Raw genomic sequence first — 57,671 nt, 5'->3', positions numbered from 1 at the left:
AAGGTGTGGGTGAGCACCTTGTCGACGTTTTTCGCTAGAAGGACGAGCAATTTGTACTCGGTCGGGGTAAGCGAGAGCTCGCGTCCGTCTTTCGTCGCGTATCCCGCGGCGTAGTCGATATGCAGCGGACCGTTGTCGAACGTGCTTGCTTCTGTCGACTCGTTCGACGCCATCGAGGAGCGCCTCAAATTCGCACGGACGCGCGCGAGCAACTCATCCACAGAAAAGGGCTTGGTGAGGTAGTCGTCTGCCCCTGCGTCAAGTGCTGCAATCTTGTCGGAATCTTCGGTGCGCGCCGAAATGACGATAATGGGGACTGCCGACCAGCTTCGGATCTTCGTGATGACCTCGATACCGTCAATGTCGGGAAGGCCGAGGTCGAGCATGATGAGGCTGGGGCCGTGCGACACCGCATCCATGATGGCGGCCTGGCCGTTGCAAACCTTGCTCACGACATAGCCGTGGAGGTCAAGCGCGGTCGAAACGAGGTTTTGAACGGTCAGGTCATCTTCGACCAGGAGGATGCGTGGCTTAGCGGCATTATTCATGAATCTCGATCTCCTCGGCGGGCAGGGTAAAACGGAAGATGGCCCCATGGGGGTGGTTGTCGCGAACTTCGATGACGCCGCCATGCGCCTCCACGATGGAGCGGCAGAGCGACAGCCCAAGGCCGATGCTTCGACGCGAATCCACGGGCTGCGTATTGCTTGAGGTGAAGAAGCGCTCAAAGATATGAGGCTTGTCGCAGTCTGCCACGCCCGGCCCATCGTCTGCGACGTCCACCACGACGAACGCACCCTCGCGACGTGCGCCGATGGTGACAGTCGAGTCCTCGGGCGTGTATTTGAAGGCGTTCATGATGAGATTCGTAAGCACCTGCATGATGAGATGGACGTCGATGCGTACCAGCAGGATGTCGTCAGTGCGCTCGATGGTGACGGCGCGTCCATGCGATGCTTGGGCGACATGGCTGAGGGCGGCCTCGATGACCTCGTCGATAAGCTCGGATGTTAAGTTGAGGCGAATGGTGCCGTCCTCGACGCGTGTGATGGCGAGGAGGTTCTCCACGGTATCGATAAGCCAGAGGGAGTCGTCGTAGATGGCATCGGCAAGATCGCAGCGTTGTTCGAGGCTGAGCTTCTCGTCGCTCTTCCGAAGGATTGCCGCAGATCCGGATATAGCCGTGAGGGGTGTCCTCAAATCGTGGCCGATGGAGCGCAAAAGGTTGGCGCGCAGCTGCTCGTTTTTCGCCAAGACCGCAGCCTCTTCGCGCTCTTGCGCCGCCCGGTCGCTTTCGAGCGCCAAGGCGCATTCACCTACGATAGATAGGACGATCGAATGCTCGAAGGCTTCGATCTCGCGCCCCTCCAGGTCGATGCCGATGACACCGAATACCTTGTCGCCGGTGCGAACCGCGAGGTAGAGACAGCGCGCCTCAGGCAGGGTCCGCGTGCTTGCGCCTGCGCGCTTGTTGTTGGTGTAGGTCCAGGTTGCAACGGCGCGCTCGTAGTCGGTGAGCAGCGACGTGGATCGGTTTTCGGTGCCAGCGGACTCATAGAGCGTCTTGCCGAGCGTGCCGTGTTCGGCGGTGTAGAAGACCACGTCGAGTTTTAGCAGTTTGATGAGTTGGTTCATGGCGACGCGGGCGCACTCCTCCGCGCTATGGGCTTGCTGCAAGAGCTGGTTCGTTTCGAGGAGTACACGTGTTTTGAATGCGTTCTCGGCGGAGGTGCGAGCGTTGTCGGCGATGCGCGCAGTTAACTCGCCGGCGACCATAGCGGTAGCGAACATGATGCCGAACGTGACCAGATAGCTTCGGTCGTAGCTGGCGAGCGAAAACAGAGGCGTGACGAAGCAGAAGTTGTAAAGCACTACAGAAAGCACGCTCGATACGATCGTGCAGATACGCCCCGTCGTGGTGACGGCGGTCAGCAGGGCCGTGAGGATATAGAGGGATATGATGCTGGAATCGGCAAATCCCAGATGGCGGAAAGCCGTGCCGATCGCCGTGGCGACAAGAGAGAGGGCCAGCGTGCGAAGCACGTCTCGGCTGCTGGGCGGCTGCGGGGCGAGCGCACGGCGGCGTCCTTTGGGCCGGGAGGGCGGAGTCGACTGGTCTGGAATGATGTAAATGTCGAGGTTCGGGGCGAATGTTATGAGCTGTTCTACGAGAGATTTGCGGCCGAAGAGGGCCTGACGGACGCTGCTGTGCTCGCCCGTGCGCCCCATGACGATCTTCGAAATACCCGACAGGCGCGCGAACTCGGAGATCTGAAACGCGACGTCGTCGCCATAGACGGTTTCCATATGTGCTCCGAGCTGCTCGGCTAGGGCGATATTGGCTGCAAGCTTGGCGCGCTCATCATCGCTCATGGCTTGCGTGCGCGGGCTCTCTACGAACAGGGCGACGAGCTCGCTGCGAAACGCTTTCGCCATGCGTGCGGCGGTGCGGACGATGCGGGGATTGGTCGGCGCCGGGGAGACACAGACTAAGATACGCTCCTTGGTGTAGTAGTCACGGTTTCCCAGCACGCGTGCGGCGTCTGTGAGGTGGCCGGTGCGATCGGCGCAGCGGCGCAGCGCGATTTCTCGGAGTGCGGTGAGGTTCTCGACGGTAAAAAAATGCTGTTGCGCTCGGTCGGCTTGTGCGGGACGGTAGACGAGGCCGGCGCGAAGGCGCCCAAGTAGGTCTTCGGGCTCTATGTCGACGAGCTCGACCTGGTCGGCATCATCGAAGATACGGTCGGGGATTCGTTCGCTCACGACAACGCCGGTGATGGATGCAACCATGTCGTTTAGGCTCTCGATATGCTGAACGTTCACGGTCGTATAGACGTCGATGCCCGCATGTAGAAGTTCCTCGACATCTTGATAGCGTTTGTCGTGGCGAGACCCCGGCGCATTCGTATGGGCGAGCTCGTCGACAAGGATGAGCTGAGGGGCGCGTTCGATAGCCGCATCTAGATCGAACTCGCTGAGCGCAATGCCGTTATGCTCAATGAGTTTACAGGGCACGTTCTCAAGCCCTTGTGCAAGATGGGCAGTTGCCGGACGTTCGTGCGGCTCGATGTATCCCGCGACGACGTCGACACCTCGCCGCTTGGCGGCGTGGGCGGCTTGAAGCATCGCATAAGTTTTGCCTGTGCCAGCAGCGTAGCCAAAGAAAATCTTGAGGTGTCCCCGGCTGGTTCGAGCGTCATCGGCGACCTCGTCTTTCTCAATTGCCTTGAGGATGAGGTCTGGATTGACGCGAGTGTCCGATGCGTCGCGCTGCATAGCGTAGCCTTTCTGAAGCGTTGTCCATGCGTGCATACGCGGTGAGGACGCCGCTGTATGCTCGCGAGGTCGAGTATAGGCGCACTGCAGCAGCAATAGTGCTTTCTACCTGCATCTTTACGGCATCTTAAGGTCGTGAGCCCCGGCCCTCACGCCTCTTTAATCCCTAGAAGCGTTTACTGTCCCCAGACGCTTGCGAGAGCAGGCGTCCGAGACATCGGGCCGTGCGTGAAAGGGGCGGTAAATGAACATCCTCATTCCCATCATCGGAGTCGTCTGCATTGGACTTCTTATCTATTACATCTACATTCTGATGAGGAGTGATTCGTAAACTATGGACGCTGCGATTCAGTACATCTTGTACTTTGCCGTGCTCGTCGTCCTGGCCGTTCCGCTCGGTCGGTTCATGGCCCATATCATGGATGGTGAGCATACGTTCCTGTCGCCTGTGATTGCTCCTGTGGAGCGCGGCGTCTATCGTCTGCTTCGCATCGACGCGGCAGAGCAGATGGGGTGTAGGCGCTATCTGGCGAGCGTGCTGGTCTTTTCGGGGATCGGCCTCGTGGCTCTAGTGGCACTCCAAGCGCTTCAGTCCTTCTTGCCAGGCAATCCCCAGCACCTGCCGGGTGTGTCATGGGACCTGTCGTTCAATACGGCTGTTTCCTTCATAACCAACACCAACTGGCAGTCCTATTCCGGTGAGACCACCCTGTCCTATCTTGTGCAGTTCATGGGCCTCACCGTGCAAAACTTCTTGTCCGCTGGCACCGGTATCGCGGTCATGTTCGCGCTCATCCGCGGTTTCCGTCAGGTCAAGGGGCAGGGTCTGGGTTCCTTCTGGGTCGACCTCACCCGCACCGTCCTGTATGTGCTCATCCCGCTGAACCTCGTGTTCGGCATCTGCCTGGCTGCCGGTGGCGTCATCTCCAACTTCCAGCCGGCTCAGAAGGCCGAGCTCGTAGAGCCCGTCGCTGTCCAGCCTAATGCAGACGGCGGCTGGAGCGTCATCGACGGTGTCCAGATCGAGGGCGACACGGTCAAGGTCGACGGCAAGGTTGTCGAGGGCGCGCGCGTGGTCACCGAGCAGTTCCTGCCCCAGGGTCCCGCGGCTCCTCAGGTCGCCATCAAGCAGTCCGGCACCAACGGCGGCGGCTTCTTCGGCGTGAACTCCGCTCATCCGTATGAGAACCCCAGTGCCTTCACCAACATCATCGAGATGACCAGCCTGCTGCTGATCCCGGCCGCCTGCTGCTTCACCTTCGGTATCGGCGTCAAGAACACCAAGCAGGGCAAGGCCATCTTTGCCGCCATGTTCATCCTGCTGGTGATCTTCACCGGCATCATTGCCGTCAACGAGCATGCGGGCACCCCGCAGCTGGCCGATGGCGGAGCGGTCAATATCGAGATGACCGACGGCCAGGCCGGCGGCAACATGGAGGGCAAGGAGAGCCGTTTCGGTATCGCCTCCTCTTCTACCTGGTCCGCTTTCACGACGGCTGCTTCCAACGGCTCGGTTAACTCCATGCACGACTCCTACACTCCGCTGGGCGGTTTTATCCAGATGCTCCAGATTGCTCTGGGCGAGGTCGTCTTCGGCGGCGTGGGCTGCGGCCTGTACGGCATGATCGGCTTCGCCATCCTCACAGTGTTCATCGCCGGCCTCATGGTCGGACGCACGCCTGAGTTCCTGGGCAAGAAGATCGAGCCGGGCGAGATGCGCTGGGCAGTTGTCCTGTGCTTGGCAACTCCGTTTGCCATTCTGGTGTGCTCGGCCATCGCCTGCATGGTGCCCGGTCTTGCCGACCAGCTCAACAATGGTGGCGCGCACGGCTTCTCCGAGGCGCTGTATGCCTTCACCTCATGCGGCGGCAACAACGGATCGGCGTTTGCAGGCATGAACTGCAACATTCCCTGGATCAACGTCATGCTCGGCCTCGAGATGCTGTTCGCCCGCTTCATGCCCATCATCGGTACGCTGGCTATCGCCGGCTCGCTGGCCAAGAAGGGTAAGGTCGCCGAGAGCGCCGGTACCCTGTCTACCACCAACGGCATGTTCGTATTCCTGCTCGTGTTCATCGTTCTGCTGATCGGTGCCCTGAGTTTCTTCCCGGCTCTGGCGCTTGGCCCCGTTGCCGAGTTCTTCCAGATGATTGCGTAAAGGAGGGCGCAGATTTATGGCTATGCAAAAAGACATGATGGGCCGCGCGGTCCGCGACTCGTTTGCCAAACTGGATCCTCGCGTCCAGATTCAAAACCCGGTCATGTTCCTGGTGTGGCTTTCCGCCGTCATGACCTCCGTCCTGGCCGTCGCTTCCATCTTCGGTGTGCAGGACGCGGGTGTGCCCACCTACTATGTGGTCGCCATCGCGGTCATCCTGTGGCTCACCGACCTGTTCTCGAACTTCGCCGAGGCGCTTGCCGAGGGCCGCGGTAAGGCTCAGGCCGATTCCCTGCGTGCGGCCAAGAAGGATGTCGAGGCCCATCGCATCGAGTCCGTTAAGGACAAGGAACACTTCACCGTCGTTCCCGGCACCGAGCTTACGCGCGGCGACCTGGTGATCGTACGCGCCGGCGAGCAGATTCCCGGCGATGGCGACGTCATCGAGGGCGCTGCCTCCGTTGACGAGTCCGCCATCACCGGTGAGTCCGCCCCCGTGGTCCGCGAGGCCGGCGGCGACCGCTCTGCCGTTACCGGCGGTACCGCGGTGCTGTCCGATTGGATCATCGTCAAGATCTCCAGTGAGCCCGGCCAGAGCTTCCTGGACAAGATGATCGCGATGGTCGAGGGTGCCGCGCGCAAGAAGACCCCTAACGAGATCGCTCTGGAGATCTTCCTGGTGGCCCTCTCCATCGTCTTTATCCTGGTCACGCTGGCCCTGTATTGTTACTCCTGCTTCTCGGCCGGTCTTAACGACATGGTCAACCCCACGGCCGTGACCACGCTCGTGGCACTGCTCGTGTGCCTGGCTCCCACTACCATCGGCGCCCTTCTGTCCGCCATCGGCATCGCCGGCATGAGCCGTCTGAACGAGGCCAACGTGCTGGCCATGTCCGGCCGCGCCATCGAGGCCGCCGGCGACGTCGACATCCTCATGCTCGACAAGACCGGCACCATCACCCTGGGTAACCGCCAAGCCGCCGAGTTCATCCCGGTCGATGGCGTCGATCCCGCGGAGCTGGCCGATGCCGCCCAGCTTTCCTCGCTGGCCGACGAGACCCCCGAGGGTCGTTCCATCGTCGTGCTCGCCAAGGAGCAGTTCGGTCTGCGCGGTCGCACGCTCGAGGATAAGGGTATGGAGTTCATCCCCTTCACCGCGGCAACGCGCATGTCCGGTGTGAACTACGAGGGCAATGAGATCCGCAAGGGCGCTGCCGATTCCGTGCGCACCTATGTGGAGGCAGCTGGCGGCGTGTTCTCCCAGGAGTGCGACGAGGCCGTCGAGCGCATCGCCAAGGCCGGCGGCACCCCGCTGGTCGTGACCAAGAACTGTCGCGTGCTGGGCGTTGTGTACCTCAAGGACATCATCAAGTCCGGCGTTAAGGAGAAGTTCGCCGACCTGCGCAAGATGGGCATCAAGACCATCATGGTGACGGGCGACAACCCGCTCACCGCCGCGGCAATCGCCGCCGAGGCCGGCGTTGACGACTTCCTGGCCGAGGCCACCCCTGAAGGCAAGCTCGAGAAGATCCGCGAGTTCCAGCGTGAGGGGCACCTGGTCGCCATGACCGGTGACGGCACCAACGACGCGCCCGCTCTGGCCCAGGCCGACGTCGCCGTGGCCATGAACACGGGCACCCAGGCTGCCAAGGAGGCCGGCAACATGGTCGACCTCGACTCCAGCCCCACCAAGCTCATCGAGGTCGTGCGTATCGGCAAGCAGCTGCTCATGACCCGCGGTTCGCTCACGACCTTCTCGGTGGCCAACGACATGGCGAAGTACTTCGCTATCATCCCGGCCCTGTTCTCGCCGATCTACCCGGGCCTTGGCGCGCTCAACATCCTTGGTCTGGCAAGCCCGCTGTCCGCGGTTCTTTCGGCCATCATCTATAACGCGCTCGTTATCGTCGCGCTGATCCCGGCCGCGCTGAAGGGCGTTAAGTACCGCGAGGTCCCGTCCGGACAGCTGCTGACCCACAACCTGCTCGTGTGGGGTCTGGGCGGCATCGTTGCCCCGTTCGTATTCATCAAGCTCATCGACATGCTGCTCGCGTTCTGCGGCATTATGTAAGTGGAGGTTTGTATGTTCAAAGGTGTTGCATCGCGCGCACTGGGCGTGTTCGCGCTGTTTACCGTTGTCTGCGGCCTGGGCTATACGCTCGTCGTGACCGGCATCGCCCAGGTTGCGTTCCCGTACCAGGCGAACGGATCGCTCATTACGGTCGACGACAAGATCGTGGGCTCCGAGCTGATCGGCCAGAACTTCGAGGATGAGGACCACATGTGGGGCCGCATCCAGAACGTGACTATCGTCGAGGGGGAGGACGGTGGGCTCATGGCCTACGGCACCCCGTCCAATTTGTCCCCGGCGAGTGAGGAGTACCGGCAGCTTGTGGACGCGCGCGTCGAGAAGATTCGCGCCTCCAACCCCGATGCCGATATGGACGCTGTGCCCGTCGACCTGGTGACGTGTTCCGGCTCAGGCCTCGACCCGGAGATCTCCCCCGATGCCGCCGAGTACCAGGTCCCGCGCCTGGCGAAGGCCACGGGCAAGAGCGAAGGCGAGGTGCGCGAGATCATCGCCCAGTGCACCAAGGGCCGTTTCCTCGGCGTCTTCGGCGAGCCCACGGTCAACGTGCTCAAGGTGAACCTTATGCTGGACGGCGCACTGTAGGTGAGGGAGTGGCGGATGAGGGCATGACTGACTATCTGAGCCCTCAATTCCACTCCGCCCATCAGTTGCGGTGGAATACGGACTGTTTTGCCTGTCAAAAGTCTTATCTACTCCGTATTCCACCGCAACTTTTTTGTGAGGGTCGGGATTGAAGGTGGGGAGTGCGAGCGAGTGCGAATGCGGCGGATACTGATACGATAGGTACGTTAGCAACTGCCGCCGAGCGGCTCAAACGAAAGGAAGCCTGTATGGAGTCATCCGCCTACCCGATGCTCTTTAGCCCGATCAAGGTCGGTACGACCGAGGTCAAGAACCGCGTCTTTATGCCGCCGGTGTCCACCAACCTGGCCGATCACGGCTATGTGACCGACGACTTGGTCGATCATTACCGTGCCCGCGCCAAGGGCGGCGTGGGCCTCATCATTACCGAGGTCGTGACGGTCGAGCCCACCTATACCTATCTGCCGGGTGACATGTGCTGCTACGACGACACGTTTATCCCCGGCTGGGAAAAGCTCGCCGCGGCCGTCCACGAGTATGGCTGCAAGATCATGCCGCAGCTCTTCCACCCCGCCTACATGGCCTTTAACATTCCGGGCACGCCGCGCCTGATCGCTCCGTCCTTCGTGGGACCGTCCTATGCCCGCGAGGCACCGCGCCCCATCACGGTCGACGAGATTCACGAGCTCACGCATCAGTTTGGCGACGCTGCCGTGCGTATGCAGAAGGCTGGCGTCGATGGCGTCGAGGTCCATGCGGCGCACGCCCACGGTATGCTCGGCGGCTTTTTGACTCCGCTCTACAACAAACGCACCGACGAGTACGGCGGCTCGCTCGACGCCCGCATGCGCTTCTTGCTCGAGGTCATCGCCGAGATTCGCGAGCGCTGCGGCAAGGACTTCATCATCGACGTCCGTATCTCGGGCGATGAGTACACCGATGGCGGCCTGACCCTCAACGACATGATCTACGTCTCGCGTCGCCTGGAGAAAGCCGGCGTCGACATGATCCACGTGTCGGGCGGTACTACCATCAAGCGCGGCTCCGCGATTCCCGCCGCCGGTACGCAGCAGGCCTCGCATGCCGCCTGCTCGCGTGAGATCAAGAAGCATGTGAACATTCCCGTCGCCACGGTCGGCCGCATCAACGAGGCATGGATTGCCGAGGAGCTGATCGAGGACGGTGCTGCCGATATCTGCATGATGGGCCGCGCCAATCTGTGCGATGCCGAGTTCTGCAACAAGGCTGCTGCCGGCAACGCCGACGACATCCGCCCCTGCATCGGTTGCCTGCGCTGCCTGAACGGCATCATGTTCGGCAAGCGCATCTCCTGCACCGTCAACCCGGACGTGGAGCGCGACGAGGCTGGCTACGAGCCTGCCGCCGAGGCCAAGAACGTACTCGTTGTGGGTGCTGGTCCTGCGGGTATGGAGGCAGCCTACATTGCCGCCAAGCGCGGTCATAACGTGGTGCTCGTGGATAAACAGGACGAACCGGGTGGCGAGATGCGCATCGCGGCCGTGCCGCCGGCAAAGCAGGAGCTCACCCGCGTGATCAAGTACCAGTATCGCCGCCTGGCCGAGGCGGGCGTGAAGTGCATATTTGGCACCGAGCTTACTGCCGAGGACATTCAGCGCGACTACGCGGGTTACGAGGTTGTCCTGGCTTATGGCGCCGAGCCCATCGCTCCGGCCTTCATGCAGGGCTTTAAGCAGGTTATGACGGCCGACGACCTGCTGGGCGGCAAGGCTTTCCCGGGTAAGAAGATCGTCATCGTGGGCGGCGGCACCGTCGGTTGCGAGACGGCAGATTACCTGGCCCCGCTGGTCAACGACCTGTCGCCGGCCAACCGCGATGTCACTGTTATCGAGATGACCAAGACGCTCGCCGCCAACGAGGGTGGTGCCGGTCGCGCGGTTCTCATCACGCGCATGCTCTCCAAGGGCGTTCACGTGCTGACCGAGGCCAAGGTGACCGAGATTACCGAGGACACTATCAGCTACGAGAAGGACGGCGAGGCCCACACCATCGCCGGTGCCGATACGCTGGTGCTTGCCATGGGCTATCGTCCCAACATCAAACTGGCCGACGACCTTGCCGCTGCCGGCGTTGCCACCCACGTGCTGGGCGACGCCAACAAGTGCGGCAACATCCGCGACGCCATCGGCGATGGCTACAAGGTCGCCTGCGAGCTCTAGTCGCTCCCTTGGTGCATGGGAGTCAGGTTAGTTTGCACCAAGTTGATGCATGTAAACCTGATTCCATTGCGCCAGTCGATAGCAAAACACGGCGGCCGCCCCGTTTTGGGACGGCCGCCGCTTGCGTTTTATCAAAGAAAGATCATTGTCGAGCCTTAAATGTCTTTTGTCTGTGCGACTTCCGCAATCATGTTGCGGTTGTACACCAGATGCAAATACATCGCGTCGTGCGCTACGGTGGGGTTGCGCGTGGCGATGGCGTCGGCCACGCCACGGTGAGCGCGGATGGTCTCCTCGACGAGGTTGCCGCCATCCCAGGGCGGCTTCATGGAGTAGCGCCCGTACGCATCGAATTGCTCCTCTCATAGATGTGCGGCACAAAGAGCCCCGAGTTCATGCGAGCTCGGGGCTCGTTTCGTTTGGATTGCAGATGTATTGACAGGCGAAAACAGTCTGCGTCCGATATTGAGCCATACGAAAGCGAAATTATGCGTCTTAATTCCGTACGCAAATCAAGACGAAAACCGTTTACGTCTTGGATAAATCAGTACGCAAACGGTTTTCGTCTTATAATACGGTCATGAATAGTACGAAACGAAGAGGTTGTGCATATGGTTGTTAGAGAGAGCCCTACAGTCGAATATAAGGAAAGCGTTACGCCGACGTTTCTTAAAACGGTGAGTGCCTATGCAAACTACGGGACGGGCAAGATTGAGTTTGGCGTTGATGACGAGGGCGTGGCTGTCGGCCTTGCGGATCCGGTCGCAGAGTGTCTCCGCATCGAGAACATGATTAATGACAGCTTGGACCCCGCTCCCCGTTACACGCTCGAGCCCGATGAGAAACACGGGACCGTAATCCTTACGGTTTATGAGGGCCAGGACAAACCCTATCGAAGCAAGGGAAAGGCCTACAGGCGAAACGATTCGGCAACAGTGGAGGTCGACCGGTTTGAGTATGGCAGGCTGACGCTCGAAGGCGGCAACGTAACGTTCGACGCGCTCACGTCGGCTCGCCAGGACTTGAGTTTTCATACGCTCGAGCATAAGTGTGTTGAACATCTCGGCATTTCTGAACTAACGTCGGATATTATGCGCACGCTTCGCTTGCTCGGCAAGGACGGCTATACCAACGCTGCGGCGATTTTGGCGGATAAGAATGATTTTCCGGGCATCGATTGCGTCCGTTTTGGTGATACCGAGGATGTGATCTTGGATCGCGAAGCGGCGACAAATGTATCCGCAATTGAGCAGGTGGACAGGGCGGTAGCTATGTTTGCACGCTACTACCGTTATGAGCGTATCGAAGGGATGGAGCGCGTCCAAACCGATCGAATTCCTCTCGAGGCGTTTCGCGAAGCTGTCGCAAATGCTTTGGTGCATCGGACGTGGGACGTTCGAGCGAACGTTCAAATTGCCCTGTACGATGATCGCGTCGTTGTGACCTCTCCTGGATCGCTGCCCGCCGGTTTGACGACGGAACAATACCTGTATGGGCAGATATCCGTGCTCAGAAACCCCATCGTTGCAGAGGCCTTCTTAAAGCTGGATTACATCGAGAAATTTGGTACGGGAATCGCGCGCATTAGACGTGCCTATCGCGATTCGGTCAATCAACCAATTTTTGATGTTCGCGGCGGCATGGTGGCCGTCACATTGCCCGTTACCGATGCCCTTGAAGGGTCCGAGGAAGAGGTCCAGGTTCTCAAAGCCTTGTCGGGCGGTCGAATTATGTCGCGAAGCGAGATTGAAAAACAGACGGGGCTGAGCCGCATGCGGACGTTGGTGGCACTCGAATCTCTGCTTGAACGGAATGCAATCGTAAGGCAGGGAACCGGGCGGGCCACGAAATACGAGCGCTCATAGTCAAAAAGAGCCATGGTACAAGACGGACCCCAAGCCAGCGTTGGCTTGGGGTCCGTTATATCCCGGATGGTAACGGGCCGATTATTGTCAAGTTATAGCAAAGTATAGCGACGTACAGCAAAGTATAGTGAGATATAGCAAGCCGTATAGCGCGCCTTGATTATCAACCGTCCGTATTTCACAGCAACTTACAACAGGCTCGAGGTACCAATTTGGGGTGCAGTAGTGCTGCGCCACGAAAAGGGCCTATCTACTACGTTTAAGCCGCAGGGGTCAACCATAGTCGGCTTTTTCGAAAATCGACAAGCTGTCTACCTGCGGTTTTGTTTTCACAGTTTTCGGTATGGCCGAGGCTATCCGTGTTAACGTAGTAGATGGGCCACTTTTGTGACAAGGGGGCCGATCTTCGGGCCAGGGTAGCTAAAAGAGCCCCGTCCCAAAAAGACTGATTGGGAGCCGGGGCGTGTCGATGCGATAGTATTACGTGGTGATATTCGACAAACCGCGGGCTTCATCCGAGGGCTTTATGGAACAACACCAGCATTATCAGAGCTTGCAAGATCAGGCATACAACGCATTACGCTCCAAGATTATCTATGCCGAGCTCAAGCCCGGCACGCGCCTTTCGGCGATTGGTCTGGAAAAGGAGACGGGAATCGGGCGCACGCCCATTCGCGAGTCCTTTGTGCGCCTGCGTGAGCAGGAACTGGTGGAAACTCGTCCCAAAAGCGGCACCTATGTCTCAAAAATCAGCATGGAGCGCGCCGAGAACGCCTGTTTCTTGCGTGAGAAACTCGAGAGAAGCGTGCTCATTAAATGCTGCTCGGCCGCCACGCCCGAGCAAAAGCATCGGCTCGAGCAGATTCTTGCCGAGTCCGAGTCGCTCGGCCATAGCGAGACGCGTCGCTTTTTTGACCTGGACAACCTGTTCCATGAGACGTGTTTTGAGATTGCCGGTCGTCACATGTTGTGGGATTGGATGAAGAGCGTCAACACGCATTTTGAGCGATACAACTGGTTGCGTATGGTGTCGCAGGATCTGGATTGGGAGCCGATTCGTCGGCAGCATCGCCGGATTCTCGAGGCCATTAAGAGGGGCGATACCGACACGGCGAGCTATCTGGCCGAGACGCACTTGCATCTGATGCCCGAGGAACAGGGACCGGTTATCGCCTTGCATCCCGACTATTTCGAGCTGTCCAAAGACTCGTCTATCTAGCCCATCACCGCATCTGCTCGAGACGCAAAAACGATGCTACTCGCCTACAGCGTATTGCAACCGAAATTTTTAAAAAATGCCTAAAATGGCTCAGACCGCCGACAATTGGGAAACGGGGTGCGTTATGGCGCAGATGAGAATCAAGGACATTGCCGCCGAGGCGGGCGTGAGCCCGGCCACGGTCTCGCGCTATCTCAACAACCGCCCTGGGCAGATGACCGAGGAAACCCGTGCTCGCATCGCGGCGGTTATCGAGCGCACCGGCTATCGCCCACGTGCCGCCGCGCGCAATCTGCGCAGCTCACGTACCAACTTCATCGGCGTGATCTTGGCCGACATCGCCAATCCGTTCTCTAGCGCCATGCTCGAAGGACTTTCCGCCAGCGCCGCCGCGCGCGGCTGCTCGCTCATGACGGCCATTAGCGGCAACGACCCCACAAAGGAAGCAGAGTCGCTCACCAGACTTATCGATGCCGGTGTGGACGGCCTGGTCGTCAACACCTGCGGAGGCAATGACGAGGCGATCGCCGCGGCCGCGGGGCGTCTGCCTGTTGTGCTGCTCGACCGCGATGTTGCCGACGGTGGCATCGATCTGGTGACATCGAACAACCGTGAGCTGGTCGCCGGCTTGGTAGACGAGCTCGCCGCTGCGGGCTGTGAGCGCCTGTGCCTGCTCACCGAGGCAAGCGACGACAGCCCCGTGCGTCGTGAGCGCGCCGAGGCCTTTGCCGACGAGCTTTCGCGACGCGGCCTTGCCGGCGAGGTCGTCACCTTGGCCGATGGCGGTGCCACGGGCGTTGGTCGCTTGGACGAGACCATGCGTGACTATGCCGGCAAAAAGCTCGGCCTCATTGCCGTCAACGGCCTGGTTTTCCTGCGTCTGACCGAGGCGCTAGCGCAGCTGGGACCCTCGCTGCCGGCGGGGCTCAGGATCGCGACGTTTGACGACTACCCCTGGAACCATGTGCTCTTTGGTGGCGTGACCACGGCCGCGCAGGACACCCTCACCATTGCCGAGCGCGTGGTCGAGCGCCTGTCCGAGCGCATCGACGTTGTCACCACCACGGTGGGCGAGGCCGCAAAGCTGGCGCCCAAACGCATCGAGGTTCTCGGTCACATCGAACACCGCGCATCAACCTCGCGCTAACCGCTCGTTCGCAACTGCCTGTTCGCACACGTTTTTTGAGCGCTTGATACGCTTTAACCCTGCGGAAACATTTTTCTGCGATAGTATCTGCGATATAGACCAGTCGAAACCCGCCCGAAAGAAAGGGGAGCGACATGAACCAGCAGAACATCGATTACGTACTCCGCTCCGTAGAGCAGCGTGACATCCGCTTTGTGCGTCTGTGGTTTGTCGACATTCTCGGCCGCCTCAAGAACTTTGCCATTAGCCCCGAGGACCTCGAGGTCGCTTTTGAGGAGGGTATTGGCTTTGACGGCTCCGCCATCGAGGGCTTTGCCACGCCTGAGGAAGCCGACATGCTCGCGTTTCCCGACGCCTCGACCTTCCAGATCCTGCCGTGGCGCCCGAGCCACAACGGCGTCGCCCGCGTGTTCTGCGATGTGTGCACCCCCGACCGCAAGCCCTTCGCCGGCGACCCGCGCGATGCCCTGCGCCGTATGTTCTACAGGGCCGAGAAGGCCGGCTACCTGCTCAACGTGGGCGCCGAGCTGGAGTACTACTACTTCCCCGACGAACACACGCCCGAGCCGCTCGACAATGTGGGCTACTTCGATCTTTCGGTGAGCGACGCCGCTCGCGACCTGCGCCGCAACACGGTCCTCACGCTCGAGAAGATGTCCGTGCCCGTGGAGTACACCTTCCACGCCGCCGGCCGCTCGCAGCATGGCATGAGCCTGCGCCACGCCGAGGCCCTGAGCATGTCCGACGCCATCACCACGGCCAAGCTCATCATTAAGCAGCAGGCTTACGAGAGCGGTTGCCACGCCTCCTTTATGCCCAAGCCGTTGGCGGGCGAGGACGGCAGCGCTATGTTCCTGTGCCAGTCGCTATTCGACCACGACGGCAACAACGTCTTTTGGGGCGAGGACGACGAGAAGTACCACCTCTCCGATATCGCCAAGCACTACATGGCCGGCATCCTGGCGCACGCGCGCGAGATCAGCGCCATCACCAACCCCACGGTCAACTCGTACAAGCGCATTACCACGGGCGGCGACTCCGTGCCGCAGTACGCCACGTGGGGCCTGCGTAACCGCGCGAGTATGGTCCGCATTCCGGTCTACAAGCCCGGCAAGCAGCTGTCCACGCGCATCGAGCTGCGCAGTCCCGATCCCATGGCCAATCCGTACCTGGTCAACGCCGTCACGCTGGCGGCTGGTCTGGACGGCATCGAGCGCAAGCTGGAGCTCCCGCCCGAGGCCACGGCCGAGACGCTCAAGCTCACCGACCGTCAGATGGTCGAGGCCGGCTATACGCCGCTGCCGCGCTCGCTCAAAGAGGCGCTCGACGTGTTTGAGGACTCGCAGTTTATGAAGGATGCCCTCGGCGAGCACATCCACAGCTTCTTCCTCAAAAAGAAGCGCGACGAATGGCATAAGTTTGAGTCCACGATCACCGAGTGGGAGATCAAGCACTACCTGGCGAACTCCTAATCACGCTGGCTTGTTCCAGTACGATTGAGCTCATTTCCTTGGAGGCCGATATGTCCGAAAAGAGTGCCCTGTTCATGGCGCGCACGACGCGCTTCCACGAGTTTGCCCGCAGCCTGACGACCACCCTGGGTGTCGAGGTGAGCCTGGCCACCCCCGATTCGCCGACTGCGGCGCACGACTTTGACCTGCTGATCCTCGATTCCGACGGCATCCGCAGCGACCGCATCGATCAGATTGCCAAGTGGCTTGACGATCGCGGCGGCGTCCCCATGTTGGTGATCGTCGACGACGAGGCGCTCGGCACCCTGCGCCTGCCGAATCACGCGCATGCCGACTTTGTATGCCCCACGGCGACGCCCAACGAGCTCAAGGCTCGCGCGCAGCGCCTGATGGGCGAGGAGGAGACCGTCGCCGCCGACGATGTGCTCAACATCGATAACCTCGAGATTAACCTGGCTACCTACCAGGTGACACTCGATAACGAGCCCATCGACCTGACGCTGATGGAGTACTCGCTGCTGAGCTTTTTGGCGACGCATCCCAACCGCGCCTACAGCCGCGAGGTGCTGCTGCACCGCGTGTGGGGCTTTGAGTACTGCGGCGGTACGCGCACCGTCGACGTGCACATTCGACGCATCCGCTCCAAGGTGGGCCCGCAGATCGCGGCGCACATCACCACCGTCCGCGGTGTGGGCTATCTGTTTAAGGACTAGCAAGTAAATAGAGGGCAATGTGAGGGTACCGGAGATTTCTCCAGTACCCTTTTCTCGTTTAGGGCGAAAAGAAGACCTTTCACCGATTAAAAGTGTGTCAGTAAAAACAATATCAAACGTATAACACTATCTAGCGAATATCATTTAGTTACCGTATCTCCCTACTACACGGATGGAGGAAGAAATGCGTTATTCGAGAAAGGTGATTGTCGGATTCATAGTGTTGCTTGCCGCCCTGATGTCTCCAAGGTTGGTTTTTGGAGACGACGACTTGGTCCGTGTCACACCGCAAATAGCTGTGGAGCAAGCGCAGGCTTTCTTTGATGATGTATCGGATGAGCCGGTGACCGCTTGTGACCCAGTAAAAATGGTGAATTCCGATGGGGAATCAATCGGGTATATCGTTCGTGCGAAGCGGGATGACGTTAACTATGGCTACGTCGTATTTGATTCAGAGCGATCTTGGTGGATCAGCGAATACTGCTTGGCTCCGAACGCTCTTTTACCTATCGAGAGTGCAAGCGAAGAAATTGCACTCCTCGCATCCTCGGATAACGTCGTTGCGTTAAAGATTGACGAGCTAACTGTTGGCGTTGCCGACTTAGATAAAAACATTGTTTTAGACGCAAGTGGAAAAAAAGTACCAAATAAATTGTCCTCGGGAGGCAATCGCAGCGGATCGCCGGAACATTTCGATGACGTTTTTGTATCTGCCAAGGATTTGTATAAACAGGGATATGTTGTTGATGCGAGCAAAACGGTTTCGGGAATAATAACGCCAACGCAAACAGAAGTTATCAAAGAAACGGGGACTTATGCTTGCGCTGTTTCGGCAATGTTTGCAGTTAGCAGTCACTATGTGACTTTGAACCGCCTTAAATTGTCCGATTTATACTCGGAGCTTTGGAGGCTGTCGGGGACATGGGAAGAAGAAGGAGGAAAGAAATATGATCAAGCGACTGGTCTGTACTTTACTCAAGGCAAGACTTCTCCTGACAAACCCGCTCCGGCCTTAAAGGAGTTTTGTGCAAGACGAGGCAAGGAGCTTGAGACGTCATTCGTTTGGTATCCGTCATGGGATTCCTTTAGGGTGAATACCGACTCGGGGAATCTGAGTATTTTCTCTGGAAGGCTCCGGTCAAATGGCAGCGGGCACGCAATGGCAGTTGTGGGCTACGTGGCAATGCATAACACATACTCGAATGCCAAGAAGTACCTGCTTGTTGTTTGGAATGGATGGACAAACCAGCTACAGTTTCTTCCATATGACGTATCAATTTACACGTCTCACGATGGCACATATTGCAAGGGTTGATTGTACTCGTGAACGGCGACAAGTTCATTCGAAGGGCAATGCTCCTATTGGTGCTTTCCTTTGCTTTGCTCACCGCAGCGAGCTTCTTTCTGTTAAGGGCGACTAATGGGGGAGAAAACGACACGGTTGTTGCAGTCGAGGTGCGTGCTCTATCGGATGTTCATAACGGGCAATTTGAGGCGCTTATGCCAAGTGGTTGCCGTAAGAGAATCGATATGCGCCGTAAGTCAAGTTCCGGATATGTCTCAGGGTTGAAAGCAGGTGATAAATGGATTCTAGTTTTTGTGGAAGATAAGGAACTTGACGGGACTGTTCTGTATCCCCATTCAGCTGAGAAAGTCAAATCAAGTAGACAAGGGGAATGAAGAATGATTGATAGAAAGCAGTTCTTAGGTCTGATGGCGGGGGCTCCTATTTTGATGCGAGCCGGGATGGCAGAAGCCGTGGAGTTGCCGGACGCTCAGAAGCGATTGACGCTCGTAGTCGACACGGTGGTCAGAGATGAAAATGGCAATGAAAAAACGCGAACAAGAAGCAGAGAGACTATTTTCACGCCAGAGAGCAAAACTGTGTCTGCCGACGCTATGGCCGGTGATGTCATAACAATCCAGAGGGAATCAGATGAAACGTTGCCGCTGCTTGCCAAGATTGAGCTCACAGTCGCTTATTATAACGATAAAACAGAAATTGAGATTCGTTCCGGAAAGTACTCGATAGTCCAAATCGATCCGCTTGTGATGTACGCAAACGCTTGGTATGCGCTCATGCAGAAAGATAAATATGTGATGAACTACTTCACAGAAAGCGAAGCATCATATGAAACGGGGTGGGGGCCAACGCCATACGACGCGGAGAAGGATAAATGGACGTGCGGATCAGGCATGGGTGCGACGATTACGGACTTTATTAACGATTCAACATATAATTTTGCTATCGACTGTTATATTGAATAGACATGACGGCATAAAACGAATTGGCTTATAAGCATGTCATTACTTAAGCAAAGCTGAAATCTTGGCATCTAGTGCTCGGGACTGCCCAGCTTGGGGTACAAATCAACGTGAACAATGATGGCCCGCCACATGTTTGGCGGGCCTTTGGTTATTTGACGAAAGGATCGCAGCCATGAGCGAGAACGATTCCCAGCGTCCCCAGGATGCGGGCAATGCCGGCGATACTCAGCAGCAGCCGCGCGTACAGGTGGAGTCGACGCCTGCCGACGGCAACATTCCCTACGTGCAAGCCTACGACACGCAGACCGGCAAGCCGCTGGGCGGCCAGCAGGTTGTAAACAAGCACACGGTGGTCAAGACCAAGACCAAAAAACTGCCGATCTTTATTACGGCGCTTGCCGGCTGTGCCTGTGGCGCTCTGCTGGTCATCGCGCTCATTATGAGCGGCACGCTCGATATCGGCGGCGGCAGGAACGCCGTGACGGCGGGTGCTTCGGGTTCATCGGCGCAAAAGATCACCATCGACTCCGAGGATACCACGCTGGCCGAGGCCGTTTCTGCCAAGGCCCTGCCCTCCGTGGTTTCCATTACCGCCACTTCGAGCGGCAGCCAGAATGGCTCGCTTTCGCAGTCTGCCGACGAGTCGGACGGCTCGGGCAGCGTCGGCTCGGGCGTTGTGCTCGATACCGAGGGCCACATCCTCACCAACAACCACGTGGTCGATGGCTATGACCAGTACGTGGTTACCATGGACGACGGAACCACGTACGAGGCCGAGTTCGTGGGCAACGATGCCTCGAGCGACCTGGCCGTCATCAAACTCAAGGATGCTGACGCCTCAAAGCTCACGCCGATCGAGATCGGTGACTCCTCCAAGCTCAACGTGGGCGAGTGGGTCATGGCGATCGGTTCGCCGTTCGGCAACGAGCAGTCTGTCTCCACGGGTATTGTGTCGGCGCTCTATCGCTCCACGGCCATGAGCTCTACCAGCGGCAACACCATCTACGCCAACATGATCCAGACCGATGCCGCCATCAACCCGGGCAACTCCGGTGGCGCACTCGTCAACGACAACGGCGAACTCGTGGGCATCAACTCGCTCATCGAGAGCTACTCGGGCTCAAGCTCGGGCGTTGGCTTTGCCATTCCCGTTAACTACGCCAAGAACATTGCCGACCAGATTATCGACGGCAAGACGCCGGTTCATCCGTACCTGGGCGCCACGCTTTCGAGCGTCAATGCGCTTAACGCCCGCACTAACAAGCTGAGCACCGATAGCGGCGCGTATGTGGCAAGTGTCGTCGAGGACGGTCCTGCCGCCAAGGCCGGCATCCAAGAGGGCGATGTCATTACCAAACTGGGCGACGACGAGATTACGAGCGCCGATGGCCTGATCATCGCGCTGCGCAGCCACGAGGTGGGCGAGAAGGTCGAGATTACGCTCATGCGCGGCAAGGACGAGAAAAAGGTTACGGTTGAGCTGGGCTCCGACGAGGAGCTGCAGAACCAGCAGCAGGACGACAGCGCGACTGACACCGGCAACGGCGGTATTACCGACGAGCAGCTGCGCCAGTATCTGGAGGAGCTGCTGGGCCAGCAGGGCCAGGGCCAGAGTCAAGGCTACGGCCAAGGCTACTAGCGAGCCGCTTCGCACATACCGAAGCCAGAGGGTGCTGTCCCGTCAATGCGGGACAGCACCCTCTTTTCTCATCGATCCGTTGGGGACGGAGGAAACCGGATCATTTGGAAATGGCAAGGGCATGAGTTGATCGCGCGATCCACCCCGGTCTGGCGGCTGCCGATTCGGTGCGGTTCGAAAGGGCTATTCGGCCCCGTTGCGACCGGTGGTACTCTTGTATCCGTTTGAAATCGAGCGAAGGAGTGCCGCTATGGAGCAATCGAGCCTGTTTGGTGACGGCGTGGACATCGATACCGAAACGCCAGCGAGCACGGATACCGCTGCACCGGCCGATGCCCGTGCCCAAGCCGCCGCGCGCGCGGCCGAGCTGCGCCACGAGCTCGATTACCACGCGTACCGCTACTACATGCTCGATGCACCCGAGATCACGGATGCCGCCTTCGACAAAATGCTCGTTGAGCTGCAGGAGATCGAGGCGGCCTATCCCGACCTGGTGACACCCGACAGCTATACCCAGCGTGTGGGCGGATACGTGAGCGAGCAGTTTACGCCGGTAACGCACATGGCACGCATGTATTCCATGGACGATGCCATGGATCTGGACGAGCTCGACGCATGGCTCCAGCGTACCGAGGATGCGCTCGGTGCCGGTAGCGTCACCTATACTTGCGAGCTCAAGATTGACGGCCTGGGCGTGGCCCTTACCTACCAAAACGGCACCTTCGTACGTGCGGCCACACGTGGCGATGGCACCACGGGCGAGGACGTGTCGCTCAACGTCCGCACCATCAAGGATGTGCCCATGCACCTGTCCGAGCCGGCGCTCGCCCACATGGACGTCGACCGCGAGCGCACCATCGAGGTGCGCGGCGAGGTCTATATGCCCAAGGGCAGCTTTGTTCGTCTGAACGACGAGGCCGATGCCGAGGGCCGCGACCCCTTCGCCAACCCGCGCAACGCCGCCGCCGGCAGCCTGCGCCAAAAGGATCCCAAGGTCACGGCGCGCCGCGACCTGGCCACCTTTATCTATGCCATCGCCGATACCGACCCGCTGCACGTCCACAGCCAGCGCGAGTTTCTCGATTGGCTGCGTAGCGCCGGCTTTAGCGTCAACCCCAACGTGGCTCGTTGCGCCACGCCGGCCGAGGTCCACGAGTTCTGTGCCCAGGCGCTCGAGCATCGCGGCGACCTGGATTACGACATCGATGGCGTGGTCGTAAAGGTCGATAGCTTCCAGCAGCAGCTCGACCTGGGCTTTACCGCCCGCGCGCCGCGCTGGGCCATTGCCTTTAAGTTCCCGCCCGAGGAAAAGCAGACCGTCCTGCGCGAAATTCGCATCCAGGTGGGCCGTACCGGTGTGCTCACGCCGGTCGCCGAGTTCGACCCGGTGACGGTTGCCGGCTCCACCATCGCGCGCGCCACGCTGCACAATATCGACGAGATCCGTCGCAAAAACGTGCGCGAGGGCGATACCATCATCGTGCACAAGGCAGGCGACGTAATCCCCGAGGTCGTGGGCCCGGTGCTCGATAAGCGCCCGGCCGATTCGGTCGACTGGCAGATGCCCGAGGTCTGCCCCGTGTGCGGCAGCCCCGTGGTCCACGAGGACGGCGAGGTCGCCTACCGCTGCGTCTCCATCGACTGCCCCGCGCAGCTCAAGGAGCGCCTGCTCCACTGGGTGAGCCGCGGCTGCATGGACGTCGACGGCCTGGGCGACGAGATCGTCGACAAGATGATCGCCGCCGGCCTGATCCACGATGTCGCGGACTTCTACCAGCTCACGGTTGACGACATCGCCGGCTTGGACACGGGGCGCACCTATGCCAGCTCCAACAGCAAAAAGGGCGTCAAGAAGGGCGACCCCATTCCGGTGGGCCTCAAGACGGCTGAGAAAATCATCGCCGAGCTCAACAAGTCCAAGAGCCAGCCGCTCGGTCGTGTGCTGTTTGCCCTGGGTATCCGCCACGTGGGCAAGAGCGTGGGCGAGGTCATCGCCGAGCGATTCCTGTCGATTGACAAGCTCATCTTGGCGAGCGAAGAGGATATTGCCGAGTGCGAGGGCATTGGCCCCAAGATTGCGGCGAGCGTCAAGCAGTTCCTGGCCGTGCCCGAAAATCTTGCCGTGCTGGAGCGTCTGCGCCAAGTGGGCCTGTCTCTCGAGGTCGACTTGGGCGCCGCTCATGCGCAAGCCGCAGCCGACGCTGGCGTGGCAGGCGAGCTCGCCGACGCACAGCCGCTCGCGGGTCTGACCTTCGTGCTCACCGGCACGCTCATCAACCGCACGCGCGACGAGGCAGGCGCGGCGCTCAAGGTGCTCGGCGCCAAGGTTTCGGGCAGTGTGTCAAAGAAGACGAGCTACCTGGTTGCCGGCCCCAAAGCGGGCTCCAAGCTCACCAAAGCCGAGCAGCTGGGTGTGCCTGTGCTGGACGAGGACGCACTCGAGCAGATCCTGGCTACTGGCGAGGTGCCCCAGGCTTAGGACATCGATAATCAAATTAGAAAACCTCCCGGAAAGGTTGATACTTTCCGGGAGGTTTTTATTTGGGCGTGGTGGCGGGCAGCATGATCTGCGTCATGTAGGTTGCCGAGGGTGACCCTGCGGAGCGGTGTCGTTCCGGAGCGATAGAAGATTCATACAAAGCAAAGGGGCCTCGCAGTGAGGTCCCACAACGGGGCTGCCCCATTGTAATGAGTTTTATACACTTTAACATTAACATTAACGTGTATACTTAGCAGTAAAGATATATGTTGAGAGGAGCAGTTATGGTTACCGTCGCGTTTTCGGAGCTGCGCCAAAACCTTACGCAGGTGGCCGAAAGGGTTGCCAATGATGGCGAGGAGGTTGTGGTCTTCAAGCGGAGCAAGCCGTTGTTCAAAATCGTGCCGCTCGACTATCAAGGCCCGGTTGCAGTGGAATATGATGCTGCCCAGGAGCGTGGGGGCACAAAACCGACGTGCGGCTCGGACAAGCCCAAGCGCGACATGGGTACGATGTGGCATCCCAAGATCACCTGGAAGGAGATCCGTGAGATGCTCGCGGAGAATGAGGACTACCAGGAGTATCTCGATATCGTGGCTAACATGCCAAAGGGAACGCCGCTCGATACGATGACGGTTGAAGATGAAAAGCGCGTCGCGAGGGAGCGCTACCTATGAGGGCATTTCTCGATACCAATTTTCTGCTCGATTGTGTGCTGCCGGGCCGGCCGGAGCACGCAGCGGCGCAAACGATCAAGGGGCTCGTCGACGTGGGGCTTATCGAGGGCGTTGTTTCGGCCTGTTCTCTCAAGGACGCGTACTACATTCTCACTAAACAGGCAGGCGAGGCGCGCGCCCGCGAGGTAGTGCGCGACTGTCTTAAGAGCTATTCGGTAGAGCCTCTCGACCAAGAAGCTTGTTTTACCTCCGCCTATTCCGATGAGCCGGACTTTGAGGACGGCTGTATCCGTGCGATGGCCGAGCGTGCCGGCGTGGACTTTATCATCACGCGTGACCGCGCTGCTTTTGTGCGCTCGACCATCAAGACCTTCTCGCCTGCAGAGTTCATCCGTGCGTTTCCGATTCCGGAGGAGTAAAACCGCCATATCGGGGACTGTCCCCGGCATGGCGGTTATCCTGTAGCCGACGCTCGTTAGCTGAGCTATACTTCATAATTATGTACACAATTATGTTAGGAGTGTGCCATGCCTGTTTGCGTTCCAATTAAAGATATGCGGGACACCGCGAAATTCTCGGAGCTCGTTGAAACTACTACTGGTCCAGTGACTGTTACAAAAAACGGCTATAGCAAATTTGTTGTACTTCGATCCGAGGACTACGACCTCATGGTTCAGGAACAGGCTAAGGCTCGTCTGATGGCTCGTATAGCTGTGGCCGAGCGGGAGCGTGCTGCTGGCACGGCGCGTGATGCCTTTGAGGCTCTCGATGACCTTGAGGCAAAATATGGCCTATAACGTCAAGATTCTGCCTACAGCTGAACAAGAAGTTGACGATATCGTTGATTATCTATTGGGGCATGGTATTTTTACTGCCTGGCACTTTCTTGATAAATACCGTAGCCAGCTCCAGCTTCTTCAAAGTGGTGTAGTTGACTACGGCTTATCGAAGTTACCCGAGCTTGCAGTGCTTGGTTACCATGCTTGCCTCGTTAATTCTTATGTAATGCTTTATTACTACGATAACGAGGACGTTGTGATTGCCCATGTTTTTCACCAAAGCCAAGATTATGCTGCATTGGTGATATCTAGAAATCGATTCGAGTTGCTGGATGATGATTAGTAAGAACCGCCCGGAAGCATGATGCCTTCCGGGCGGTTCTTACTTTGCTGGGGCAACCGGCACCGCGATCCGCGTCACTTGGGTCGCCGGGTCGTCGCTGATGATGTCGTCGATGAGGGCGATTTCGCGTTGCCCCGCTACGCCATCAGTTTGTCAAAAGCTCCGCGGCGGTTGAGTACGGTAAATGCGACAACACAGATGACTGCCGACAAAATCGATCCGCACGGCGACGCGATGCCCATGGGAAACAGCGTGTCGGAATAGGCGTTCGACAGCAGCCACGCGCCCGGCACGCGAATGAGCGCCACGGCCAGCACGTTGTGCGCAAAGCCGATGTAGCTCTTGCCATACGCAGCGAAAAAGCCGCTAAAGCAAATGTGGATGCCAGCAAAGATTGCGTCGAAAATATAACTGTGCATATAGCCGGTGCCGGCCGCGACCGCCGCGGGGTCCTTGGCAAAAAAGCCAATAAACGCCGGTGCCACCAGCCACATCAGCACCGTGATCAGGCAGCCGTACACCACCGAGATCGTCATAGCGTCCTTGAGCACCTGACGTGCACGATCGCCCTTGCCCGCGCCGGCGTTTTGCGCCGTGAGCGCGCTGACGGTGGCACCCATGGAGCTCGGCACAATGAACAAAAAGCTGATCATCTTTTCGACCAGGCCCACGGCGGCGGCGTCGACCAGGCCGCGATGGTTGGCGATGACGGTGATAAACATAAACGCCACCTGGATGCAGCCGTCCTGTACTGCCACGGGCACGCCGATTTTAAGAATGCTGCTGAGCACCTCGGGCTGGGGACGCAGGTCGCTGCGCTTAACATGGATGTTCGTGCGACGGCTCTTGAGCCACACGAGCGCGAGGGCAACGCTGGCCGTCTGCGCGGTCACCGTGCCGAGCGCCGCGCCCACGGGGCCGAGCCCCATGTGGCCGATAAACAGAAAATCGAGCGCGATGTTAATGATGCATGCCACGCCGATCACGTACATGGGCGAGCGCGAATCGCCCAGGCCGCGAAAGATGGCCGAGAGGATGTTGTACGCGGCGATAAACGGAATGCCGACAAAGCAGATACGCAGGTAGGCAGCGGTGCCTTCGACTGCCTCGGCCGGCGTGCCAATGAGCGCCACGATTTGCGGGCATAGTGCAAACAAGATGGCGGCCAGCACCACCGAGACGCCCATAAAGAGTGTGATAGTGTTGCCGATGGCGGTCTCGGCACGGTCAAACCGGCGCGAACCCACGGCATGGCCGACGATGACCGTCGTTCCCATGGCCAGGCCCACGAGCGTCACGGTAATGATATAGAGCGTCTGCGCGCCATTGCCCACGGCGGTGATGCCGGCGGCGCCGCTAAACTGCCCCATCATGTACAGGTCGGCCATACCGTAGAGCATCTGCAAAAAGTACGAGAGCATATAGGGCAGGGCAAAGACCGCGATGGTCTTAAGGACATTGCCGCGTGTGAGGTCGTGTTCCATGGGCGGGGCTTTCTGGCTGGGTTTGTTTACGTATCAGTGTAGTGAAAACCCTACAACGCTTGTAGAGTCAAGGTTTATGTTGGCAGTGGGGCGAAAAAGTCACGCTCCGAGCGCGGTCATTTCCAATTGAATACGGGCACGCGCCCTGCAAAGTACGATGCTTTGGTCCTTCGCGCCTCCCACCTCGCCTCAAACCATCACAACATTCGACGTTTTTTGCCAAAAGCGGGAAAAACATCGAATGTTGTGATGGTTTTTCTGCCACTCGATCGGGGGGGGGGAATCGCTTTCTTGCGCACAAAGGTGTGCGGACCCGTGGGCAGGGGAATAAGGTTGGTTATCCGACTCCATTGGAGGGCTCATGGACCTGCCGATCGTCCTGTCCCATAAGACTGCCTGGCTGTACCACAACGTGGCGCGCCCGTCCGAGCCGCTCTCGCGAGCAAGCAGCCTATACGATGAGGACTCGCTTGCCAACGAGGCGGAACCGACCGCGAGCCTGCCCAAATTGGGACTCGATGCCAAGGGGCTGAGGGCTTCAACGGCAGTTGGGATCGTTACCGACTATCTGGTTGCGCTTGGTATTCCACGAGAAGAGCTCGATCATATCGACACGCTCGTCAACTTCGATTTTGAGCGCTCGACGCCGGCTGGATTTAGGTGCCACGTGTTTGGAGCGCCGATACCTCCAGACCATCTTCTTGAGGTGGCAGAGGGCCTTCTAGTGGTTGATGAGGCCATGTGCTTTGTCCAAGCGGGTTCGTGGATGAGTGAGCCCGAGCAGCTGGAATATGGGTATGAAATCTGCGCCCGATACCATTTGAATCATCTGTCGACAGACGATTATATCGAGATGGGGCAGAGGTATACCGTTGCCGATTTGATTGCTTATTGCAATGAGAACCGATCTCGTCAGGGGGCCATACGCGCGGCCGCCGTGCTCAGGCGCGTGCACGATGGCGCGCGATCGCCCATGGAGACGGCCACCGCAATCATGGTCGTAGCAAAACGTTCCCAGGGAGGGCTGGGATACGCCAAGATCGAGCTCAACCACCGGGTTGATGTTCCCAGCGAGTTCAAATATCTCGCTAAGTCCGGGTATTTCGAGATCGACGTATATGCGCCTGCGAGCGGTACGGGGATTGAATACAACGGCTCGGACCATCTTGATAAACAGCGCAGCGCGTCGGATGCGGAGCGTATGACCGTGCTGAGCGCGCTGGGCTTTAAGATGATCGTCCTCACCGGGACTCAGTTTGCCCATCAACTGCAATTGCATCGGGCAATGAATGCCATCGCGCTCGCTATGGGCCTTAAGTGCGACCGAAGCGAAGCGTTCCAGAAACGTCAGAACGACCTACGAGAATTCGTGATTCGGCACTGGGACGGCGGCCTTTAGGGACGTTCCGGTCCTTCTACGGGGTGCCGTGGGCAGGCAAACCATCACAACATTCGACGTTTTTTGCCAAAAACGGGAAAAGCATCGAATGTTGTGATGGTTTGCGTGCTGAGGATGGGCTTGGAAAGTCCGTTTTGCTCGAAGCGACCTGTCCTGTCGTACGGGTGTCGGCATGATTCTTTCGTGGGGTATTATGTTTTCCGAAGAATAAAACGCCGCGCGAGGGGAGGGCTGCGTGGACGGGCACGTGCAACATGACGGCTTTGGCCGCGATATCAACTATCTGCGCATTGCCGTTACCGACAAGTGCAATTTCCGCTGCATCTATTGCATGCCAGCCGACGGCGTGGCACCCCGCGCACACGACGAGCTACTCAGCGCCGAGGAAATCGCCCGCTTTGTGCGTTTGGTGGCGGGGGAGGGCATTCGCCGCGTACGCCTGACGGGCGGCGAGCCGCTGGTCAGCCGCCGTATCATCCCGCTCATTCGTGACATCCGCGCGATTCCGCAGATCGAGGACATCTCGCTTACCACCAATGGCGCTCTGCTGCCCAAGTTGGCACCACAGCTCAAAGATGCCGGGCTTAACCGCGTTAATATCTCGCTCGACACACTCGACCCTATGCTCTTTGGAAAGATCACGCGCCTGGGTCGACTCGAGCAGACCATGGCTGGCATCGACGCGGCGCTGGCTTGGGGCTTTGAGCCCGTTAAGGTCAACTGCGTTGTAGTGCGTCGGCTCAACCAGGATGTGGCGGCCCTCGCACGGCTGACCGTCGACCGCCCCATCCACCTGCGCTTTATCGAATACATGCCCATTGGCGACGAGCGAACGAGCTCGCATTGCGCCGTGGACCCGCATGCGCCCACGCTCAATCCCGAGCTGTGGGACGCAAGCGACACCGTACCGAGTGACGAGCTGCGAGCGCGCATCAATGCCGGGGCCGCTGCGGTTGGCCTGGGTGAGCTTGAGCCGCTCGAGACCAACGACGCCCCTGCCGGCGCGGGTCCCGCGCGATACTGGCGTTTTCCAGGAGCGGCGGGCACGGTCGGCTTTATCAGCGCCATGTCCAACCATTTTTGCGCGAGCTGCAACCGTCTGCGCCTGACGGCGGACGGCAGCGTGCGCCCCTGTTTGTTCAGCGATGCCGAGTATTCGGTGCGCGACGCCCTGCGCCGTGGTGATGATATGCAGGTACTTTCGATTTGGCGCGATGCCGTGGCCCACAAACCGCAGGAACACGCGATAATTGAGGGCACGCAACGATTTATGTCCCAAATCGGAGGATGATCATATGGCCAAGAGCAGGTACGCCGATGCCACCAAGGCCGCTCGCAGGGCCGCGATGTCTGCCCACAAAGTCACGGCTGCGGCGAATGCTGGTAACGCTGACGCGTCCGCGCAGCCGACTGCCAGCGCTGCGACCGAGCCCGCCCGCGACGCCCGTCGCGACGAGCTGACGCACGTGGACGCCAAAGGCGAGGTGCGCATGGTCGACGTGTCTGACAAGGCCGAGACGCACCGCATCGCCATCGCCGAGGGCACCATCCTCATGCATCCCGAGACGCAAGCCATGGTGCTGCAGGACCGCGCCAAAAAAGGCGACGTGCTTGCCTGCGCACGCGTGGCGGGCATTATGGCCATCAAACGCACGAGCGACATCATCCCCATGTGCCATCCATTGCTCATTACCAAGAGCAAGTGCGACATTGCGCCCATCGCTGCGGCAGGAATGCCGGCCGAGGACGCGCCCGAGGGCTGGGCGCCGGCGCGTCCGGACGGACAGGTCGGCTTCCATGTGCTGGTCACGGCCGGTGTGACGGGCAAGACCGGCATTGAGATGGAGGCACTGACCGGTGCGAGTGCCGCATGCCTGACCATCTACGACATGTGCAAGGCCGTTGATCGTGGTATGGAGATCGTCGATGTGCGCCTGCTGCACAAGGAGGGCGGACGCTCGGGCGTGTGGGATCGCGCGGAACGTCAAGCTGCTGCTGCCGAGGCCGCCGCTACTGATGGCACCGTGCCCGCGAGCGCATCCGCCCCGGCCGTGCCCGCAGCTCCCACTCCGGCCGCCCCAGCAATCGCGTTTATCGGTTACCAGAACTCGGGCAAGACCACACTTGTCGAGAAGGTCATTGCTGAGCTTACCCGCCGTGGCCTGCGCGTGGGCTCGCTCAAGCATCATGGACATCACGGCTTTGATATCGACGTGCCCGCCAAGGATACCTGGCGCCATCACCAGGCGGGATCCAAGCACGTGGGTCTCATTTGCGCCACGCGCTGGGCGGAGTACGCCGACACGCGCGAGGAGGACGAGATGCCCGCGCGCGAGCTGCTGTCGCGCTACAGCGATGTCGACGTGGTAATCATCGAGGGCTACAAGACCGAGGGCTTCGACAATATCGTGGTTGCGCGCTCCGGTGTCGACCGTCTTCGCGGTAAGAGCTCGCTCGATCTGGTCGACGGCCGCACGCTGGCCTTAGCCTGCAACGAGGCCCTGGCGCGCCAGGCCTTCGACGCCGGCTTCGCGACCCGAGCCATCAACATCAACGACGCCCGAGCCATCTGCGACCTGATCCAAGACCACCTTCAGGCTTGACGCTGCGCCGGCCCCAAGCACCCCATCTCGCCCCTCAAGCCGTCGCTCGCGTACCAAAGTACGCGTCGCTCCTCTTTCGGGGCGACCTGGGGCACTTGGAACCGGCTCGCTACGCTGCCATATCATTGGGCCACCACAGGCAGGCACCTTTGTGGTGGCCTTTGCTTTGGTAGATTTTTGGGACATGCCTTAAAATCTACCAAGTAGTTCATCCGGGCGAAGACGGAGAGAAGGGGCCCGATGCGTCCTTAACGTTACATAGAGAAAGATTGAGTCGATGGTCGGCGGTCAATGCCTGCGGCCCGTATTCGTATGCAACAAGGAGCCCACATGTCTACATCTCCATTTCCTAAATCCCAACCATCGCTGTCCGCGCGGGCCAAGCGCCTGGTGGCAATGCGATTTCTCATCTACACCGGCTTCCAGACCAGCTACTTTATCGGCGTTATCGGAACGCTCACCTATGCGGACGGCGCTTCGGTCGTCGCGACGTCGCTGGCCGTCATGTTTATGAACGTCTTCGTGATCCTGGGGTCCTTTGCGGGTGGCGCGGCGCTCGACGCCTGGGGTCCGCGCCGCCATTTCTGGCTGAGCATCGTCGGCACACTGGCAACGGGCGCGGCGATCATCGCCTTTGGCGACGCGACCGAGACGGTCCTTGCCGGCGCGGTACTCTTGGGCTTTGTAATGGGATTCGCCCAGCCCATCGCCACGTCCTATCCGGCCTATCTCACCGACGACCCTGTCGAGCTCAAAGACATCAACTCCACCATCACCATGTTCTCCAACGTGAGCATCATCGTTGGCCCCACGCTGGGCGGCTTTGCCGCGGCGGCTGCATCGTCGCGCGCGGTGTTCGTGCTCATGATGCTCTTTACCGTGCTGGCGCTTATCGCCGGCTGGGGGTTTAAGCCGAGGGAAGGCCGCATCGCCGGGCGCGCGGGCCAAAGCTCCAGCCCCAACACGCCCGCCCGCGCCACCTTCGCGACCAGCATCAAGACGGTCTTCACCAACAGCGTCCTCGCCCTGCTCTTCTGCATCATCTTCCTTTCGAACTTTGGCTACGGCGCCTTCGATCCGCTGGAGTCGTTCTTCTATCGCGACGTCCTGCACGTCGGCGTCGAATGGATGGGCTGGCTTTCGTCGGCCTGCGGCGTGGGCGCGGTGCTGGGCGCCGTGGTCGCGCTTCGCATGCCGCCGCGCTTCGTCAGCCTTAAAACGTTGCTCGTGGCGCTTATGACCGTAGGCCTGGGAAGCCTGCTCTACGTGGGCACGCCGTACGTGGGAGTGGCCCTTATCGGCCAGATCGCCCTGGGCGTGGCCTGGGGCGTCGTCAACCCGCTCCACAACACCATTGTGCAAACGACGGCCCCGCTCGAGCAACTCGGCCGCGTCAACTCGGTCATGGGCTTTGGAAACATGTTCGCCGGCGTGGCTCCGCTGGCGATTGCCCCGTGGCTGGCGGCGACATTTGGCGTGCAGCAGACGCTCGTAGGAGCGGGCATAGTCGTAACGGCGGTCCCCGCGGCGCTGCTGCTGTTTGGACGTAGGCATTTGGATCGCTAACCTGCCAAAAAGGGACAGGTTTATTTTGGCAGGTTTTATCTGGGCAAACGTCATTTCCACCACAAAGGGGACAGGCACCTTTGTGGTGGTTTTTGCTTTGGCGAGCCGTGCTCGTGCCTTGGTATACCATGTACTCCATTTCCGATTGCATCCAACATCGCCACACTACCCAGAAAGGCCCCCATGGACGCCACATTCAGCAACATCAAAGCCGTGTTCTGCGATATCGACGGCACGCTGCTCACGAGCGAGCACACGGTGTCCCCGCGCACTGCGGCGGCGATCCGCGCTCTGCGCGAGCGTGGCGTGCTCTTTGGCCTGTGCACCGGGCGCGACGCCCACGCGACCGAGGCCATGTATGAGCTTTGGGGCATCGACGGTCTGGTAGACGTGATGGTGGGCTGTGGCGGCGCCGAGGTCATCGACCGCGCGCACGGCATCAACGAGCTGAGCTACCCGCTGCCGGGCGAAACCATCGCGCGCATCTGCAAACACATGGCGGACCTTCCGGCAACGCCCGTCTGCCCCCGAGACGGCGTGTTCTACGTGCCCGAGAGCAATGCGTGCGTCGAGCACCTGTCGCGTGTCGACGGCGTGCCCTACAAGGTGGTCGACTTTGCCGAGTTTTTGCGCGAGCCGCAGCCCAAGGTGATGTTTACCATGGCGCCCGAGGCGATGCCGCAGGTCATCAAGCGGGCGTCGACGTTCGCCGACGGCGCCGTTAAGGCGGCTGCTCTACAGACCACGCAGCGGCTCTACGAGTTCATGGATCCGCGCGTGTCCAAGACGCGCGGCCTGCGGCGCGTCGCGGAACTCAATGACATGGGACTCCAGAACATTTGCGTGTTCGGCGATGCGGACAACGACGCCGGCATGGTGGCCGACGCCGGCGTGGGTGTGGCCATGGCAAATGGCAGCGATGCCACCCGCTCCGCCGCCGATTTTGTAACCGCCAGCAACGACAAAGACGGCATCGCGATTTTTATCGAGGAGCATCTGCTGTAGCGCCGGGGGAGAGCCACCACAAGAGGAACAGGCACCTTTGCGGTGGCCTCAGGCGATTTGGGCGAATTGATGCCTAAAATCTGCGCGCAAATTCAGATATGGTTGTCTGAACATTACGCTTCTCACCACCGATGGGTTAAAGATATTCCCATCAATTTGGTAGTCTATTCCTCCCGGTTAATGACCTACCGCTCATGGTCGATTTTCGACTGTTCACAGGATGCTTGCTCTTGAGCAAAATGTTGTGCAAATAAATAAAATGCTATTAAAAAACTGATAACTAACTTAATTACCAGTAGAAACAGATATTTCAGAGCGAATAAACGAAGGTTAATCCGAGCAAATGTCAAGAGAATTGAGAATTCGCTACAAAACTATCGGTATTTTTGCTTAGATGTTCAAACAATCGTTACAATAAGTACTACAAGCGTGCGCAATCACAGGTTGCGCAGATACGTTTGATAGTGAAAGAGCAAGATCGCGGTCTCTTGGGGAGGAGACATCGATGAAAGCGAATTCAGAAAAAACTAAGCAGAGTAAAAAAGCGACGCGCCGTGTACTGGCAGGCGTTTTGTGCGGAGCCTCCGTTTTGAGCCTGGTACTGTCGCTCGTCATGCCCCCGATCTCGCAGGCCATTGCCAACGACGCCCAGACGGTTTCTACCGAGGAAGCTGTGATGGGGGGGGGTTCCTCAAGTGAGTCTACTGATGTAGACAACACCAACAACGGGGATACCGAAAACCAGAAAAGTGACGAGGTCGAGGGTGACGAGGCCGACCCCTCAAATGGTGTTGAGCAGGGTCAGTCTGAGGATCAGCCTGAGGGCGAGTTGCAGGTCGAAGACGGCGAGTCGTCGGTTGGCAATGCCGTAATGCTGGCTGCGGAAGGCGGGCAGGCTGAAGCAGCATCCGCTGAAATACGAACTGCTGACGATCTGAAAAACAAGCTGGAGAATGCAAGCGATGTTGCTAGCTTCAAACTTGTGAATGATATCGAAACCAGCTCGACAATCCAGCTTGGCAGGGAGGACAGCAATATCAAGCTGGATCTTAACGGCTACAAGATAAAGTACAAGAGTCCGGATCAGCCCCTGTTTAATATCACTGGCGGCGCAAAGTTAACCGTCATGGACGGTCAGCAAGCTGCAGTGGATGATCCGACGGGCGACAAATATGTATGCTCCGACAACACATCTAGCAAAAATGGCAACCTTGCCTCTGTGGCCCCTGATGAGACTTCTAATATTCCTACAAATCTCACCTACTATGTAACCGGATCGTCCGTAAATCCAGATGGCATTAGCACTACCGAGGCTCTTTATAAACACGAAGCTACCATCGGCGGCGCCATCGTGGCGTGCAGTGGTAACGACCAATTGAAGCTCATCAATCTTTATGGCACTAATGGTAAGGGCGGTACGTTCAATCTTGAAAGTGGCGTGCTGACGCAAGGACAGGGCTGTAAAGTTGCCAACTTGGTCTACGCCGAGAACGGTTCTACCGTCAATATGAGCGGTGGCTACGTTTGCGGCGCCTCTACGGGAACCTCGGGCACCGGCGCTGGCATTATGGTGTCTAATGAAAAGGGTGCTGCTTCGACCCTTAATCTAACCGGTGGCGTTATCGCAGGTAACTACGCTCCCAATGGCGGCGGCGTGTACGCTAAGGGCTCAATGGTCAACGTGGATGGCAGCATTATCTCCGGCAACGGTACGTTTGGTAGCCAGTCTGGCTACGGCGCAGGTATCTGTGCGTTCGAATCAACCGTTAACGTTACGAGCGGCTACATCACCAATAACAAGTATCAGTTCTACCAAGATACCGATTCGACTAATTGGGTGCACAAGGGCGGCGGTTGCCACGGTGGCGGCGGCATTGCTGCTTTTAATGGCGGCAGTCTGAAGATTAACGGTGGCTACATCACTGGCAACTACTCTGCTGAGGCTGGCGGCGGCGTTTATGGTGGCGCTTGGAATCGAGCTCTTTCCACGTTTACGTTCTCTGGTGGAACCATAGCTAGCAATGTTGCAAAAAACTCGGAGGGCGGCGGTATCCGCATCGCAGCGCCTACCAAGGGCGAGTTCAACGTTCCTTCTGGCACTAAGGCATATATCACTAACAATACGACCAATACCACTAATGACTGGGGTGGCGGCGGAGTGTTCGTCCAAGGCGGCAACAGCGACCAAGGCGTTGAGTCGGCAAGCCTCAAGATTTATAACGCATTGATTACCAACAATCATGCCGAGGGCTTTGGCGGCGGGTTTGCCGCTTGCCCGAGTGGTAAGACTGCTATTACCGATACCTACGGTATTGCGATTTATGACAACACTGACCACGACGGTGCACATCGATCGGGCGGCACTAACGACAAGAGCGAGGACTGGGATAAAGACCCGAAAGGCGGCGAAATAACCCCAGATTTTATAAGTGCCGGTCATAAGGACCTTTTCCTAGTTCACGACTCTAACAATTCTGAAAATAATCCGTATATCGCAGCCGTAACTGGCCAGATGCTTGGTGGCGGAGCTGCCAATTGGTCGGGCACGATCGACGACAATACGTCAACGTCTATCGGCAAGTACGAGGGCGCTCAGGCTAAGTATTTGATTGGCTTAAAGTCTGATCCGTCCGCTGAAGATCAAAAAGCTGCTAAAGGGTTAGCCACGCTCTACATCACGGGCAACAGCTCCAACATCCACGGTGGCGGAATCATGACCAACGGCAACGTTGTCGCTGGCTCCACCCAAGAAGTCAAGGTTTACCCCAAGATGAAGCTCAATGGCACCAAGGTGCTTGAGGACGGCACGCTTGAAGGAAATGACTTTGATTTCCAGCTACTCAAGCAGAACGAGATTAAGGATAAGAACGGTCAGGTTACGGGATATACGGTGCCGAGTTTTGATGCCAATGACACTCTTCAGCTCAATGGCTGCTCGGTGGTCAATACGGTGAAAAACGATGGGAATGGAAATTTCACCTTTGATCTGGGTGAAGTTTATGCCGATGACGATCTTGTTTACTACTTGGTAGAGGTTCCAGGCACGGACAAGGACGTTAATTACGACAAGGCTATCTACAAGATAGATCCTACGGTCACAGAGGATCGGACCAGGATGCACGAGGTGCTTGGTATTAAATACAGGTACTACACGGTAAGTAACGTGAAGATCACCAAGATGTCTGATGGCACTACTGAGCCTGAGACCGTGGTTACCCCAACGTCTGAAGGCGACGTTGCATGCGTTGCACTTACTACTAAAGGTGCGACTTTCACCAACACCCAGTACACCTCCACCGGCTCTTGGACTCCCAAGGCGACTAAGGTCGTTGAGGGTGGCGAGATGAAGGAGTTTACGCTCGAGTTTGCGGATAACGGGAGGTTTGATAGCGCTACGACGGTCAAGACGACGGCTAATGACAAAAAGACTCAGACGCTTGAGTTCCCCGAGATTGAGTACAACCTTGGCAGTTTGAAGCGGAACGATTCTGAGGTTCCGGGTCGCGGTGCTTCCAAGACCTTCACGTACTACGTGCGTGAGAAGAACGATAGCTCGATTTTCTCGCATTACAAATTCGACCAGTCGGTCTACGAGATTAAGGTCGTGGCAACGGATGACACCAAAGGAGCCATCGACTGTAAGGTGACCTACAAGAAGGGGACCGTTAACTCCAATGGCGAGTGGATAAACTCCGATACCACGGATCACGAGCTCACCGACACTGACACCCCAACCTTCACCAACACCTACTCCACCACTCTGCCCCTTTCTGGTATGTCGGGCGTCACTCTGACGTACCTTGCCGGCGCGGCGGTGCTTTGCGCTGCTGCGGCCTGGATGCACATTCGTCGCAAGGCGAATGCGAAGGGAGGTGAGCATCGTGAATAAGAAAGTTTGCTCCTTCCCGATCTTGTTTGCACTGCTTGCCCTCCTGATCGGCACCTGCGCGGTTGTGTTCCCCGCATCCGCGCAGGCCGTGCCGACCTCGACCGGTTCCATCACGGTGAGCGGCACCGTGGCGCGCAGCTACGACGCCTACCAGATCTTTAGCGCCAACGTCGTCGACGGCGACAGCGACGCCAAGATCGCCACCGACCTCGCCTGGGCAAGCGACGCCGTGCGCGACGCCGCACTGCCCGTGCTGCGCAGCGCCGGCATGCCCAATTCCCAGACCACCGCGCAGGAAGCTGCCGAGTGGCTCAACACCGATTCCCACCTTACGAGCGCGCTGAGCGCACAGCTCGCTCGTTCCCTCCAGAGCTCTGGCGCCAAGTCCGTGGCCCTTAATGCGGGCACGACGGCCGAGCTGCCCTGTGGCTACTGGCTCATCGTCGCCGACGACGACGCCATCGCCCAGAACGAGGCCGGCACCGCGCCGATCATGGCCCTGGTGGGCGGCGGCGCCGTCACCGTCAAGCCCAAGGCCGCGACCCCCAAGGTCGCCAAGCATGTGCTGGAGGACGGCACCGCCGCCTGGCAGAAGGCCGCCGACGCCACGGTCGCCGACGACCTGTACTGGCGCCTCTCGGCCACGGTCCCGGCGGGCCTCACGGCCTACGACACCTATACGGTGCGGTTCGTCGACACCATGAGCGCGGGGCTCGACCCCTCCAAGGTGGCCGCGAGCATGCGCGTGTACGTGGCGGCGGGCGCGGACGGCGGCTTCGACGCCGTCTCGGCCGGCAAGGACGGCCGCGCCGGCACCGAACCCGCGAAGGGCTGGACCGATATCACGGCCCAGTGCGCCACCAAGGTGGCGGCGGACGGCAAGACCTTCACCGTTCGCACCGGCGACCTCATCGCCGCGCTCGGCGGGGCCGACGCCTTCACCGCGGGCGCCCGCGTGGTCGCCGTGTACAATGCGCCGCTCAACAGCGCGTGCAACCATGGCATCGCGAAGGGCAACCCCAACGAGGTCTACCTACGCTACCCGCGCTCTCCCTTTGCCGACCAGTCCGGCGATGCCGGCTTCACCCACACGCCGAGCGACGATGCGTGCGCCTACACCTGGGATCTCGCGCTCACCAAGCGCGGCAGCGACGGCGACAAGCCGCTTGCCGGGGCGGTCCTGAGCATCGCCGACGACCGCGGCCGCACGCTGGCGGCCGACGGCACGTGGGATGCGGAGGGCAAGGCCACCGTCACCACGGGCGAGGACGGCCGCGTGACCGTCTCGGGCGTGGACTCGGGCAAGCTGGAGGTCCGCGAGCTCAAGGCGCCCAAGGGCTACACCGCCTTTGAGGACACGCGCTCCGTGACGGTCAAGGCCGAGGGCCTGGACGTCGACCAGGTGGCCGCCGCCAAGCCCAAGCTCACCATTACGGCCGAGTCGCCCCTGCGCGCCGACAGCGCGGACGGGTCGACGGGCAGCCTGGAGGCGTCGCTCATCAACACGCCCACCGGCACACCCCCTAGCATTACCACCGGAGGCTTTATGCCCTCGACTGGCGATATGGCAATGTACGCCGCGGCCGCCGCAGCGGTCGCCGGAGCCGCGCTCATCGTGGTCGCGCTCCTGGTCAAGCGGGGAGGTGGCAGCCATAAAGAGTAGCTGGCAGCCCCACAGAGAGCGGGGCGAGACATAGCGAAGCAGATGCTAAGACACAGACAGACGGATTTAGATCAAATGGAATTCGAGCAGAAAGCAGAGGAAAAGAAGATGAGCATGAACAAGAACATCGCACGCCTGGCAGTAACGGCAGGCCTCACAGCAGCGCTGAGCTTTGGTGGCGTTATGGCCCCGGCCACGATGGCGTTTGCTACTACTCTGAACAATCGCATCACCATCAAGCAAAATGCAGAAAATACGGACGCAACGAATCCCAACAGAAAGACGCAGTTCGTCGCTTATCAGATTTTTAATGCCAAAGTGGTTGATGGAACTAGCGCAAGCGATAAGGTCGTTTCCGATGTCGCATGGGCTGAAAATGTAACGGAACCTACCCAGGCTAGCATTATTAATGCAATTAAGCAGAGTGCTGGTTACGATTCTAGTAAGTCGAAGCTTCCTGAAGACAAAACGCCCACCGCGCAGGATGTTGCTGACTGGATGGCTGATAATCTCCAAGACGCTTCTTGGGTTGTGAATAATGGCGATTTGCTCGATACGATTGCCGACTTGGTCAAGGGCACTACTCCTGCCATGCCAAGGGGGGCTTCTAGCGCTGCTTTCGCCGCGGATGACACCTCAATTTCCTTTAAGAACTCTGGCTACTATCTCTTCCTGACGGACGATAGTTCTATCGGTACTAAGGACAGCTATTCCGAGTTGAGGCAGACTGGTACTTCGCCGATTTTCGCTGTTATAGGCGGTAGTGCTGTTGAGGTTACCGAGAAGACTGGTATACCTACGGTTACAAAGAAGATTAAGGACGACAAGTCCGGCGCTGGATGGGCCGATAAGGCTGACTCGCAGGTTGGTCAGAATGTTAAATATCAGCTAACCGGCACCGTTGCCGAAAATGTGGCCTCGTTCGATAGTTACTACTACGAGTTTCGCGATGAGCTTTCTGCTGGCCTGACGGTTACCGACGCTTCCATTAAGGTATTTGCAGGCAGCGATCGTGCCAGCGCTGTCGAAATTACTTCTGGATTCACTCCCGAAGTCAAGAATGCTGAAAACGGCGCCGGCCAAACCCTGACCGTAAAGTTCGATAATCTCAAACTTGCCGTTGCGAACCTCTCGTCTAGTACCAAGATTTTTGTTGAGTATACCGCTCAGCTTGATCCCAATAAGGCAGTCGTCGGTGGCGAGGGCAATGAGAACACTGTCAAGCTCATCTATTCCAACAACCCCATGAGCGATGGTAAGGGTGAGTCCGTGCCCGATACCGTCCGCGATTACACTTACGCGCTCAAGCTCGTCAAGGGGGACTCAGCAGACGAGACGGCTAAACTCAGCGGCGTAAAGTTCACCATCCAGGCCACCGGCGCCGACGAGGGTGATGGCACCAAGTTTGTCCAGGAGGATGGTTCGCTCGGCGCCGACTCCTATGAGTTCACGACCGATCGTAACGGCGAGATTAATATCAAGGGCCTCGATGCTGGTACCTATACGGTCGAGGAGACTCACACGCTCGACGGCTACAACACGTTGCCCAAATTCACCTTCACCATCACGGCTGATGGTCTCGGCAATGATGAGGGGAATAATAACCTGAGTGTCAGTGCGACCAAGAATGGTTCTGACCTCGTTATGAAACCGTCTGTTGATAACGGCACCGTCACTCTCACCGTCAAGAACAAGAAGGGCTCCGGCCTCCCGCTCACCGGTCTCAACGGCGTGACCTTCACTTGGATCGCTGGTGGCGCGGTGCTGTGCATCGGCGTGGCGCACCTCATCCGCAGCCGTAAGCAGGCTGAGGAGTCCGAGCAGGAGTAACGCTCGCCCACCCATCCCTTTGGCAGGTGGGATGTGATGGCCATGAGACTTGCGGACACTTTTCTCGTCCAGCCACGTTCTTGCTTTGCCATTCTCTTTTCGGGGCAGACTCCGCACTGGAGTTTGCCCCGTTTTTTTGGATAACGCAGCCAGGTTCCATTGCCCGATGGATCGAGCGTATGACTATCGAACAGATGTTTGCAATTATTGCGTTTACCAGCTGTGGGTGCATAAACTCGCAGTAAAATGGCTTTGCGACGCATTCCGTGCGCGGGCGGCCGACGACTCGATCGGAGGTCCCCAAATGCTGAAATTCCTTAACGCGCTCGCCGCCCTCGCGGCGGTGGGCACGTTCGTCATCGCGTTTCTTGACTCGTATGAGGTTCGGTTTAAGGTCCGTAGGCGCACGCGCGGTGCGGACGGTAGAAGGCATTTGCGCCGCAACAAGCGCAAATAAGAATGCCCGGGGTTCGGAGCCCGGGCATTTAACAAAACCAGAAAACTAGGCCGCCCGCGCTCTCGTACACTTACGCGGGGTGCGTCGTTTTCTATTGACATTGTATCCCGAATCGCCCCGCCGATCCGGGACATTCTGAAAACTCAAATGCGGGCTTATGCACGAAAGGAATCTCGTCAATTCCGAAAATTATGTATAATTCCAACATAAACTGGAATCAAACGAAAATGATGGAAATGAACGAAGCGCTAATCTACTTACAAGAAGCACTAGGCCTCTCCGCCAAGGCCAAAACTTGGCCTGGATCCACACGCTTGCCGCTGCATCTGCGGGCGGTTGAGGTCCGCGCTGTTGACGCAAACGGTTTTTCGTTTTTGCTTGCAAGTTTGCCTACTGGCGTCGGGCTTCCCGAGGCTAAGAGAGTCTATAGTCAGCTAGCCTTACGCGCGGAGACTCCTGTTGTCGTTTCGTTTCCTGATGCCGATGCACGTCAGCGCAAAGCATTGATCGCACAAGGGATTCCCTTTGTCTGCCCAGGTAGACAGGCTTTTCTTCCATTTATGGGCACAGCCTGCACGGAGAGGGGCGGTGCCCGGTTTCGCAATCGCGCGACCAAGATGTCACCCAACGCACAGGTTGCCGCAATCTGGGGAGTAGCCCAGGAGCCATATCGTCCCTATGACCTTTGTCGTGCGCTTGGGATTTCGGCAAGCCGCGCGAGTGAGGCCATAACCGAGCTTGTTGACAGGGGGCTCGCGAGGCGCGAGCGTCGCGAGCGACGTGTCGTCGTGTTCCCTGTTGCTGTTGATCTTTTGCTCAGTGAGCACATGGCAGAGCTCTCCTCGCCTGTCTCGAAGGTCTTTTTTGCAAGGAAGACGCCGCAGATCGACTGTCTTGTTGACGCCGGGGAGACGGCGCTCGCCGCGCGTTCGATGCTCGCTGCGCCGGGCATGGAACAAAAGGCCGTCTTAAGAAGTGCATGGCGTCAACTGAGCGACCTCGAAGTCGCAGACGGGGAGTTGCCGGATAACGAGACGGCGATGATCCAAGTGTGGCGCTATGCGCCCGTGTTTGCCGACTCCTCCCGTGTCGACAACATTTCGCTTGCGCTATCTTTGGCGGCAATTGACGATGAGCGAATTCAGCTCGAAGTCGATCGAATGTTTGAAAGGGAATATCCATGGCAAGAAGCGCTGTAGAAGGCCTCCAAGAATTTCAGCAGCATATGCAAGAAGCTGCAGGATCGTATGCCCTTATCGGCGGCACGGCATGCGACATTTTGCTCGCGGAGGCGGGACTTCCGTTTAGGGCGACTCACGATTTTGATGTGGTAATTGTCGCCGATGACCGGTTGCCTCAGACGGCAGAAGCCATATGGACTTGGTGCGTGATGGCGGTTACCGCTGCGGCTGGGGCGAAGGCAAAGGCTCATGTTTTTATCGGTTCACAGAGCCTAAGAGGCCGGGTTACCCCCATATGATCGAACTCTTCGCGAAGTGCCCCGACTTTCTAAAGGGTCGTGAGGGGATTGATGTGGCGCCAATTCACGTTGATGAAAACATAAGCAGTCTTTCGGCAATTTTGTTGGACGATGCTTACTACAGCTTGTTCCTTCAGGGAATTCGGACCGTAGGCGGCGTTTCGGTCCTGGGTACGGAATACATTGTCCCGTTCAAAGCGAAGGCGTATCTCGACCTAAAAGCTAGAAGGGAAGCGGGGGAGAACGTTGATTCGAAGAAGGTAAAAAAGCATAAACGCGATGCGCTGAGGCTTGCTCAGCTGCTTGGCGAGTCGGAAGGTGTCGACCTGCGCGGAGAACTGAAGGACGATATGATTGCGTTTGTTAAAGATTGTGAGGTGGGCGACGTCAATCTGAAACAGATCGGGGTTGCGGGCGCAACGATGGCGCAGTTGCTTGAGACGATGAAAGCAACATATGGCTTGATTGGTTGAGTGTGGTTACGTGGCCCGGACGGTGCAGTCTAGCTGCGTTGTCCGGCGCGGAAGCTCGCTAATCGGCTATTATTTGTTTAGACAACCTGAGCTATAGAGGAGTGACCGGCGATGGTGCAGGGCGCCAAACATATGAAGAGCAATAACGCCGCGGCCAACGGCGGCTCAAGCCCTCAACCCAAACCTCAACCAAAGCCCAAGCGTCGTCGCAAGCGGTTGCCGCGCTGGGCCGACCGTCTCATCACCATCGTCATCATCCTTATTGGCGTGGGCCTTATGACCTGGCCGTGGATCTTGGACCGGCTCGAGGCCTCGGGCGTGTTCAACCAGATCAGCACGGTGTCCAGCACCGTGGACGCGCTGTCTGCCGAGGAGCGCGAGCGCATTCTGCTCCAGGCGCGCTCCTTTAACGAGCAGCTGGCGGGCGAGGCCACCGAGCTCCCCGCCGACCAGATCGAGCCCTACGCTCAGCAGCTCATCTTCGACCGCGACCCCATGATGAGCTGGGTCGAGATCCCCTCCATCGACGTGAGCATGCCCATCTACCACGGCACGAGCGAGGAAGTCCTTATGGCGGGCGTCGGCCACCTGGAGGGCACGAGCCTGCCGGTGGGCGGCACCTCGACGCACTGCGTGCTCACCGCGCACTCGGGCATGCGCAACCTGAGCATGTTCGACGACATCCACTCGCTGGAGCCCGGCGACCTGGTGCTGCTGCACACCATGAACAAGACGCTCGCCTACAAGATGGTGGACTCCGAGGTGGTGCTGCCCGAGGAGATGGAGTCGCTGACCATCGAGCCCGGCGCCGACAAGGTGACGCTCGTCACCTGCACGCCCTACGGCGTGAACGACCATCGCCTGCTGGTGCATTGCGTGCGCACCAAGTACAGCAAGAAGGACGTCGACAAGCAAAAGTCGCTGGCCGGCCGCCACTGGGGCAAGCGCGAGTTTGCCGTGCTCATCGTGGTCGTAGCCATTGTGCTGTTGCTGCTGGACATCGTGATCCACGCGGTCCGCAAGCGCCGCAAGGCCAAGGCCTCGGCATAGGACATCGTTCAGACCCACCACAATGGGGACAGGCATCTTTGTGGTGGTCGGGGCTTCCAAACCATCACAACATTCGATGAAAATCTCGATTTTGGTGAAAAGCGTCGAATGTTGTGATGCTTTTGCTGTGGACGCGACGGTTTTCGTTGCGGGCGAGACGGTTTTCGCTATGGACAGTGCGGTTTCGCTGCAGGACCGCCGCCCCGCCGCCTGCCAACCGCCGCCCTCGTTACGTTTTCGCTGCATTTGGGTAAAGCGCCTGCTCCAAGTCGGCGTTGCCTTGTATACTAGAGCGGTTTATCTGTTATGCGGAAGGGAGCGCCTATGGCACTCAGCGAGAAAGACGTGCGCGGCATCGCCGAGTACGCAAAGATCGCACTGACCGATGACGAGCTCGCCCAGATGACGTCCTACATGAACGACGCCGTCCAGATGCTCGAGCCCGTCTTGCAATATGACTTGCCCGACGTGGAGCCCACGTTCCATCCCATCGGAAGCCTGTCCAACGTGATGGGTGATGACCTGCGCGAGCCCGAGCGCGACCTGCCGCTCGACGTTGCGCTCGAAAACGCCGGCAGCGCGCGCGACCGCTACTTCCGCGTGCCGTCCATTTTGGGAGAGGGGGAGAGCGAGTAATGGCGCAGAGCTTCGATTCCCTTACCGCCGCCCAGATCGCCGCGGGCGTTGCCGCCGGCGACTTTACCGCTACCGAGGTGGCCCAGGCATCCCTTGCCGCCATCGAGGCGCGCGAGGGCGGGGTCCAGGCATTCCTGCAGGTGGCGCCCGAGCTTGCACTCGAGGCCGCCGCGCGCGTGGATGCCGACCGTGCCGCAGGCAAGCCGCTGCCCCCGCTTGCGGGCGTGCCGCTGGCCATTAAGGACAACATGAACCTCGTGGGCACGCGCACCACCTGCGCTTCGCGCATGCTCGAGGACTACCAGAGCGTCTACACCGCCACCTGTGTCCAGCGCATGCTCGATGCCGGCTGCCTGCCCATGGGCAAGGCCAACATGGACGAGTTTGCCTTTGGCAGCTCCACCGAGAGCTCGGCGTTCCATCGCACCAACAACCCCTGGGATACCGAGCGCGTGCCCGGCGGCTCTTCGGGCGGCTCCGCTGCCGCCGTCGCTGCGGGCGAGGTCGCGCTCTCGCTGGGCTCGGATACCGGCGGCTCCATTCGCCAGCCGGCGTCGCTGTGCGGCGTGGTGGGCTTTAAGCCCACGTATGGCGCCGTGAGCCGTTACGGCGTGGTCGCCTTTGGCTCGTCGCTCGACCAGGTGGGCCCCTTTGGCCGCACGGTCGAGGATGTCGCGCTGGCCATGAACGCGCTTACCGGCGCGGGCCACGATCCATACGACTGCACCAGCCAGGATTGCGCCGTCGACTTTACCGAGCATCTCAACGACAGCATCGAGGGTAAGCGCGTGGGCATCATCCCCGCGTTTATGGAGGCCGAGGGCCTGACGCCCGAGGTCAAGGCCGCTGTTCAGCGCGCCGCCCAGGAGCTGCAGAACCAGGGCGCCGAGCTGGTCGAGGTCGACCTGCCGCACCTGGACGCCGCTATCGCCGCCTACTACGTCATCGGCCCGGCCGAGGCGTTCTCCAACCTGGCCCGCTTCGACGGTATTCGCTACGGCTATCAGGAGGAGGGCTGCGCCAACCTGTCCGACCAGAGCTCGCTCTCTCGCGCCCACGGCTTTGGCGCCGAGGCCAAGCGCCGTCAGATGCTCGGCGCCTACCTGCTGAGCTCGGGCGTGTACGACAAGTACTACTACGCTGCGCAAAAGGCCCGTACGCTCATCACGCGGGACTACGACGCCGCGTATGCCAAGGTGGACACCATCCTCATGCCCGCCTCGCCGCGCACGGCCTTTAAGTTTGGCGAGATCAGCGACCCCACGCAGATGTACCTCTCCGACCTGTACACCATTTCGCTCAACATTTGCGGCAACGGTGGTATCTCGGTGCCGCTGGGCCTGGGCGAGGATACTCAGCTGCCCGTTTCTGCCCAGCTGGTTGGTCCGGCGTTTAAGGACCGTCAGCTGCTCACGTTTGCCCGCGCCCTGGAGCGCGGCTTTGCCGATGCCGCCACGGGTGCGCCCGCGCTTTCCGTCGCGCCCGATTTTGCCGGGAAGGGAGGCGAGCTGTAATGAAGGAGCTTTCCGAGGTCCTGCAGGATTGGGAGGCCGTGATCGGCCTAGAGATCCATACCGAGCTCACCGCACTCGATACCAAGATGTTCTGCAACTGCAAACTCAGCCACGATGACGAGCCCAACGCCAACGTGTGCCCGGTGTGCCTGGGCCTGCCCGGCGCCCTGCCGGTGCCCAACAAGCGCGCCATCGAGAGCATCGTCAAGGCAGGTCTCGCCACCAACTGCGAGATCCAACGCCACTCGATGTTCTACCGTAAGCACTACTTCTATCCCGATATGGCCAAGAACTTCCAGACCACGCAGGGTCCGGTCGCCTTTGCCATGTACGGTCACCTGGATCTGGACGTGACCGGTCGCGGTGCCGCCGAGCGTCCCGACTGCGCGTTTGGTGAGGCCGAGGCCCAGAGCCTGGCGAGCGCTTCGGCCAACGCCGAGGGCCTGTCCACGTCCATGACGTCGACCATGCGAGAGGGCAACCAACGCGCCGGCCACCTGGCCAGCTATGACGCGTCCAACCTGCAGATGCCCGAGCGTCGCGAGGACGGTTCCTACACGGTGCCCATTCGCATCCTGCGCATCCACATGGAGGAGGACGCCGCCAAGATGGTCCACGTGGGCGGTGCCGAGGGCCGCATTACCGCCGCGGCCGAGTCGCTCGTCGACTACAACCGCTGCGGCACGCCGCTGATTGAGCTCGTGACTGAGCCCGATCTGCGCACGCCTGAGGAGGCTCGCCTGTTTATGGAGAAGCTCCGTCGCATTTTTGTGACGCTGGGCATTTCAGACTGCTCCATGGAGAAGGGCTCCATGCGCTGCGATGGCAACGTGTCGCTGCGCCGCCGTGGCGAGACCAAGCTGGGCACCAAGACCGAGCTCAAGAACCTCAACTCGTTTAAGAGCCTGCACGACGGCCTTGCCTACGAGATTTGCCGCCAGGCCGAGGTGCTCGAGGAGGGCGGCATCATCTATCAGGAGACCCGTCACTGGGAGCCCAGCCGCAAGCGCACCGTGGTCATGCGCGTCAAGGAGACGGCCGACGACTATCGTCTGTTCCCCGATCCCGACCTGGCGCCGTTCGATCTGGACGACGAGTTCATCGACCGTTGCCGTGGCGAGATTCCCGAGCTGCCCGATGCCAAGTGCGCCCGTTTTGAGACCGACTTTGGCATTAAGGCGGCCGACGCCGAGCAGATCGCCGGCGACCCCGAGTTTGCCGAGTTCTTTGAGGCTGCCGCTGCCGGCATGGCTGGCAAGGAGGCCCAGACGGTCGCGAACCTGCTGGTCAACGAGATGATCGCCTACCTTAAGGGCGCAGGCGTGTCGCTCGCCGAGTCCGGCATTGCGCCGGCTCAGGTGGCAGCCCTTGCCAAGCTGCTGGCGACCGACGCCATCAGCTCCAACCAGGCGCACGAGGTCTTTGAGGCCATGGCCCAGACCGGCGACGACCCCAACAAGATCGTCGACGAGCGCGGCATGCGTCAGGTGAGCGATGCCGGCGCGCTGCAGCCGATTGTGGACGAGGTGCTGGCAAACTGTGCCGATCAGGCGCAGCAGTATCGTGACGGCAACCAGAAGGTCATCGGCTTTTTGGTGGGCCAGTGCATGAAGGCGAGCCGCGGCAAGGGCAACCCGAAGCTCTTCAACGAGTTGCTGAGAACGTCGCTCTCGTAGCTGCGAGGCCGGGGAAGCCCCGAGTCGCCGGGGTGTTTCCTCCAAATTTCAAACAGTCCTATGCAAGACGAAGGCCACATTTAGTGGCCTTCTTTGCATGCGGAACTCATTTGGAGCAAACACCCCGGCGACTCGGGGCTTCCCCGGCCAGACGACTCGGCCGTTCGGGTCAGGTGGGCTGATAGAAAGATGGTGACGGAGGCGCAAATAGCGCCTCCGTCTTTTGAATGTGATGAAAGTGTGGCGAAATGAGCTTAAAACTTCCGTAAATGTGATAAATGTCACGTTTTACCTAGGGTAAAATGTGGGAAATATCACGTTTACGGAAGATTCTTTGCGGGAGGTTCGGTCATGCAGCGAGATATCATTGCCAAGCTTAACGCTTGGAAAGCGTCAGAATATCGTAAGCCGCTTATCCTTAAGGGGGCGCGCCAGGTTGGAAAGACGTGGGCGCTTAAGGAGTTCGGCCGAACCTCGTACCTCAATTTTGTGTATCTGACGCTCGAGGAACCGTCACCTGGGGTACAGAGCGAGTACGCTCAGTTTTTCGAAGGTACGCGCGATCCTCGGCGGATCATCTCAAACCTTTCCCTGGCACTTGGACAGCCTATCGATCCCGGCGAGACGCTGCTTATTATTGATGAGATCCAGGATTGTCCTTCTGCAGTCGGCGCCCTTAAATACTTCTGTGACGAGGCCCCCGAGTATCACGTCGCATGCGCAGGGTCTTTGTTGGGCGTTCGCTTGTCCCGTGAGACCAGCGCTTTTCCGGTGGGAAAGGTCGAGTTCATGGAGATGCACCCTATGAGCTTTTCCGAGTTTCTGAAAGCCGAGGGCGCTGCAAACTACGACGAATACCTTGGCGGCCTGGATCAGATCGAGACAGTGCCCGATTTCTTCCATGTCCGTCTCGTCGAGCATCTTCGGCGTTATTTTGCATGTGGCGGCATGCCAGAGGCTCTTGGTCGGTGGGTGGAGACGGGCGATATCGTTCAGGTCGATAAGGTGTTGTCCGATCTCTTGGATTCCTACGAGCGCGATTTTGCCAAGCATGGTGGCCGTGCGCAGTTCGCCAAGCTTTCGCAAATATGGAACTCGATTCCAACTCAGTTGGCGCGCGAGAATAAAAAGTTCGTTTGGGGTGCGGTGCGCGAGGGGGCTCGTGCTCGAGAATACGAGGATGCTCTGGAATGGCTTGCCGATGCTGGGCTCATCATGGCGGTTCGCCTTAATGCTGCCGGTGGCGTGCCGCTCTCTGCATACGATGACCTCAAGGCATTTAAAGTCTACTGTCTTGATGTCGGTTTGCTGCGCCGCATGGCAAGACTGGATGCGTCCGCTTTTGCCATCTCGGATGCGCTATTTTCGGAGTTCAAAGGTTCGTTCGCCGAGAATTATGTGCTTCAGGCATTACTTTCACAGTTAGATGCTGCTCCGCGTTATTGGACAAACGAGAAGCCGAAGCACGAAGTCGATTTTTTGATTCAAGTCGGAAACGAAATTGTTCCCGTCGAGGTCAAATCGGGAGAGGTCGTTCATTCCAAGAGCCTTAAGTACTATGCCGACAAGCATGCGGAGACGACTCCACTGAGGGTCCGCTACTCACTTAAGAACCTAAAGCTCGACGACGGGGTGCTCAACATTCCGTTGTATTTGGCTGATCGATCTGCCCCTCTTATCAAAAAGGCGCTTGATTGTGCACATCTTGACGTTTAGATCCTGGGCGAGCTGATGGGCGGCGGCTAATTAAATCGCTCCGTAACGGCCAAGGAGCTTGGACCTTAGCGGTGCTTGCTTCGCCAAGCCGTGGGTGTCATGCCGGTGTATTGTTTGAACGCTTGGGCGAAGGCGGCTTGCTGAGGGTAGCCTAGGCGCTCTGCCACCTGCGCTATTGTGAGCGCGCTATCGGCCAAAAGGTCCTGTGCTCGCTCCATGCGGCGCCTTCGTATGTAGGTGCCCAGGGACTCGCCGGTTTGGGCCTTAAAGGTGGCGCATAGTTTGGAGCGGCTTGTGTAGAGCCTCTCGGCCACCTCGTTGATACCCACACGTCTGCCTTTGTCGAGCGCGCGCTCAATCATTGCCGTTGCTTCTTCGGCAATGGCCATGCTGACGCGTGTGCCTGCCGCCTGCCGCGCCTGCTTTTGGGCTGCGCGCGAACAGGCGAGCTCCGCGACCATGGTCTCCACGATGCCCTGCATATAGACGTGTCCGCCTACGGTGCGGGCGCGGTCCTCGTTAATCCGGCGCAGCGTTTGGCAGATCGCAGACGTCGCTTCCTCGTGCCATGGCTCGGCAAACGCCTCAAAGGTTCCCGCGAACTCGGTGGGATAGCGGTGCTCCAGGTCGTCAAAATATCCGGGCAAAAAGAGCACCGAGCGCGAGTGATAAAGCCGTCCCGCAAACAGCGGGCTTAATTCCTCGCCACAGCTATCTTGGATAAAGCTGCAAACGGCATTGTTTGGCCACGGTCCATGCAATGGTTTAAGGTTCGCGGGCGTTATGCCAGCCTCGGGCATGCATGTAAGTGTGGGCGCGCTGACCTCGCTCACGCAGGCGTATGGCTCGGGTGTGTATTCGGCCAGGTACATATCGTGCGTCGGGGTGATGAAATGCTCCATGACAATGCAGGCAGGGGAGAGAGGCATGATCCATGCGCGGCCGTGCGCCCGATCGTTTGCCACCTCGCCGGTAAAGACAGCGCCCTTGCCGGAAAGCTCCAGGCCAAACTGCTCAAATTGCGGTGCGTAGAGCTCGGTTATGTCGGTCGCGGCCCGATGCATTTTCAAAAGCGTCCCCTTCCTTTGCGGAAACGTCCACGCTTGGCTCGATTGTGTGCCTCGGCTAACATATCAATGATAAGTTGATTGAGGTTAACTCTCAAGCCGTTAGAAGGGAACCTTATGGCAAAGGGATCAAAAAGGGAAGGCGGCGGTATCGGCGAGCTGCTTGCTTATGCCGGCGACCGTAAATTCCTAACGTATTTGGGCATGGCGCTCTCGGCGCTCTCGCAGCTGCTGAGCTTTGGCCCGTACGTGTGCATTTGGCTTGTCGCGCGCGATTTGATCGCCGTGGCGCCTAACTGGAGCGAAGCCACCGATATCGCGATGTATGGCTGGTGGGCCGTGGGTTTTGCCCTGGCAAGCATCGTAGCTTATTTCGTGGGGCTCATGTGCACGCACCTGTCTGCGTTTCGCTGCGCATCCAATATTCGCAAAACTACGAGCGAGCACCTGCTTAAGCTGCCGCTTGGCTACTTTGACACGCACGCCACCGGTGAGCTGCGTCGTGTTGTAGACGGATGTGCCGCCTCCACCGAGACTTTGCTCGCACACATGCTGCCCGATATCGCAGGCGCCGCCGCCATGGTCGTGGGCTTGCTCGTGCTGCTTTTCGCGCTCGATTGGCGTTTGGGGGCGGCATGCCTTATCTCGGTCGTCGTTTCGTTTGGCGCCATGGCCACCATGATGAGCGGCAAAGGCGCCGAGTTCATGAAGGCCTACATGGGAGCGCTGGTCAAGATGAACAAGACCGGCACCGAATACGTACGTGGCATCCCCGTTGTCAAGGTGTTTCAGCAGACGGTCTACTCCTTTAAGGCCTTCCACGATGCGATCGCCGAATACGCCGACATGGCACAAAACTATGCGGGCACGTTCTGTCGAGGTCCGCAGGTACTCAACCTTACCGCGCTCAATGGTCTTGTGGCATTCCTGTTGCCCGTGGCGTTGCTGTTGGCGCCGGGCGAGACGGACTTCGCGCATTTTATGGCCAACTTCACGTTTTACGCGATATTTTCGGCCGTGGTGCCGACGGCCATGACCAAGCTCATGTTTGTGGGCGAGGCCTCTCAGATGAGTGCCGATTCGCTGGCTCGTATTCGAAGCGTCATGGATTCCAAGCAGCTCTCCGTGACCGCCCAACCCAAGCACCCTGCCGGCAGCGACGTGCGATTTGAGGATGTGAGCTTTACCTACGAGGGTGCCGAAGCACCTGCCGTTAGCCATGTGAGCTTTAGCGTTTCCGCGGGTAGCACCCTCGCCCTGGTGGGTCCCTCGGGTGGCGGTAAGTCAACCTGCGCAAGCCTGATCCCGCGTTTTTGGGATGTTTCCTCGGGTCGAGTGCTCGTAGGCGGTGTGGACGTTCGCGATATGGATCCGCACGAGCTTATGGACCAGGTCGCCTTCGTGTTCCAGACCAACCAGCTGTTCCGGCAAACACTTGCCGATAACGTGCGCGCCTCCAAGCCTACGGCCACTGACGACGAAGTGCGTGCAGCTCTCTCCGCAGCTCAGTGCGACGACATTGTGGCCAAGCTCCCACAGGGCATCAATACCATGCTCGGCGCCGGCGGGGCGTATCTTTCGGGCGGCGAGGTCCAGCGCGTGGCACTCGCCCGCGCGATCCTTAAAGACGCGCCTATCGTGGTGCTCGATGAGGCCACGGCGTTTGCCGATCCCGAGAACGAGGCGCTCATCCAACGCGCCTTTAGCAAGCTGGCGGCGGGTCGCACGGTCATTATGATTGCGCACCGACTCTCGACTGTAGTGGGCGCAGACCAAATCGTGGTGCTCAACCAGGGCAGCGTGCAGGAGTCGGGTACCCATGCCGAGTTGCTGTCCCAAGAGGGCCTGTATGCCAAGATGTGGACCGAATACGAACAGGCCGCGAGCTGGAAAATCACTGCAGCGACCGCGGATGCCGCCGTCACGAAGGGAGGCGAGGCCTAAATGTTCGCCTCATTCCAAAAGAAGTATTTCCTATCCGATAAAGGCGTCGCCGGCGTAAAACGTGGCATTTTCTGGACCACGCTCACTAATCTCATTACCATGGCCGGCATGGGCTTTTTATTCCTGGTCATGGCCGGTTTTGTCGAACATCTCGCCATCGGCGCCGACCTGCCGGATGCCCTGCCGATTGTGGGCGGCCTCCTGGTCTTTTTTGTGTTGCTCTTTGCCTCTAACTGGCAGCAGTATTACTACACCTACTGCATCTTTTACGAGGAGTGCGGCAAGCAGCGTATGGAGATCGCCGAGCGCTTGCGCAAACTGCCGCTGTCGTTTTTTGGTCGTCGTGATCTGGCCGATTTAACCGAGACCATCATGGGCGACGTCCAGGCCATGGAGCACGCCTACAGCCACGTGCTGGGAGAGCTTTGGGGTGCCATCATCGCAAGCGCCATTGTGTTCGTGGCGTCGCTGTTCTTTTGCTGGCAGCTGGCGATCGCGGCGTTTTGGAGCGTTCCCGTGGCCTTTGCCGTGCTGTATCTAACACGCGGCCCCATGACTCCGGTGTTCGACCGCGTGCGTGCCGAGAAGGTCAAGGTTACCGAGGCAATTCAAGAGACGCTCGACTGCGTTCGCGAGATCCGCGCCACCAACCAGGAGGCCCATTATCTTGAGGGACTCAACGCCGTGATCGATGCCGAGGAGCGCGAGACCACCAAGGGCGAGCTCGCTAACGGGCTTTTGGTTAACTCCGCCTTTGCCATCCTGCGTCTGGGCATTGCCACCACGCTGGTCACGGGTGCCGCGATGGTCGCCTCCGGGCAGGTCGACTTTTTGGTGATGTTTGCCTTCCTGCTTATGGTGAGCCGTATCTATGCACCCTTTGACCAAGCGTTAATGTTAATGTCCGAGCTGTTTGCCGCCGAGTCGTCTGCCAAGCGCATGCATTCCATCATGGAAGAGCCTGCGGCGCGGGGCAGCGAGAAATTTGAGCCCGCGGGCCACGATGTGGTGTTCGATCACGTGGCATTTGGCTATGGTGCGGGCGAGGACGGCCGTGCCGGCGAGAAAGTTCTTACCGATGTGAGCTTTACCGCCAAGGAAGGCGAAGTTACGGCGCTGGTCGGTCCTTCGGGTTCCGGTAAGTCTACGGTGAGCCGCCTGGCCGCGCGCTTTTGGGATGCCACCGAAGGCACGGTCACCGTGGGTGGCGTGGATGTTGCGGGCGTTGATCCCGAGGTGCTGCTGCGCGACTACGCCATTGTGTTCCAAGACGTGCTGCTCTTTGACGACACGGTGATGGGAAACATCCGCCTCGGGCGTCGTGATGCCACCGATGAGGAAGTGCTTGCGGCCGCGCGTGCCGCCAACTGCGACGAGTTCGTGAACCGCATGCCGCAGGGCTACGACACCATGATCGGCGAGAACGGCTCCAAACTCTCCGGTGGCGAGCGCCAGCGCATCTCCATCGCCCGCGCGCTGCTCAAAGACGCGCCCATCGTGCTGTTGGACGAGGCGACGGCAAGCTTGGATGTGGAGAATGAGACCGTGGTACAGCAGGCACTCTCCCGTCTGCTTGCAGGTAAGACGGTTATCGTTATTGCCCACCGTATGCGTACGGTGGAAAATGCCGACAAAATCGTTGTGCTCAAGGATGGTGTGGTTGCCGAGCAGGGTGCTTCGGCTCAGCTCAAGGCGGCAGGTGGAGAATTTGCCCGTATGGTCGCACTGCAAAAGGAAGCGGCTGCCTGGCAGCTGTAGGAAAGGGGACCAAGATTTCCAAAGGTTAACTTTGGTTGACCATAATAGTTCGACTAAACTAGTCTCAAAGTGTGCTCGAGCAAACTTGTTTACTCGGGTGCTAAGGCACCGTGCCGCAGTTGTTGCGGAAAAGGGAGAGACATCATGAAGAAGTCCACGTTTAACACCCTACTTGTTGGTGGCGGTTTTCTGCTTGGTACGGCCGGCATCAAGCTGCTCACCAGCGCTCCGGTAAAGAATGCCTGCGTGCAGGGCATCGCGTGTGGCATGCGCGTCAAGAACTGCTACCAGGACATGGTCGAGCAGGCCAAGGCTAATGTCGACGACATGGTTGCCGAGGCTGCTTACATCACCCAGAGCGAGGCCGCTGCTGACGAGGCAGCCGAGTAGCGCTCCCAGGCACAAACTATGAGATTCTCGATTATCAGCGAGATCCCTGGCAGGACCCGCCTTCAGTTGGCGGGTCCTGTGCCAGAGAGCGATCTCGATGCGCTTCTAAAGCTTGGCGGCGACATCGATGGCGTGCGCAAGGTGCGCGTGTATGGCCGCATTGGCCAGATGGCGCTGGAGTACGACGAGCCGCGCCGCGCGAGCGTGCTCGATGCCTTGGGCGCGCTCGATGCTCAAGCTATCGCCGATGCCAAGTCGGGCTACGTGATGCAACTCGAGCCGCGCAAGCACAAGCTCGTCATGGATCTTGCCACACTTATCGGCGCCCACTACGCGCGCCGTTGGTTCTTGCCGACGCCTCTGCGTGCGGTGTTTGTCGTGGCCGGTTACATGGCATTTTTGCGCGCTGCCCTTCATGAGCTGGCACAGCCGCGCCTGACCGTTCCTGTGCTCGACGCTTCGGCCATCGGCATTTCGTTCGTCAAGCGTGATGTCGACACCGCGGGCCAGACAATGTTCTTGCTCAACGTGGGCGAGCTGCTCGAGGACTACACTCGCGCCATGAGCGAAAACGAGCTCATCAACTCGCTGCTTGATGTGCCCGACAAGGCGCAAAAGGTTGTCGGCGACACCGAGGTAAGCGTTGCCGCGACCGAGCTCGAGCCCGGCGATTTGGTCGCCGTGCGCACTGGCATGTCCATTTGCATCGACGGTGTTGTCGAGCAGGGGAGCGCTATGGTCAACCAGGCGACCCTGACCGGCGAGCCGCTGGCCGTCGAGCGCAGCGTGGGCGACGATGTGTTCGCCGGTACCGTCGTGGAAGACGGCAGCATCTTGGTGCGCGTGCGCGCCAACACGGCGCAGACCAAGCTCCGCTCGATCGTCTCGCTCGTGCAGACGGCCGATTCGCTCAAGTCCGAGGGCCAGTCGCACATGGAAGACCTCGCCAACAAGATCGTCCCGTGGAACTTCCTGCTCGCGGGCCTGGTTGCGCTTACCACCCGCAGCCTCATCAAGACCTCGGCGGCACTGATGGTCGACTACTCGTGCGCACTCAAGCTCACGGGTTCCGTCGCCGTCATGACTGCCATGAGCGATGCTGCCAAGATGGGTGTTATGGTCAAGGGCGCCAAGTACTTTGAGTCGTTTGCCAAGGCCGACACCATTGTGTTTGATAAGACCGGCACGCTTACCGAGGCGCAGCCGCGTCTTGCCTGCGTGCTCACCACCGATGGTTGGAGCGAGGACGAGATCCTGCGCCTTTCCGCTTGCTTGGAGGAGCATTTTCCGCATCCGGTGGCGCGTGCCGTGGTCAACGCCGCCCGCGAGCGCGGGCTCGAGCACCGCGAGCGCCATGCCGCCGTCGAGTACATCGTGGCGCACGGCATCGCTTCGTCCATTGAAGGGCGTCGCGCCATCATCGGTTCCGCGCACTTTGTATTTGAGGATGAGGGCGCGCAGCTCGAGTCCGACATTAAGGAGCGCATCGAGTCCCAGATGCAGGGCTTGTCGCCGCTGTACCTGGCGGTCGACGGTACGGTCGTTGGCGTGCTCGGTATCGAGGACCCGCTTAAGCCCGGGGTTCGCGAGGCTATCGCCGACTTGCACGCGTTGGGCGTTAAGCACGTGGTCATGCTCACGGGCGACTCGGAGCGCACGGCCGAGCGCATTGCTCGCGAGGCGGGTGTCGACGAGTTTAAGGCCGAGCTGCTGCCCGAGGACAAGTACGCGTATGTTGAGCGCATTAAGGGCGAGGGGCGCCACGTTGCCATGGTGGGCGACGGCGTCAACGATTCGCCGGCGCTCGGTTTGGCCGACGTGGGGCTGGCAATGGGCGGTGGAAGCGACATCGCCAAGGAGGTCGCCGATATCATCCTGACCGATACAGATCTCGCCGCGATCGTGCGCCTGCGCCGCATGAGTCAGGGGCTTATCGACCGTCTGACGAGTTCGTATTCCAAGGTGATGCTCACCAACTCGGCGCTGTTGGCATTGGGTATTACCGGCATGATTACTCCGCAGGCGTCGTCGCTGCTGCACAACGGCTCAACGATCGCCTACAGCCTGGGCAACGCAAAGGCTTACCTGCGCTAGCGGACGTGTTCGCCCACGTTATCTGGCCTGCGCCCAGACGGCATCGGTGTCGTCCGGACGCAGGCCTTTTGCATTTGACCATTTGCTAGCTTCTCTATATAGTGTTGCTAGCGGTGCTAGCATTTGAAGGGAGCGGGATCAACGTGGGTGCTGTTAGCGGCATGGCGCAGGTGAACGTTCGCGTGGATCGCCAGGTCAAGGACCATGCGGAGGAAGCGTTGCGGCTTTCGGACAGATCACTGCCCGAGCTCATCAAAAAGGTCGTGGCCAAGGTCGCGCAGGGCGGCGGGCAGTGCGAGGAAGTGCTTGCGGCCGTCGACGACCGGCAACAGACCGTCGCGCACGATACTCCGTTCGCCGCGTCGTGGGCAGCGGCAGACCGGCTTTATGCAGATTTGGGCATCGCTGCGTCGCCCGTATCCGACGATCGCGATTGGGACACAATCTATTCCGAAGCCATGGACGAGCGCTATCGCCAAAAGGGGATGATCCTGTGAGCGGAGCCCCTCTCAAGATCATGGTGGACGCCAACGTATGGGTTGATTCGTTTTGTGTTGACCATGCCGAGTCGCTTGCCGCGCGTGCGTTTATTGGGCAGGCGACGGAGGCGGGGGCATCGCTGTTCTTTCCGGTGCATATCGCTAAGGACGTGCTGTACGTTGTCCAACACGAGCTGAAGCGTGGCGTTCTTGCCAGCGGGGGAGCGCTCGACGAGGCTTCTGCCCGCGCGATTGGCGATGCGGCGCTGGCGTTTGTTCGGAATATGACCGAAAACGCTACGGCCGTGGGTGCAGATGCGTCGGACCTTTGGCTGGCCGACAAATACTTAGCGCTCCATCGCGATTACGAGGACAACTTGGTGCTCGCCGCGTGCAAGCGCGCGCAGGTCGATTACTTGGTGACCAACGATCGTAAGCTGCTCGAACATGCCGATCTTGCAGCAAAGACCCCGCACCAAATGATGCCGATTCTTGCTTTGGCCGAACGTGGCGGCGCGGCTATCGGTTGACGCGAACTGTTTGCGGGCCTCTTGGACGACGATGCGCCAAGGGGCCCGCGTCTGATATTTA

At 59.2% G+C, this 57,671-nt stretch carries 47 protein-coding genes (2 of these 47 only partly in view); 41 read left to right on the top strand and 6 right to left on the bottom strand.

Features of this window, described 5'->3' with window-relative positions:
* A protein-coding gene (locus AB5Z25_RS03615; protein ID WP_195621785.1) for a response regulator transcription factor crosses the window boundary here: on the bottom strand, positions 1-548 show its 5' portion. 157 nt of this gene lie to the left of the window's left edge; 548 of the gene's 705 nt are visible here — the first part of the coding sequence; it begins with the start codon at positions 546-548; its stop codon lies off the left edge, out of view.
* Positions 541-3,276: an ATP-binding protein gene (locus AB5Z25_RS03610; RefSeq protein WP_368134812.1), complete on the bottom strand. Its 2,736-nt coding sequence runs from the start codon at positions 3,274-3,276 to the stop codon at positions 541-543. The genes AB5Z25_RS03615 and AB5Z25_RS03610 overlap by 8 nt, the downstream gene beginning before the upstream one ends.
* A 334-nt stretch (positions 3,277-3,610) precedes the next feature.
* On the opposite strand from AB5Z25_RS03610, the gene kdpA reads away from it, so the two are divergent.
* From kdpA to AB5Z25_RS03590, 4 genes are all read left to right on the top strand, one after another.
* Positions 3,611-5,434 carry a potassium-transporting ATPase subunit KdpA gene (gene kdpA / locus AB5Z25_RS03605; RefSeq protein WP_368134811.1) on the top strand — a complete coding sequence of 608 codons (1,824 nt, stop codon included), beginning with the start codon at positions 3,611-3,613 and terminating at the stop codon, positions 5,432-5,434.
* 16 nt (positions 5,435-5,450) lie between these two features.
* Positions 5,451-7,505, top strand: coding sequence for a potassium-transporting ATPase subunit KdpB (kdpB, locus tag AB5Z25_RS03600; protein WP_270225537.1), 2,055 nt, complete (start codon positions 5,451-5,453; stop codon positions 7,503-7,505).
* A 12-nt stretch (positions 7,506-7,517) separates the two neighbouring features.
* Entirely contained in the window at positions 7,518-8,108 is a 591-nt protein-coding gene (kdpC, locus tag AB5Z25_RS03595) for a potassium-transporting ATPase subunit KdpC (RefSeq protein ID WP_270225538.1), read from the top strand.
* A 248-nt stretch (positions 8,109-8,356) separates the two neighbouring features.
* Positions 8,357-10,306: an FAD-dependent oxidoreductase gene (locus tag AB5Z25_RS03590; protein ID WP_368134810.1), complete on the top strand. Its 1,950-nt coding sequence runs from the start codon at positions 8,357-8,359 to the stop codon at positions 10,304-10,306.
* Positions 10,307-10,461: 155 nt separating this feature from the next.
* Here the strand turns inward: AB5Z25_RS03590 and AB5Z25_RS03585 are convergent, their stop codons facing one another.
* The gene (locus AB5Z25_RS03585; protein WP_368134809.1) at positions 10,462-10,635 is read right to left on the bottom strand and encodes a hypothetical protein; all 174 of its coding nucleotides are present in this window, start codon (positions 10,633-10,635) and stop codon (positions 10,462-10,464) included.
* Between the two features lie 282 nt (positions 10,636-10,917).
* On the opposite strand from AB5Z25_RS03585, the gene AB5Z25_RS03580 reads away from it, so the two are divergent.
* The 14 genes from AB5Z25_RS03580 to AB5Z25_RS03515 all read left to right on the top strand — a co-directional run bounded on the left by AB5Z25_RS03580 (position 10,918) and on the right by AB5Z25_RS03515 (position 24,907).
* Positions 10,918-12,171, top strand: a complete 1,254-nt coding sequence (locus AB5Z25_RS03580) for an ATP-binding protein (protein WP_368134808.1) — start codon at positions 10,918-10,920, stop codon at positions 12,169-12,171.
* 526 nt (positions 12,172-12,697) lie between these two features.
* Positions 12,698-13,390: a GntR family transcriptional regulator gene (locus AB5Z25_RS03575; RefSeq protein ID WP_368134807.1), complete on the top strand. Its 693-nt coding sequence runs from the start codon at positions 12,698-12,700 to the stop codon at positions 13,388-13,390.
* A 124-nt stretch (positions 13,391-13,514) separates the two neighbouring features.
* Positions 13,515-14,537: a LacI family DNA-binding transcriptional regulator gene (locus AB5Z25_RS03570; RefSeq protein WP_368134806.1), complete on the top strand. Its 1,023-nt coding sequence runs from the start codon at positions 13,515-13,517 to the stop codon at positions 14,535-14,537.
* A 134-nt stretch (positions 14,538-14,671) separates the two neighbouring features.
* Complete coding sequence (locus AB5Z25_RS03565) at positions 14,672-16,009, top strand: glutamine synthetase family protein (RefSeq protein ID WP_196022687.1); 1,338 nt, start codon at positions 14,672-14,674, stop codon at positions 16,007-16,009.
* A 50-nt stretch (positions 16,010-16,059) separates the two neighbouring features.
* Positions 16,060-16,722, top strand: coding sequence for a response regulator transcription factor (locus AB5Z25_RS03560; RefSeq protein ID WP_118256204.1), 663 nt, complete (start codon positions 16,060-16,062; stop codon positions 16,720-16,722).
* Positions 16,723-16,906: 184 nt separating this feature from the next.
* On the top strand, positions 16,907-18,037 hold the full coding sequence (locus AB5Z25_RS03555; protein WP_347478109.1) for a hypothetical protein: 1,131 nt from the start codon (positions 16,907-16,909) through the stop codon (positions 18,035-18,037).
* An 8-nt stretch (positions 18,038-18,045) separates the two neighbouring features.
* Entirely contained in the window at positions 18,046-18,402 is a 357-nt protein-coding gene (locus tag AB5Z25_RS03550) for a hypothetical protein (RefSeq protein WP_117648531.1), read from the top strand.
* Between the two features lie 3 nt (positions 18,403-18,405).
* Positions 18,406-18,990 (top strand): hypothetical protein, encoded by a 585-nt coding sequence (locus AB5Z25_RS03545; RefSeq protein ID WP_217749795.1) that lies wholly within the window; start codon positions 18,406-18,408, stop codon positions 18,988-18,990.
* A 172-nt stretch (positions 18,991-19,162) separates the two neighbouring features.
* Positions 19,163-20,629 carry a S1C family serine protease gene (locus AB5Z25_RS03540; protein ID WP_368134805.1) on the top strand — a complete coding sequence of 489 codons (1,467 nt, stop codon included), beginning with the start codon at positions 19,163-19,165 and terminating at the stop codon, positions 20,627-20,629.
* Between the two features lie 250 nt (positions 20,630-20,879).
* Entirely contained in the window at positions 20,880-23,108 is a 2,229-nt protein-coding gene (gene ligA / locus AB5Z25_RS03535; RefSeq protein ID WP_368134804.1) for an NAD-dependent DNA ligase LigA, read from the top strand.
* 284 nt (positions 23,109-23,392) lie between these two features.
* Positions 23,393-23,785, top strand: a complete 393-nt coding sequence (locus tag AB5Z25_RS03530; protein ID WP_158554556.1) for a type II toxin-antitoxin system Phd/YefM family antitoxin — start codon at positions 23,393-23,395, stop codon at positions 23,783-23,785.
* Positions 23,782-24,204 carry a PIN domain-containing protein gene (locus AB5Z25_RS03525; protein WP_117745689.1) on the top strand — a complete coding sequence of 141 codons (423 nt, stop codon included), beginning with the start codon at positions 23,782-23,784 and terminating at the stop codon, positions 24,202-24,204. The genes AB5Z25_RS03530 and AB5Z25_RS03525 overlap by 4 nt, the downstream gene beginning before the upstream one ends.
* Before the next feature lie 108 nt (positions 24,205-24,312).
* Positions 24,313-24,582 (top strand): type II toxin-antitoxin system prevent-host-death family antitoxin, encoded by a 270-nt coding sequence (locus AB5Z25_RS03520; RefSeq protein ID WP_117635874.1) that lies wholly within the window; start codon positions 24,313-24,315, stop codon positions 24,580-24,582.
* Entirely contained in the window at positions 24,572-24,907 is a 336-nt protein-coding gene (locus AB5Z25_RS03515) for a type II toxin-antitoxin system RelE/ParE family toxin (RefSeq protein ID WP_368134803.1), read from the top strand. Before AB5Z25_RS03520 ends, AB5Z25_RS03515 begins: the two co-directional genes overlap by 11 nt.
* Before the next feature lie 137 nt (positions 24,908-25,044).
* On the opposite strand, the gene AB5Z25_RS03510 is transcribed toward AB5Z25_RS03515, so the two are convergent.
* Positions 25,045-26,391: an MATE family efflux transporter gene (locus AB5Z25_RS03510; protein ID WP_368134802.1), complete on the bottom strand. Its 1,347-nt coding sequence runs from the start codon at positions 26,389-26,391 to the stop codon at positions 25,045-25,047.
* A gap of 361 nt (positions 26,392-26,752) precedes the next feature.
* On the opposite strand from AB5Z25_RS03510, the gene AB5Z25_RS03505 reads away from it, so the two are divergent.
* The 17 genes from AB5Z25_RS03505 (at position 26,753) to AB5Z25_RS03425 (ending at position 49,348) form a co-directional block, all read left to right on the top strand.
* Positions 26,753-27,790, top strand: a complete 1,038-nt coding sequence (locus tag AB5Z25_RS03505) for a putative endonuclease domain-containing protein (RefSeq protein WP_368134801.1) — start codon at positions 26,753-26,755, stop codon at positions 27,788-27,790.
* A 235-nt stretch (positions 27,791-28,025) separates the two neighbouring features.
* A complete protein-coding gene (gene moaA, locus AB5Z25_RS03500; RefSeq protein ID WP_368134800.1) occupies positions 28,026-29,081 on the top strand; it encodes a GTP 3',8-cyclase MoaA in 1,056 nt (351 codons plus the stop codon).
* 4 nt (positions 29,082-29,085) lie between these two features.
* Positions 29,086-30,393 (top strand): molybdopterin-guanine dinucleotide biosynthesis protein B, encoded by a 1,308-nt coding sequence (gene mobB, locus AB5Z25_RS03495; protein ID WP_368134799.1) that lies wholly within the window; start codon positions 29,086-29,088, stop codon positions 30,391-30,393.
* A gap of 330 nt (positions 30,394-30,723) precedes the next feature.
* On the top strand, positions 30,724-31,959 hold the full coding sequence (locus AB5Z25_RS03490) for an MFS transporter (RefSeq protein WP_368134798.1): 1,236 nt from the start codon (positions 30,724-30,726) through the stop codon (positions 31,957-31,959).
* Between the two features lie 183 nt (positions 31,960-32,142).
* Positions 32,143-32,964, top strand: coding sequence for a Cof-type HAD-IIB family hydrolase (locus AB5Z25_RS03485; protein ID WP_368134797.1), 822 nt, complete (start codon positions 32,143-32,145; stop codon positions 32,962-32,964).
* Positions 32,965-33,469: 505 nt separating this feature from the next.
* Positions 33,470-36,853, top strand: a complete 3,384-nt coding sequence (locus AB5Z25_RS03480; RefSeq protein ID WP_368134796.1) for a Spy0128 family protein — start codon at positions 33,470-33,472, stop codon at positions 36,851-36,853.
* The gene (locus AB5Z25_RS03475; protein ID WP_368134795.1) at positions 36,846-38,516 is read left to right on the top strand and encodes a SpaA isopeptide-forming pilin-related protein; all 1,671 of its coding nucleotides are present in this window, start codon (positions 36,846-36,848) and stop codon (positions 38,514-38,516) included. Before AB5Z25_RS03480 ends, AB5Z25_RS03475 begins: the two co-directional genes overlap by 8 nt.
* A gap of 75 nt (positions 38,517-38,591) precedes the next feature.
* Positions 38,592-40,346, top strand: coding sequence for an isopeptide-forming domain-containing fimbrial protein (locus AB5Z25_RS03470; RefSeq protein WP_368134794.1), 1,755 nt, complete (start codon positions 38,592-38,594; stop codon positions 40,344-40,346).
* Between the two features lie 304 nt (positions 40,347-40,650).
* Positions 40,651-40,803: a hypothetical protein gene (locus tag AB5Z25_RS03465; RefSeq protein ID WP_192919544.1), complete on the top strand. Its 153-nt coding sequence runs from the start codon at positions 40,651-40,653 to the stop codon at positions 40,801-40,803.
* Between the two features lie 236 nt (positions 40,804-41,039).
* Complete coding sequence (locus tag AB5Z25_RS03460) at positions 41,040-42,002, top strand: hypothetical protein (RefSeq protein ID WP_368134793.1); 963 nt, start codon at positions 41,040-41,042, stop codon at positions 42,000-42,002.
* Positions 41,984-42,283 (top strand): hypothetical protein, encoded by a 300-nt coding sequence (locus tag AB5Z25_RS03455; RefSeq protein WP_368134792.1) that lies wholly within the window; start codon positions 41,984-41,986, stop codon positions 42,281-42,283. The genes AB5Z25_RS03460 and AB5Z25_RS03455 overlap by 19 nt, the downstream gene beginning before the upstream one ends.
* Complete coding sequence (locus tag AB5Z25_RS03450) at positions 42,280-42,756, top strand: hypothetical protein (protein ID WP_368134791.1); 477 nt, start codon at positions 42,280-42,282, stop codon at positions 42,754-42,756. Before AB5Z25_RS03455 ends, AB5Z25_RS03450 begins: the two co-directional genes overlap by 4 nt.
* 132 nt (positions 42,757-42,888) lie before the next feature.
* On the top strand, positions 42,889-43,806 hold the full coding sequence (locus AB5Z25_RS03445; RefSeq protein WP_349106968.1) for a class C sortase: 918 nt from the start codon (positions 42,889-42,891) through the stop codon (positions 43,804-43,806).
* Positions 43,807-44,130: 324 nt separating this feature from the next.
* Positions 44,131-44,442 carry an Asp-tRNA(Asn)/Glu-tRNA(Gln) amidotransferase subunit GatC gene (gene gatC, locus AB5Z25_RS03440; RefSeq protein WP_035136890.1) on the top strand — a complete coding sequence of 104 codons (312 nt, stop codon included), beginning with the start codon at positions 44,131-44,133 and terminating at the stop codon, positions 44,440-44,442.
* A complete protein-coding gene (gene gatA / locus AB5Z25_RS03435) occupies positions 44,442-45,956 on the top strand; it encodes an Asp-tRNA(Asn)/Glu-tRNA(Gln) amidotransferase subunit GatA (protein WP_161160318.1) in 1,515 nt (504 codons plus the stop codon). The genes gatC and gatA overlap by 1 nt, the downstream gene beginning before the upstream one ends.
* Positions 45,956-47,632, top strand: coding sequence for an Asp-tRNA(Asn)/Glu-tRNA(Gln) amidotransferase subunit GatB (gene gatB, locus AB5Z25_RS03430; RefSeq protein ID WP_368134790.1), 1,677 nt, complete (start codon positions 45,956-45,958; stop codon positions 47,630-47,632). Before gatA ends, gatB begins: the two co-directional genes overlap by 1 nt.
* Before the next feature lie 351 nt (positions 47,633-47,983).
* Complete coding sequence (locus tag AB5Z25_RS03425; protein ID WP_368134789.1) at positions 47,984-49,348, top strand: ATP-binding protein; 1,365 nt, start codon at positions 47,984-47,986, stop codon at positions 49,346-49,348.
* A 65-nt stretch (positions 49,349-49,413) separates the two neighbouring features.
* On the opposite strand, the gene AB5Z25_RS03420 is transcribed toward AB5Z25_RS03425, so the two are convergent.
* Positions 49,414-50,412, bottom strand: coding sequence for a helix-turn-helix transcriptional regulator (locus AB5Z25_RS03420; protein WP_368134815.1), 999 nt, complete (start codon positions 50,410-50,412; stop codon positions 49,414-49,416).
* Positions 50,413-50,532: 120 nt separating this feature from the next.
* Between AB5Z25_RS03420 and AB5Z25_RS03415 the strand changes: the two genes are divergently transcribed.
* From AB5Z25_RS03415 to AB5Z25_RS03390, 6 genes are all read left to right on the top strand, one after another.
* Positions 50,533-52,359: an ABC transporter ATP-binding protein gene (locus AB5Z25_RS03415; RefSeq protein WP_368130747.1), complete on the top strand. Its 1,827-nt coding sequence runs from the start codon at positions 50,533-50,535 to the stop codon at positions 52,357-52,359.
* Positions 52,360-54,117, top strand: coding sequence for an ABC transporter ATP-binding protein (locus AB5Z25_RS03410; protein WP_368130745.1), 1,758 nt, complete (start codon positions 52,360-52,362; stop codon positions 54,115-54,117).
* A 144-nt stretch (positions 54,118-54,261) separates the two neighbouring features.
* On the top strand, positions 54,262-54,507 hold the full coding sequence (locus tag AB5Z25_RS03405) for a DUF6110 family protein (protein ID WP_022094642.1): 246 nt from the start codon (positions 54,262-54,264) through the stop codon (positions 54,505-54,507).
* 78 nt (positions 54,508-54,585) lie between these two features.
* Positions 54,586-56,601, top strand: a complete 2,016-nt coding sequence (locus tag AB5Z25_RS03400) for a heavy metal translocating P-type ATPase (RefSeq protein ID WP_368130744.1) — start codon at positions 54,586-54,588, stop codon at positions 56,599-56,601.
* Positions 56,602-56,744: 143 nt separating this feature from the next.
* A complete protein-coding gene (locus AB5Z25_RS03395; RefSeq protein WP_368130743.1) occupies positions 56,745-57,098 on the top strand; it encodes a hypothetical protein in 354 nt (117 codons plus the stop codon).
* Entirely contained in the window at positions 57,095-57,610 is a 516-nt protein-coding gene (locus AB5Z25_RS03390; RefSeq protein ID WP_195192578.1) for a type II toxin-antitoxin system VapC family toxin, read from the top strand. Before AB5Z25_RS03395 ends, AB5Z25_RS03390 begins: the two co-directional genes overlap by 4 nt.
* 58 nt (positions 57,611-57,668) lie before the next feature.
* On the opposite strand, the gene AB5Z25_RS03385 is transcribed toward AB5Z25_RS03390, so the two are convergent.
* Positions 57,669-57,671: the end of a hypothetical protein gene (locus AB5Z25_RS03385; RefSeq protein ID WP_368134788.1), read on the bottom strand. 432 nt of this gene lie beyond the right edge of the window; 3 of the gene's 435 nt are visible here — the last part of the coding sequence; the start codon falls outside the window, past its right edge — the gene reads right to left on this strand; its stop codon occupies positions 57,669-57,671.

The sequence above is a fragment of the Collinsella aerofaciens genome (genome assembly GCF_040910325.1).
Classification (GTDB): domain Bacteria; phylum Actinomycetota; class Coriobacteriia; order Coriobacteriales; family Coriobacteriaceae; genus Collinsella; species Collinsella aerofaciens_BL.
The sequence above is the reverse complement of the archived record's forward strand: the minus strand, read 5'-3'. Positions and strand labels throughout refer to the sequence as shown.

Coding starts and splice junctions, on each gene's coding strand:
- AB5Z25_RS03445 (WP_349106968.1), top strand. CDS start 42,889: ATGAAGAGCAATAACGCCGCGGCCAACGGCGGCTCAAGCCCTCAACCC.
- AB5Z25_RS03470 (WP_368134794.1), top strand. CDS start 38,592: ATGGAATTCGAGCAGAAAGCAGAGGAAAAGAAGATGAGCATGAACAAG.
- AB5Z25_RS03585 (WP_368134809.1), bottom strand. CDS start 10,635: ATGAAGCCGCCCTGGGATGGCGGCAACCTCGTCGAGGAGACCATCCGC.
- AB5Z25_RS03450 (WP_368134791.1), top strand. CDS start 42,280: ATGATCGAACTCTTCGCGAAGTGCCCCGACTTTCTAAAGGGTCGTGAG.
- AB5Z25_RS03455 (WP_368134792.1), top strand. CDS start 41,984: ATGGCAAGAAGCGCTGTAGAAGGCCTCCAAGAATTTCAGCAGCATATG.
- AB5Z25_RS03405 (WP_022094642.1), top strand. CDS start 54,262: ATGAAGAAGTCCACGTTTAACACCCTACTTGTTGGTGGCGGTTTTCTG.
- AB5Z25_RS03410 (WP_368130745.1), top strand. CDS start 52,360: ATGTTCGCCTCATTCCAAAAGAAGTATTTCCTATCCGATAAAGGCGTC.
- ligA (WP_368134804.1), top strand. CDS start 20,880: ATGGAGCAATCGAGCCTGTTTGGTGACGGCGTGGACATCGATACCGAA.
- AB5Z25_RS03545 (WP_217749795.1), top strand. CDS start 18,406: ATGATTGATAGAAAGCAGTTCTTAGGTCTGATGGCGGGGGCTCCTATT.
- AB5Z25_RS03590 (WP_368134810.1), top strand. CDS start 8,357: ATGGAGTCATCCGCCTACCCGATGCTCTTTAGCCCGATCAAGGTCGGT.
- AB5Z25_RS03565 (WP_196022687.1), top strand. CDS start 14,672: ATGAACCAGCAGAACATCGATTACGTACTCCGCTCCGTAGAGCAGCGT.
- AB5Z25_RS03575 (WP_368134807.1), top strand. CDS start 12,698: ATGGAACAACACCAGCATTATCAGAGCTTGCAAGATCAGGCATACAAC.
- AB5Z25_RS03425 (WP_368134789.1), top strand. CDS start 47,984: ATGCAGCGAGATATCATTGCCAAGCTTAACGCTTGGAAAGCGTCAGAA.
- gatA (WP_161160318.1), top strand. CDS start 44,442: ATGGCGCAGAGCTTCGATTCCCTTACCGCCGCCCAGATCGCCGCGGGC.
- AB5Z25_RS03415 (WP_368130747.1), top strand. CDS start 50,533: ATGGCAAAGGGATCAAAAAGGGAAGGCGGCGGTATCGGCGAGCTGCTT.
- AB5Z25_RS03510 (WP_368134802.1), bottom strand. CDS start 26,391: ATGGAACACGACCTCACACGCGGCAATGTCCTTAAGACCATCGCGGTC.
- AB5Z25_RS03420 (WP_368134815.1), bottom strand. CDS start 50,412: ATGCATCGGGCCGCGACCGACATAACCGAGCTCTACGCACCGCAATTT.
- AB5Z25_RS03530 (WP_158554556.1), top strand. CDS start 23,393: ATGGTTACCGTCGCGTTTTCGGAGCTGCGCCAAAACCTTACGCAGGTG.
- kdpA (WP_368134811.1), top strand. CDS start 3,611: ATGGACGCTGCGATTCAGTACATCTTGTACTTTGCCGTGCTCGTCGTC.
- AB5Z25_RS03540 (WP_368134805.1), top strand. CDS start 19,163: ATGAGCGAGAACGATTCCCAGCGTCCCCAGGATGCGGGCAATGCCGGC.
- AB5Z25_RS03465 (WP_192919544.1), top strand. CDS start 40,651: ATGCTGAAATTCCTTAACGCGCTCGCCGCCCTCGCGGCGGTGGGCACG.
- AB5Z25_RS03555 (WP_347478109.1), top strand. CDS start 16,907: ATGCGTTATTCGAGAAAGGTGATTGTCGGATTCATAGTGTTGCTTGCC.
- AB5Z25_RS03525 (WP_117745689.1), top strand. CDS start 23,782: ATGAGGGCATTTCTCGATACCAATTTTCTGCTCGATTGTGTGCTGCCG.
- AB5Z25_RS03610 (WP_368134812.1), bottom strand. CDS start 3,276: ATGCAGCGCGACGCATCGGACACTCGCGTCAATCCAGACCTCATCCTC.
- mobB (WP_368134799.1), top strand. CDS start 29,086: ATGGCCAAGAGCAGGTACGCCGATGCCACCAAGGCCGCTCGCAGGGCC.
- AB5Z25_RS03505 (WP_368134801.1), top strand. CDS start 26,753: ATGGACCTGCCGATCGTCCTGTCCCATAAGACTGCCTGGCTGTACCAC.
- AB5Z25_RS03515 (WP_368134803.1), top strand. CDS start 24,572: ATGGCCTATAACGTCAAGATTCTGCCTACAGCTGAACAAGAAGTTGAC.
- AB5Z25_RS03460 (WP_368134793.1), top strand. CDS start 41,040: ATGAACGAAGCGCTAATCTACTTACAAGAAGCACTAGGCCTCTCCGCC.
- kdpB (WP_270225537.1), top strand. CDS start 5,451: ATGGCTATGCAAAAAGACATGATGGGCCGCGCGGTCCGCGACTCGTTT.
- gatB (WP_368134790.1), top strand. CDS start 45,956: ATGAAGGAGCTTTCCGAGGTCCTGCAGGATTGGGAGGCCGTGATCGGC.
- kdpC (WP_270225538.1), top strand. CDS start 7,518: ATGTTCAAAGGTGTTGCATCGCGCGCACTGGGCGTGTTCGCGCTGTTT.
- AB5Z25_RS03520 (WP_117635874.1), top strand. CDS start 24,313: ATGCCTGTTTGCGTTCCAATTAAAGATATGCGGGACACCGCGAAATTC.
- AB5Z25_RS03490 (WP_368134798.1), top strand. CDS start 30,724: ATGTCTACATCTCCATTTCCTAAATCCCAACCATCGCTGTCCGCGCGG.
- AB5Z25_RS03485 (WP_368134797.1), top strand. CDS start 32,143: ATGGACGCCACATTCAGCAACATCAAAGCCGTGTTCTGCGATATCGAC.
- AB5Z25_RS03570 (WP_368134806.1), top strand. CDS start 13,515: ATGGCGCAGATGAGAATCAAGGACATTGCCGCCGAGGCGGGCGTGAGC.
- AB5Z25_RS03560 (WP_118256204.1), top strand. CDS start 16,060: ATGTCCGAAAAGAGTGCCCTGTTCATGGCGCGCACGACGCGCTTCCAC.
- gatC (WP_035136890.1), top strand. CDS start 44,131: ATGGCACTCAGCGAGAAAGACGTGCGCGGCATCGCCGAGTACGCAAAG.
- AB5Z25_RS03480 (WP_368134796.1), top strand. CDS start 33,470: ATGAAAGCGAATTCAGAAAAAACTAAGCAGAGTAAAAAAGCGACGCGC.
- AB5Z25_RS03580 (WP_368134808.1), top strand. CDS start 10,918: ATGGTTGTTAGAGAGAGCCCTACAGTCGAATATAAGGAAAGCGTTACG.